A 57,156-nucleotide genomic window follows, 5' to 3' on the forward strand; every position below is an offset into this window, starting at 1 on the left:
GGCCTGGATCGGCTACTGGGTGGAGAAGGAGGTCAACGGCCTCGGTGTCGCGACCGCCGCCGTCGCCCTCGGGCTCGACCACTGCTTCGGCCCGGTCGGGCTGCACCGCGTCGAGGCCACCGTGCGGCCCGAGAACGAGCCCAGTCGCGCGGTGCTGCGCAACGTCGGCTTCCGCGAGGAAGGTCTGTTGAAGCGCTACCTCGACGTCCAGGGCCGATTCCGCGACCATCTGCTGGTCGCGATGACGGTCGAGGAGGTGCCGGGCTCGGTCTCGGACCGTCTCGTCCGTGCCGGTCGCGCGACCTGGACCTGACCACTTCTCGTCTCGAGTCGGGTTCGTCCGTTATGTAACGCAGGTTACTCGCAACTCGAGTAACAATCCCCAGCGCGTGTGGGATCTCTGTGATTAGAGTGAAGAAAGTGTCAGTTGGTTTCGCGTGACTCGAGTGACTTCTGTAGTCGATTGAGTCGGCGTTTCTGTACAGGTAAGCGCAGTGATGCCGTTAGCCTCATGTAGGTCGGTGGCGTCGACGGGCTGGTAGGGCGACGACTGGAGGGAGGACCACCGGATGCCGAACTCGCTTCTGTGGATCGGGCTCGTTGCCGTGTGGTTGTTCGTTCTGGTGCCCATGCTGGTCACGAAGCGTCCTCGAATCCGGCAGACGACCGACGCCGCTCTCGCAACTCGAGTTCTGCACCGCGGAGACGACGAGCCGATCACCCCTCGGGGGCCGGCCGCCGGACACCGCAGCGATCCTCATTGGCGTCCGAGTCGTGACCGCACGCACCGCACCCCCGCGGAGGACCGCATGAACACTGAACTCGACGACAGGCCGGAGATCGATTCCGACGAGGCCGACGTCCACCACGAAGCAGCACCCGACCGTGAGCCCGTGCGCGCACACGCACCGCAGCGCCGAGGTCGCGGCGGATTCGACCCGCACGCCGATGCGGTCGCCAGCGCCGCGCGATACGAATTCCGTCAGCGGGCCGTTCTCGGCCTGCTGATCGCCGCGATCATGACGTCGGCGCTCGCCCTGATCGTCTCGTCGGTCATGTGGTGGCTCGCGGGTCTCGCGGCAGTGGCTCTCGTCGCCTACCTGTTCTATTTGCGGCGCCAGGTGCGTCTCGAGCAGGAGATCCGGCGGCGTCGGCTCGCGCGACTGCAGCGGTCCCGTGCAGGGGCCCGCGGCGGACACGACGACGTTCCGCAGCGCCTGCGTCGCCCGGGGGCCGTGGTCCTCGAGGTCGACGACGAGGATCCGGAGTTCGAGCATCTCGATCGCTACGAGGACGACTACGGCATCGACCACGGATACGACGTCCGAGCGGGCGACGTCGGCGACGAGCCCGGCGACTACGTCGTTCCCCGCGCAGTGGGGGAATGATCGTCCGACGATGCTTCCGGCGGGGCTCGCACCGACTCGGTGCGGGCCCCGGCCCGTCTTCGGGGCAGGTCGCGAAATCGCCCGTCACCTGCGCCGACACTCCGATTTCGTGATGGACGGGGTGGTTTGCTAGAGTTTGCGAGTCGGTTCCCTCGGAACCTACGGGGCTGTGGCGCAGTTGGTAGCGCGCTTCGTTCGCATCGAAGAGGTCAGGGGTTCGATTCCCCTCAGCTCCACCCCCGAAAGCCCCGCCCTCGGCGGGGCTTTCGTCGTACGCGGGGCCATTCGCTGGCGGGTCCACGCCGAACCCGGCAGACTGTGTGGCATGGACCACAGGATGAGTGACGACGAGTTGCGTCGGGCGATCCGGGTACTGCGCGAGCGCGCCGACCTCGCGCGCAGCGAGAATCGCCACGACGATGTCGAGATGATCGAGCGCACGATTCGGCAATACCAGGAGGAGATGGCACAGCGGCTCTGAGTTTCCATCCGCCGGAGCCCAACACTCCGGCTCACAGGTCGCTTCGCTCGGACACACAAGTCGCTTCGCTCCGGCGCATCCGGTTCTTCCGTGGCGCGCCGGAGCGTCGTGTCGTCACGGCGAGGCTAGGGTGTCGCCATGGCGATCACCGACCTGCGCGGAACCAAATTCCTTGTGACCGGCGCGGCCAGCGGAATCGGCCGCGCCCTGGCCCATGCGGCCTCCGATCGCGGGGCCCGGCTGGTGCTCACCGACCTGCAGGAGGAGGCCCTCGACGAGGTCGTCCGCAGCGTTCGTGAACGCGGCGGCACCGTGCTGCACTCGGCCGCCTTCGACATCTCCGACTACGACGTCGTCACCGCTTTCGCCCGCGACGTGCACCAGGCGTGCGGGTCGCTCGACATCGTCGCCAACGTCGCCGGAGTGTCGGTGTGGGGCACGGTCGACCGGCTGAAGCACGAGCATTGGAAGCTCATGGTGGACGTCAACCTCATGGGGCCCATCCACGTCATCGAGAACTTCGTGCCGGCCATGATCGAGGCCGGTCGCGGCGGGCACATCGTCAACGTCTCCTCGGCCGCCGGGCTGCTCGCCCTGCCGTGGCACGCCGCCTACAGTGCAAGCAAATTCGGTCTGCGCGGAGTGTCGGAGGTGCTGCGGTTCGACCTCAGACGCGACGGCATCGGTGTCTCGCTCGTCGTCCCGGGGGCCGTGCGGACACCGCTGGTCGACACCGTGCAGATCGTCGGCGTCGACCGCGACCGCCCCGAGGTCCGCAAGCTCACCCAACGGTTCGTCCGGCACGCCGCGACCCCCGAGAAGGTGGCCGAACGCATCGTCGCCGGCATCCTGAAGAACCGCTTCATGGTCTACACGTCGTTCGACACCCGGTTCGGGTACTGGTGGGCCCGCAAGTTCGCGCCGCCCTACAACCTCGTCATGCAGGCCGCCAACGACTACTTCCGTCGCGTCGTCGGCACCAAGTGACGATTCTTCCGAATCATTCCGACGCGCGGTGCAGTTCGGCGTGCAGGTGATGCGTCAGCGGGGTGTCGGCGTGGGCCATCCAGAAGTCGTAGACCAGCACGTCGCCGTCGACCTCGAACCGCCGCCGGACCTCGCGCACCGGTTTGGCGTCGGGTGAGCGCTCCAGGGTGAGGGTGGTGAAGTCCAGCACGCCGCCCTCCGGCCGGGCCCGCTGGATCTCGACGAACCCGGTGGGCTGCGAGACGAGCAGTTCGACGTCGTCGCCGCTGCGGCGCAGGTAGCCGTTCTCCGTGTGCAGCGGGCGTCCCTCCGTCCGGTGCCGCGTACGGCTGACGTACATCAGGAAGGGCTTGCCGGGAATGGTGGCGAACTCGATCGTCTCGTCGTACGCGAAGTCGTCGATGGTGGGATAGTGGCCGTCACCACCTCCGGTCCAGCGCCCGGCGAACGGTGCCAGGCACCCGAGCGGGTCGTCGGCCATGAAATCTCCCTCGTGTTCTCGGTGTGTTCTTCGCAATCGTTGTCGCCGTACTCGACGCGCCTGACCCGGTTGCCGCCGTCCTGCGCGATACCGTGAGCATATGAGTCATCGCTGGGGTGTCGAGTCCGAAGTCGGTGAACTCCGCGCCGTGATGCTGCACCGGCCCGGCGCCGAACTCGAACGCCTCACGCCCCGCAACAACGACCAGCTGCTCTTCGACGCCCTGCCGTGGGTGGCGCGCGCCCAGGAGGAACACGACGCCTTCGCCGAGTTGCTGCGCAGCCGCGGGGTCGAGGTGTTCCTGCTGGCCGACCTGCTCACCGAGACACTCGAGGCCAGTGGCGCCGCGCGGGTGCAGAGCGTGTCGTCGGCCGTCGACGCGCAGCGTCTCGGTTATGCGCTCGCGGAGGAGCTGACGGGCCATCTGCGTGCCCTGCCCGCTGCCGAGCTCGCCCGGATCCTCATCGCGGGCATGACCTTCGACGAACTGCCCGCGGTGGGCAACGGCGCAGCTCCGTCCCTCGTGCGCCTGATGCACCACGGTTCCGATTTCGCGATCGCACCGCTGCCGAACCTCCTCTTCACGCGCGATTCGTCGTTCTGGCTCGGATCGCGCGTCGCGATCCCCAACCTGGCCCTGCCTGCGCGCCGGCGCGAGACCAGCCTCACCGACCTCATCTACGCCTTCCACCCGCAGTTCCTCCACGTGCGACGCGCGTACGAATCGCACACCGCGCCGGTCGAGGGCGGCGACGTGTTGCTGCTCGCGCCCGGCGTCGTCGCCGTCGGGGTGGGGGAGAGGACGAGTCCGGCCGGTGCGGAAGCGTTGGCGCGCAGCGTCTTCGACGACGGGCTCGCGCACACGGTGCTGGCGGTCCCGATCGAGCAGCGGCGGGCGTCGATGCACCTCGACACCGTGTGCACGATGGTCGACGTCGACGCGGTCGTGATGTATCCGGCGATCCGGGACAGCCTGCAGGCGTTCGCCATCCGCCGCGAGAACGGTGCGGTGCAGATCTCGGGGCCGCGCCCGTTCCTCGAGGCCGCCGCCGACGCGATGGGGATCGAGAAACTGCGCGTCATCGACACCGGTCTGGATTCCGTTGTCGCCGAGCGGGAGCAGTGGGACGACGGGAACAACACGCTCGCCGTCGCGCCCGGCGTCGTCGTCGCCTACGAACGCAATGTCGAGACGAACACCCGTCTCGAGGACTCGGGGGTCGAAGTGCTGCGGATCGCCGGGTCGGAACTCGGTTCCGGCCGCGGCGGTCCGCGATGCATGTCGTGCCCGCTCTCGCGTGCGGCCCTGTAGCTGCCGTCAGAGGATCTCGCGCACCTTGTCGACCGGACGCGCGAGCACGGTGCCCTTGTCGGTGACGACCAGCGGACGTTCGATGAGGATCGGGTTCGCGACCATCGCGTCGAGCAGTTCGTCCTCGGACGCCTCGACGAGGTTCAGCTCCTTGTAGAGCGATTCCTTCTTCCGGATCGCCTGGCTCGGTGTGAGACCTGCCGCATCGAGCAGCGACCGCAGCTCGTCGCGGGAAGGCGGAGTCTCGAGATATTTGATGACCGTGGGTTCGAGTCCGTTCTCCTTCAGCAGCGCCAAAGTGTTGCGTGACGTGCTGCAGCGCGGGTTGTGATAGATCGTCGCCGTGGTTGCCATGGCCCGATTCTGCCCTGACACAGTCCGTATTCAGGTGCCACCCGCGGCCGTGTTGCCCGATTCGTCCCTGTTGAAGCTGCTGGGAAGCGTTATTACGATTTCCGCGCCCTGAAGTTTTTCGAATTCTCTCTCAGAAAAGGCACGGAGCACGATGCTCAAAGGTTTCAAGGATTTCCTGCTGCGCGGAAACGTCGTCGAACTCGCCGTCGCAGTGGTCGTCGGCGCGGCGTTCACGTCCATCGTCACGGCGTTCACCGATCACATCGTGAACCCGCTGGTCGCCGCTGTGGGTGGCGACAACGAGATGGGCTTCGGCTTCCGCCTGCTCTCGTCGAACGACGCGACCTTCGTCAACCTCGGTGCCGTCATCTCCGCGGCGATCAACTTCTTCATCATCGCCGCCGTCGTCTACTTCGTGCTCATCGTGCCGGTCAATGCCGCCAAGGCCCGCTTCGCGCCGGAGAAGGAGCCCGAGGACGAGCCGCTGAGCGAGACCGATCTGCTCATCCAGATCCGCGACCTCCTCGAGACCGGCAGCTACAACACCGCCCCTGCCGACGCGCCCTCCGCCGAAGCGCCGGTCAAGGTCACCGAGCGCTGATAACCTGCGAGAATGCTCGACCTCACCATCGATCCCGACTCGCCCGTCCCGCCGTTCGAGCAACTGCGCCGGCGCATCGTCGAGCTGGTACACGATGGTGAGCTGATCGCAGGTTCCAAGCTGCCCACCGTCCGGGGCCTCGCCGACACCCTCGGCATCGCACCGAACACGGTCGCCAAGACCTATCGGGAACTCGAGAGGCTGGGCGTGCTCGAGGCCCGCGGGCGGGCGGGGACATTCGTCGCCGACACCGGCGATCCCACCCGCACGCGAGCCCAGCGATCCACCAACGAGTACGTCGCCGAGGTGAGGGCACTCGGGATGTCCGACGAGGAGATCCTCGAATTCGTCTCGGCCGCTCTGCGCGCGGGCTGACCTGCCGATCTGCGGGATCGCGCAGAGTATGCATGTCGCGTCCGAAATGTGACGATTTTCTCGGGTTCGGCGATTCCGCTCCGCAGGCGCCCGAAACTTGCAAGGTTTGTTCGCATGAACGTCCCTGGTGATCGGCCCGGGTCCGAGGAGATCGACGAGGTCTCGGGCGCTCCTGCTTCCGAAGTAGCCGCCTCCGCGGCGCATCCGCCGAAGACCGACAAAGTCGTCTTCGGCGTCGCTGCCGCGCTGGTCGCGGCGATCGTGGTGTGGGGCCTGGCCGCCACCGAGAACTTCGGGACCGTCACCGGGAGCATCCTCGACTGGATCGTCGTCGAGTTCGGTTGGTTGTTCGTGCTCACGGCGAGCGGATTCGTGTTCTTCGCGCTCTGGCTGGCGGTGAGCCGCTACGGCCGCATCCCGCTCGGCAAGGACGACGAGAAGCCGGAGTTCCGCACGGTCAGCTGGATCTCGATGATGTTCGCCGCCGGCATGGGCATCGGCCTGATGTTCTTCGGCGTCGCCGAACCGCTCTCGCACTTCGTCGAGCCGCCACCGGGCAGCAACGGCGGCACCGGCGTCGCGATGGCGACCTCGATGTTCCACTGGAGCCTGCATCCCTGGGCGATCTACGCCGTGGTGGGTCTGGCCATCGCGTACGGCACCTTCCGCAAGGGGCGCAAGCAGCTCATCAGCTCGGCGTTCATCCCGCTGCTGGGACGCCGGGCCGAAGGTCCGCTCGGCAAGGTCATCGACATCCTCGCCCTGTTCGCGACCCTCTTCGGCACCGCGGCGTCGCTCGGCCTGGGCGCGCTGCAGATCGGCTCGGGCTTCGAGGTCACCGGCTGGCTCGAGACGGCCGGAGTGATGCTGCTCGTCGCGATCGTCGCACTGCTCACGCTCGCGTTCATCGCGTCCGCGGTCACCGGTGTCGCCAAGGGCATCCAGTACCTGTCGAACATCAACATGGTGCTCGCCGCGATCCTGGCGATCTTCGTGTTCGTGCTCGGCCCCACCGTCTTCATCCTCAACCTCGTGCCCACCACCCTCGGTGCCTACGCCGCGGAGTTCGCCCGCATGTCGGCGCGCACGGCCGCCTCCAACGAGGCCGCAGGTGAGTGGCTGTCGAGCTGGACGATCTTCTACTGGGCGTGGTGGGTCTCGTGGGCACCCTTCGTCGGCATGTTCCTCGCCCGGATCAGCCGCGGCCGCACCATCCGCGAGTTCGTCGTCGGTGTCATCCTCGTCCCGAGCCTCGTCAGCCTCATCTGGTTCTCGGTGTTCGGCGGCGCCGGCATCGGACAGCAACTCGACGGCCTGGACATCGCGGGTGCCGACAGCGTCGAAGGACAGCTGTTCGGGGTGCTCGGCAACCTTCCGCTCACCGGTATCGCCACGGTCGTCGCGATGCTCCTCATCGCCATCTTCTTCATCTCCGGAGCTGATTCCGCGTCGATGGTGATGGGCAGCCTCAGTCAACGCGGCACCCTCGCGCCGAATCGCGGCGTCGTGGTCTTCTGGGGCGGACTCACCGGTGGTGTCGCGGCACTGCTGCTGTGGAGCGGCGGCGAGGAAGCGCTCAACGCCCTGCAGACGATGACGATCATCGCTGCAGCCCCCTTCCTTCTCGTGATGATCGGCCTGTGCGTGTCGCTGTACCGGGATCTGCAGCGCGACCCCCTGATCACGGGCGGGCGCAGGAAACGGACACTGCGCAAGGTCGAATGACCGAGCGGTCCCACATCGAGGGCGTCGAGTTCCTGCTCGACGTCCTCGATGCGCGTCCGGGCACGTCCGTCCTCGCGATCGACACCGGGCCCGCCTCCGCCGTGGTCGCCGAGCACGTCGGTCCCCACGGCCGAATGCGCGTGGCCCCCTCGGCGACCCGCGCATACGAGTTCACCCGCCAGGAGAAGTTCGACCGTATCTACGCACTCGACATCCCCGAATTCCGCGAGGACACCGCCGCCGTGGCCGCCCTCGCCCCATTGCTGGCCGACGACGGGCAATTGTGGGTGATCGACGAGGCAGGGCCGGGAGAGGACACCGGAACCGTCTCGATGACGGTGAGCACCGTTCTCGCACAGGCAGGATTCGCAATCGTCGACATCCTCGAACGCGGGTCGCGGGTCGCGGTGTGGGCAGCAATCGGACGGCGGCATCACGGGTGACACACGACGCCGCGTGCCTGCGGTGAGTTGTCGCCCACTCCGAGTACGGTGTCGCCTGCCCGGCAGTTGCTCTTCGAGAGGAGTGCGCGTGACCGACACCGACCGATTCGACGAGGCCCTCGACCGCGATTGGGCCCGTTACGCCTCGCAGCTGGCCCGGCGCATCTCCGAACTCGCCGGATCCGACACCTTCGAGCTGCACGCCGAGACCGTCTCGGGGCCCGCGGCCTGCGTGCGGGTGCTGGCGACTTCCGGCGGAGGCGCCACGGTCGAGGTCACCGGATCGGAGCCGGTCACCCGGTCCGTGTCCGAGGCCGGCATGCTCGCCAGGCACATCGTGTCGGTGCTGCGCGGTCGTGGGAAGGTGCCGCATCCGGCCTTCCTGCAGGCGCACCCGCCGTCCGCCCTCGGCGACCTACGCGAGCGTGTGAGCGACGCGCTCGCGCACGCCCTCGGACGCCCGGTGCCGGTCGACGCCGACGGCGACTTCGTCGTCGTCCTCGACTCCCAGGTGGTCTTCGTCGTGATCGACGACGACGGCAGCATCCGGCTGTGGGCGCCGCTGCTGCACGCGATCCCCGAGGACGACACCCCGGGAACCGCGCCCGCCGGCGGTCGCACCCACGCCCTGGCCGAGCTCACCGAACTGAACCGGACGTGGCCGCACATCAAGGTGGTGCTCGTCGAGGACCGGCTCGTCGCCACCGTCGACCTGCTCGGCGATCCGTTCGTGCCCCGCCACCTGTCCGAGCTGCTCCAGCGACTCAAGGGCTTCCTCACGGTCGTCGACGAGCGATTCGCGCGTCGCTTCGACGGCGTCCGCTACGGCTCCGACAGGGAACACGACGTCGAGCTGCCCGAGGGCAGCGTGCTCGACGAACCGAATTGAACTCGAACTCTCCTCAGCGCCAGCTGGGGAGCCACAGCTGGTCGTTCCAGTGCTCCGGCGTGATCGGCAGCGCCGTGAGGATCGGCCACAACCACACGAAGTTTGCGACGACGAGCCCGACGTACAGGCACACCACGAGCAACCCGGTCGTCCGCCGTTCCGTCGAGGCGTGCGGCGACCCGAGGATGTCACCGAGCACCAGTGCGACACCCATCACCAGGAAGGGTGCCATCGGCACCGCGTAGAAGTAGTACATCTGCCGGTCGAGGCTCGCGAACCACGGCAGGATCCCCGCGCCGTAACCGGTGAGCACCGCGGCCCACCGCCAGTCGCGGCGGACGAGCAGCTGCCACAGTCCCCACCCGAGCACCGGCAACGACACCCACCACAGCGCCGGCGTTCCGACCAGCATCACGGCCTTGACGCACTGCTCCGCGTCGCACCCGCTGATCCGCTCGCCGTCGGCGAAGTAGTACAGCATCGGTCGCAGCCCCATCGGCCACGTCCACGGCTTCGACTCCCAGGGGTGCTGATTGCCGGCCGAGTTCGTCAGGCCGGAGTGGAACTCGAGGACGCTCGCGCTGTAGTACCAGAGCGATCGCAGCGCGTCGGGAACGAAGGAGAACATTCCGTCGTGACCGATCCGCGAGCCGACCGCGTGACGGTAGACGCCGGTCTCGCTCGCGAACCACGCCCAGTAGGTCGACAGATAAACCCCGAGCGGGACGAGCACGAGGGCGTACAACGCTGGGCCGATATCGCGCAGGGCCGTCCCGACCCACGGTCGCTGCACCCGGTACGCGCGACGCGTCGCGAGGTCGAAGGCCACGGACATCAGCCCGAAGAACGCGATGAAGTACAGGCCCGACCACTTGGTGCCCACCGCCAGACCCAGCAGGATGCCTGCGCCGAAGCGCCACCAGCGCACCCCGAAACGCGGACCCCACACACTGTCGAGGACACGACCCTCGGCGTGCACCTTCGCCATGCGGGCACGCACGTCGTCGCGGTCGACGATCAGGCACCCGAAGGCGGCGACGACGAAGACCGCCTGGAAGATGTCGAGCATGCCGAGGCGGGACGACACGAAGGTCACCCCGTCGACGACGAGCAGCAGACCGGCGACCGCGCCGAGCATCGTCGACCGGGCCAGCCGCCGCACGATCCGCACGACCAGCAGGACGAGCACGACACCGGCCGCCGCGGCCGAGAAACGCCAGCCCCACGCGGTGTATCCGAACAGTGCCTCGCCGATCGCGATCATCTGTTTGCCGACGGGCGGATGCACGACGAGCCCGTAACCGGGGTTGTCCTCGATCCAGCCCCCGGTGAGCACCTGCCAACCCTGCGGGGCATAGTGCTTCTCGTCGAACACCGGCGTCTTCGCGTCGGTGGGGTAGTTGAGCATCGTGAACCGCGTGATCGCGGCGAGCGCCGTGACGAAGGCGGTGACGACCCAGCCGCGCGCCCGATCTCCGGGGAGAGGCTCGGGTCCGGGCACCAACGGGCCGGGACCGAGAAGGCGACGATCCTGCGCTGCCGACGGACCACGGCCGGGGGCCTGTGAAGGGCTGCGGTCCGTCACGGTCACGTTCCGATCGTAGGCTGAGCCGTATGCAGGCAGCCAAACCGGTCCAGGGCGCGAATCCGGGAGAGGGCCGGCTCGTGCTGGCCGCCACCCCGATGGGAGACATCGGTGACGCCTCGGCGCGTCTCCGCGACGCACTCGGCACCGCCGACGTGATCGCCGCCGAGGACACCCGCCGCACCAAGGCACTCGCCGCGGCGCTCGGCGTCACCCTCACCGGGCGGGTCGTGAGCTTCTACGACCAGGTCGAGGTGTCGCGGCTGCCGGGTCTCGTCACCGACATCGAGGAGGGCCGCACCGTCCTGCTCGTCACCGACGCGGGTATGCCGTCCGTGAGCGATCCCGGCTACCGGCTCGTCGCGGCGTGCGTCGAAGCCGGTCTGCCGGTGACCTGCCTGCCCGGTCCGTCGGCCGTGACCACCGCCCTCGCCCTGTCGGGTCTGCCGGTCGAGCGGTTCTGCTTCGACGGGTTCCCGCCCCGCAAGCCGGGTCAGCGACGCGCGTGGCTCGGAACGCTCGTCCAGGAGCCCCGGGCCGTGGTGTTCTTCGAGGCACCGCACCGGCTCGCGGCGTGCCTGGCCGACGCCGTCGACGTACTCGGCGGCGACCGTCGCGCCGCCGTCTGCCGCGAACTCACCAAGACCTACGAGGAAGTGCGCCGCGGCACGCTCGCGGAGCTCGCCGAGTGGGCCGTCGAGGGCGCGCGCGGTGAGATCACCGTGGTGCTCGAAGGGGCGGTCGCGGTGGCCACCGACCCCGTCGACCTCGTCGACGAGGTGGAATGGAAGGTCGAGGACGGGATGCGGCTGAAGGATGCCTGCGCCGTCGTCGCCGAGGCCGCGTCGAAGTCGTCCGGCGCGACGGTCTCGAAGCGCGAACTGTACGACGCGGTGCTGGAAGCGCGTCGCGACTGACGCGGTGCTGGAAGCGCGTCGCGACTGACGCGGTGCCGGAGGCGCGTCGCGACTGACGAGGTCTGCCGCACACCGATCGAGAAAACCGCATATCGGACGCGCTGTGGGGTCCGGAGACACTGCGTGCCACGGAAGCCTAGACTCTGCCGCGTCCCGAATGCAGACGTCACCGGCACCGGCCGGTCGGACGCTGTCGGGGGCTTCGGACGATCAGGAGGACGCGGATGGATTCGGTGAACGATTTCCTCGTCGAGGTGGCAGGGGTGGTGTGGGGGCCGTACCTGCTCATCCCGCTGCTGTTGGGTACGGGCCTCGTGCTCACGATCCGGCTGAGGGGCGTCCAGTTCCGCAAACTGTGGCCCGCACTGCGGCTGGGTCTGATCACCCGCCACGACGAAGGCGCCACCGAAGGCGACATCTCCCAATACCAGGCGCTGACCACCGCGCTCGCCGCGACGGTGGGCGTGGGCAACATCGCCGGTGTCGGCACCGCGATCTACTTCGGTGGGCCCGGCGCGCTGTTCTGGATGTGGGTCACCGGCCTGGTCGGCATGGCGAGCAAGTACTCCGAGGCGTTCCTCGGCGTGAAGTACCGCACGACCGACGCCAAGGGTGAGCAGAGCGGTGGTCCGCAGTACTACCTCGCCCGAGCCATCCCCAACAAGGCCGGTCTCGTCCTGAGCCTGCTGTTCGCGGTGTTCGCCGTGCTCGCCAGCTTCGGTATCGGCAACATGACCCAGGCAAACACCGTCGCCACCCAGCTCGACGACACCTTCGGTGTGCCGACCTGGATCAGCGGTGTGCTCATGACGGTGCTCGCTGCCGCAGTCCTGCTCGGCGGCATCAAGTCCATCGGCAGGGTCACCGCCGCCTTCGTGCCCGCGATGATCCTCCTGTACGTCGGCGCCGGCATCGTCGTCCTCGCGGTCAACTTCACGCAGATCCCCGACGCCTTCGCGCTCATCTTCACCGACGCCTTCACCGGCACCGCGGCCACCGGCGGCTTCATCGGGTCGGTCTTCATGATCGCGCTGCGCTACGGCGTCGCCCGCGGCATCTTCTCGAACGAGTCGGGCATGGGCAGCGCGGCGATCGCCGCCGCGGCCGCCCAGACCACCCACCCGGTCCGTCAGGGCCTGGTGTCGATGACCCAGACGTTCATCGACACGATCATCGTCGTCACCTTCACCGGCCTGGTCATCGTCACCACCGGAGCCTGGGAGTCCGGCGAGCAGGGCGCTGCCATGACGTCGGCCGGCTTCGCCGACGGCCTCGGCGGGGACTGGGGTCACTGGATCGTCGCCGTCTCGGTCGTCTTCTTCGCCTTCTCGACGATCCTCGGCTGGTCGTACTACGGCGAGCGGTGCGTCGAGCGTCTCGTCGGTCGCCGCGGCGTGGTGCCCTACCGTGCGATCTTCGTGATCGTCGTATTCATCGGTGCCACCACCCAGCTCGAGGTGGTGTGGAACTTCTCCGATGTGATGAACGGCCTCATGGCCCTGCCGAACCTGATCGGTCTGCTGGTGCTGTCGGGTCTGATTGCGCGGGAGACGAAGGCCTATCTCGATCGCGACCCGTACCTGTTGGGCAACCCCGTCGCGATGGACGATCCCGACACCGTCAAGTAACCGGAAAAACGGGAAAGGGCCCCGCGATGCGGGGCCCTCAACGTATGTGGAGCATGCCTCCACGCCGACCCGGAACTACCCCTCGTCAGTCCCTATCGGCGTGGAGGCCCCCGCCCCACGCTGCAAGGTCGAACCTTGCGTGGTGACCACTCTTCCGTGTCATTGGCTGGGACTGAAAATGCCGACCGGCGCGGAACCGGTATCATCCCTGCTCAGGCGTGGTGAGGAATTTTTCCGCAGCGGATGTTTACACGCGGGGAACGGGAGTACGAAGGGCGCGGAACGGATGTCAGACACCAGCGGAAAGCCTGGTTCGGCGCAACGTCAGTTCTTCGCCGACCAGCTGCGGATGCTGTTCGCCGCAGCCGGTCGTCCCGCCCTCAAGAAGGTCGTCTCGGAGGCCGCGACCGTCGCCCGGGCGGTGGGCAGCGACCGGACCGTCTCCGTCCAGCGGGTCAGCGACTGGCGCAGCGGCAACCGGATGCCGGCCAACTTCGAGTCGGTGCATCCGGTGCTCGTGGTCCTCATCCGCGCGGCGCGGGAACTCAACGCCGAACCACCGGCTCCCGGTCTGTACTCCCTGAAGCAGTGGGAGAACTGGTGGAAGGCCGCGCGCGGGCAGGCGAACGCTCCGCGCACCAAGGAATCGGCATCGGCATCGGTGCCGCCCGGCGTCCGCCCGTACAAGGGGCTCGCGTCCTACCGACAGAACGATGCCCGGTTGTTCTTCGGGCGCACCCAGAGCGTGCGCACCCTCGCCGACGTGGTGACCGCCTCCCATGGACAGGGCCCGGTTGTGGTGACCGGTGCCTCCGGCGTCGGCAAGTCCTCGCTCGTGCAGGCCGGTCTCATTCCGCAGCTGTGTTCCACTCCCGACTGCCACCCCGTGGTCCTCACCCCCGGCACCGACCCGGTCGCACGCCTGGTCGACGCGCTCCCCGAACTGGCCGACGTCGGCGACCCCGCCGACCACACCGCCGTACACGCGGCCCTGCGTGCCGCGACCTCGCGCACGTCGACGTCGCTGCTGCTGATCGTCGTCGACCAGATCGAGGAACTGTTCACCCAGTGCAGCGACGTCGCTCTGCGCACCGCATTCCTCACCCTGCTCGAGACGGCGTCGACCTGTTCCCACGGCGACGCGCCCGCCCTCGTCGTCGCGACGATGCGGTCGGACTTCTACGACCAGGCAGTGGCCACCCCGGTGCTCGCCCGGGCCCTCGAGCGGCGGACCAAGACCGTCCAGCCCCTCGACCGCGACGATCTCGTCGAGGTCATCACCGCTCCCGCCAAGCTCGTGGGGGTCCGCCTCGAACCCGGCCTCGTCGACCTCATCCTCCACGACCTCACGGGTCTGGCCGACGGTGAGATCAGTGGCACCGAGCTTCCCCTGCTCTCCCACCTGCTCGACTCGCTGTGGGACAAGCGCAGCGGGGGCACGCTCACCGTCGCCGCCTACCGCGCGACCGGCGGGGTCCGCGGATCTGTCGCCGCCGGCGCCGAACGGGCATGGGAGAGGCTTGCCGACGATGCCGACCGGGCCCGTGCCCGCTCGATGCTCGTCCACCTGGTGTACGTCACCACGACCGGCACGGACGTCAAGATCGCCCGGTCGCTGAACGAACTTCTCGCGGTGGGCGGCGAGGATCGCGACGCGTCGAAGCGCGTCCTCGACCATTTCGTGTCGGCACGTGTGCTCGTCGTCGACGCCGACTACGTCGAACTCATCCACGACGCGGTGATCGACGCGTGGCCCCGGCTCAAGTCGTGGATCCAACAGGACCGCGCCGGCGCCGCCCTGCGACAGCAGATCGAGGCCGACGCATCGACCTGGCTCGCCTCCGGACGCAACCGGGAACTGCTCTACCAGCGCGGACGCATGGATGTCGTGACCGAGCAGAATCCACAGCTTGCCACGGCGGGCACCCCCGAGGATCGGCGCGGACCGGTCGCGCTCAGCCCTACCGCCGTGGCCTTCCTCGACGCCTCCCGCCGGCAGATCGCCCGCGAGACACGGACCCGGCGTGTCGGCATCGCCGCGATGGCGCTGTCCACGATCATCGCGTTCGTCATGACCGGTCTGGCCTGGGACGCGAAGGGACGGGCCGAGACGGCACGGAGCACCGCGCAGTTCCAGCAGATCGTCGCGCTGTCCGACTCCCTGCGCGACGAGGACCCCACCACCTCGGCGAATCTGGCGCTCGTCGCGGCCGAACTCCAGCCCGACAACCCGGTCGCGTACTCGAGGCTCATCGCCAGCCAGGCGGTGCCCCTCGCCTACACGCTGAGCGGACACACCGGGCCGGTCTACGGCGTCGTCGTCTCACCCGACGGATCCACCCTCGCGTCGGCGAGCGACGACGGCACCGTCCGCCTGTGGGCGCTCGACGGCGACGAACCGGTCGCGGTGGGCGAGCCGTTGCAGTTGTCGTCGAAGTACATGGCGTCGGTCTCGTTCAGCCCCGACGGCCGTTTCCTCGCGATCGGTGCAGGTGACGGCGGTGTGTGGATCTACGACGCGTCCGATCGTGCCGCGCCGCGCGTGGTGCTCGACCGGCAGGTCTACGCCGGCGGCGCCGTGCACAACGTGCGGTACTCGCCCCACGGCCGGGTGCTCGCCGTGCCCTACGACGACGGGCACGTCGCGCTCATCGACACCTCGGATCCCGGATCGGGCCGGTTCCCCGTCACCTTGATCGACGACCACGACGGTGGTGTGCGGACGGTGGCCTTCCGTCCCGGAGGCCAGGTTCTCGCCACGTCCAGTGACGACCGCACCGTCCGACTGTGGGACGTGAGCACGCCGTCGCGGCCGGTGCCGCTCGGTGAGCCGCTCACCGGTTTCGGCGACGTCGCGCATTCGGTGAGCTTCAACGGCGACGGCACGATCCTCGCGGCGAGCAGCGACGATGGTGTACTGCACCTGTTCGACACCACCGATCCGCGCGCGGCCCGCCCGCTGGGGGTACCCGTGAACGCCCACACCGGCGGCGTCTGGAACATCGCGTTCCTCCCCGACGGACGCACACTGGCGAGCGCGTCCTGGGACGGCACCGCGAAACTGTGGGACCTCGACCCCTCGACACGGACCCTCGACGAGATCGGCCCGCCGCTGACCGGGCACGGGGGTGGCGTGCCCACGCTCGCGGTGAGCCCGACCGGCACCACCGTCGTCACCGGCGGACAGGATTCCAACGTCCGGGTGTGGACGATGCCGCAGACCCGGATGGCGGTCGCCGACGGAGCGCTGACCAGGCCGGCGATCGATGGTGCCGGAGCCCTCGTCGCGACCGGCAGCTACGGACCGGATGTCACGCTCTGGCGCGTCGGTCAGGGCGGCGACTGGAACCGCGCCGGGGGGATCGCGTTGCCGCGCCCGCTCGGCGGTGCGTACGTGTGCGCGCTCTCGCCCTCGGGCACGATCCTGGCCACGGCACCGACCTCCGGGGGCAGCGTGCAACTGTGGGACGTGCGCGATCCGGCGACACCGAAGCCGTTCGGCGAGCCGGTGCCGCTCGACACGAGGTTCACCTCCGCGCTGGCATTCGGACCCGACGGAACGACCCTCGTGACCGGCGCCGACGACTTCTCGGTGCAGTTGTGGGACATCGCGGATCCCGCCGAACCGGTGCCGTGGGGCGAACCGCTGACGGGGCCGAAGAATCTCGTGCGCAGTGCCGCCGTCAGCCCCGACGGCCGAAGCCTCGTGGTCACGAGCGCCGACAGCGAGATCTATGCCTGGAACGTGACCGATCCGCGCTCCCCGACACGGGTGACCGTCTCGGGCGGGCACGCAACCGGGGTGAACACCGTGGCCTTCGGCGGGTCGAGCGACGTGCTGGTGACCGGCGGGGACGACCACGACGTGGTGGTCTGGGACCGCGCCGAGTCCGGTGACTTCGTGGCGCGCGAAACCCGGTTGAGCGGCCACACCGGCACGGTCTACTCCGTCTCGATCACGCCGGACGGCACCCGCGCGGTCAGCGGCAGCGACGACGGCACCGTCCGGTTGTGGGACGTCGCCGACCCGGACGGCATGCACGAGATCGGTGGCCCGGTCACCGACATGGGAACGGGACGATGGCAGGTGACCTTCGCGCCCGACGGCACCATCGTGGCCGGCGGCGGCGACGGTCTGCTCCGCACGTGGGGGCTCGACGCCGACGCCGTCGTGGCCCGCATCTGCCGTTCCACCTCGGTGCGACTCGACGAGGTACTCGACCGCTACGAGTTGCCGGCTCCTCCCGACGAGGTGTGCTGAGCGCCTGCCCGCGCGTCGCCGAGCGCGAGGATGCTGGCGGCCTTGTCGAGGCATTCCTGCCATTCGGCGTCGGGATCGGAGTCGATGGTGATGCCGCCTCCCACACCGAGGGCGCACACGCCGTTGCCGGTGTCGTCGTGGCCGAACTCGACGGTGCGGATCGCGACGTTCAGTTCGGTGCCGGCGATCGGACTCGACATGCCGACGGTGCCGCAGTAGACACCGCGCGCGGAACCCTCCCACCGGGTGAGCAGCGTCCGGGCGCGGAGCTTCGGGCAGCCGGTGACCGATGCGGGCGGGAACGCCGCGTCGAGCACGTCGGTGACCGTCACGCCCGGTCGCCGCTCCGCCGCCACGGTGGACACCAGATGCCACACGCCGGGGGCGGGCCGCACGGTCAGCAGATCCTCGACCCGCACCGAACCGGTTTCGGCGATGCGGCCGAGATCGTTGCGGACGAGATCGACGATCATCACGTTCTCGGCGACATCCTTGACCGACGCCCGTAGCCCGGCGGGGTCGGCGGAGCGGGGGAGGGTGCCCTTGATCGGACTCGACCGCAGCGTGTCGCCGCGGAGGGAGACGAACAGTTCGGGCGAGAGCGACGAGACCGCACCCCACGATCCCTGCAGGTAGGCGGCGCGCGCCGGGGCAGTCCGGGAGATCCCGTCGGTAAAGAACGCCAGCGGGTCGCCGTCCCACCGGCCGGTGAACCGCGTGCACACGCACGCCTGGTACACCTCGCCGGCGCGGATCGCGTCGAGACAGCGTTCTACGCCGCGGCGGTGCTCGTCGCGAGGCGGTGGTGTCCAGTCGATGTGCCAGCCGGCATGTGGGGCAGCGGTCGGAGATGCATCGGTGTTCGACGGTGGGGTGAGGACCGCCGCGGCGAGACCGTCGGGGCAGGGTGCGGTGCCGAGCGTCTCGTACCACCAGCACCCGTCGGGGTCGAGACGCAGGACCGTGTCGGTCCACCCGCTCGCGGCGAGGGGCAGTGCGGGTCGGTCCGGGATGCGATCCGGGTAGGCGAGGTAACCGATGCGCCCGCCCCCGATGAGCGGCCGATCGTCACCCCCGGGTTCGGGAGCGTCCGCCGGAAGGGAGAAGACCTCCGCCGGTGGGACGGATTCGACGGACACGGACGGGACGAGCACGGCCGCCGCCCCGAACCATTCGCCCGACAGTGCCGCCGGGCCGGGAATGGCGAGGATCCTGGCGCGTTCTGCCAGTGCACCGAGAACGCGATCGACGGTGCCGCCGCGGCCGAGTCGTTCCATCCGCATGGCGTCAGCTTGTCATGCCTGGTCGGAGGTGTCGGGACGAGCCCCGAGATGCGCGAGCTTGTCGGGATTGCGGACCACGTAGACGCCGGTGACCAGACCGCCGTCGATCTCGAAATGCAGCACCATGTCGAGAACGCCCGCCGAGTACACGAGGACGCCGGGCATCGAATTCACCACGGCCGGCTCGATGGTCATGTCGGGCAGCGGATGCCGGACCAGTCCGAGGAACAGGCGGGCGACCTTCGCGGATCCGAGGACCGGAACCCGGGCTGCATTGACCTTGCCGCCACCGTCGGCGAGGTACCGCACGTCGGGAGCCAGCAGCGACAGCAGTCCGTCGAGATCGCCGGTGGTGGCCGCGGTGAGGAACGCCGCGACCACTCGGTCGGTCTCGTCGCCTGCAGGAGTGAAGCGTCGCTGCCGGGCATGGACGTGCTCGCGGGCGCGGTGCGCGATCTGCCGGACGGCGCTCTCGGTGCGGTCGACCGCCCCGGCGATGCGCCCATACTCGAAACCGAACACCTCGCGCATCACGAACACTGCGCGTTCGACGGGTGTCAGGGTCTCGAGCACCAACAGCATCGCGGTCGACACCGACTCGGCGAGTTCCACCTCGTCGGCTGCGTCGGGAGCGGTGAGGATCGGCTCGGGCAGCCACGGCCCGACGTAGTCCTCCCGTCGGCGTTGCGCCGACCGCAGCGAGTTCAGTGCCTGGCGTGTCACGATCTGCGCCGCGTAGGCCCGCGGGTTGTCGACGGTGTCGGTGTCGGCGCGGGCCCAGCGGATGTAGCTCTCCTGCAGGACGTCCTCGCTGTCGGCGACGCTGCCGGTGATCTCGTAGGCGATCGAGAACAGCAGTCCCCGATGCTCGGTGAAGACGTCGGCGGTCATACCTGCGCCTTCTCCTGTGCGGTCGTGTGCGGTCCGCGTCGGGTCGGCAGGGCACGTCCGCGCGCCTGGAGTTGCATGGTGTGGATCGTCCCACGAACGACGGCTTCCTTCACCGAGGCTGCGAGCCGTCCGCGCACGGCCCACCTCGACGGAGTGTCGTCGCGTGCCGACAACTGCACGACGCCGCGATCGCGGCCCAGAGAGATGCAGGTCGAGACGAACCCGAGCGAGAGCGGTGCGGGCTCGCGTCCCTGCAGCAGACGCCACACCGTGTCGGCGCCGTGTGTGCCGAGCGGCATGGCGGCCTGGCAGCTCATACGCAGGTGGTCGTTGCCGTCCACCACCACTGCGTCACCCACGCCGACGATCGGCGTGCTGTCGACCACCTGCAGGGTGTCGCGCACCCGGAGACGACCGTCGTCGTCGACCGGTAGGCCGCTGCGTCGGGCCAGGTCGGGCACGGAGAAACCGGCCGTGCGGACCACGAGAGTCGCGGAGATCTCGGAGCCGTCGTCGAGGGCGACCGAGCCGTCGTCGATGCGGGTGACCCGCGTTCCCGACCGGACCTCCACGCCCAGTTCGTCGAGCCGGCGGCGGATGTAGCGCTGCGTGGTCCCCGGAAGGGCCGCGCCCGGATCGCCGACGAGGACGAGGGTGTGCCGTGGATGGGACTGCGCGAGTTCGGTGACGGTCTCGAGGCCGGTGAGCCCACCGCCGATCACGACGACGGAGGCGTGATCGTCCGCCTCGAGGAGAGCATCGTGCAGAGCCGTGGCGGAGTCGAGGTCGGCGACGGAGAACGCCTTCTCCGCACCGGGAATCGCACCGGAGCCCGACGTGCTGCCGACGGCGTAGACCACCGCGTCGCACTGCAGGACCGCTCCGTCGGCGAGGGACACCGCGTGCGGTTCGATCCGAACGGCCGAGCCGACGTGCAGCGTCGCCCGCGGGTGCAGGAGATCGGACAGATCGTGTGTGGCGGTTCCGGATCCGGCCGCCACCTGGTGGAGCCGGACCCGCTCGACGAAGACCGGTCGCGGGTTCACTACGGTGACCGCCACCTCGGGATGTTCGGCGAGCACGCGGTTCGCAGCCATCACCCCGGCGTATCCCGCCCCTACGACCACCACATGGAATTGCGTCGTCATCGCTCTGTTCCCTTCGCTGTCGGAAGTGATGTCACCGATGGGACACCGCTCGCGGCCGGGATGTGACACGGCGACGGTGCGCATTCCTGTGATGTCCGCCTCCTGCCGCCGACCTTGTCGGTGATCGACACGGTCAGCGGCCGACCGGGCGGGATTCCGGTGTCAGTGAGGCGGTCTCGGCCGCATCCCGACCGGCGTGGAAACCGTCGGCGTCGACCCCGCGACTACGCGAGTCGCGGGTGACGGGGAACAGTCGGCGGAACTCGGTGTCGACGGCATCGGATCGCCTGGCGAGGATGGGCGCGAGCGTCGTGATGGGCACCTGCGCGTCGGCGGCGGCGTGGGCGGTGGCCCGGACGTCCGCCTCGCGGAGGCGTTCGCCGATCCGATGCGCGTAGCCGGTGAGGAAGGCGCGGCGGAAGGAGGTCGCGGACGATCCGCGCCGCCCCGCCGTTCCGGCCGCCTGCACGGCCCGTCCGGCCTGCACGAGCAGGGAGGTGTACAGCATCTCGGCCTGCTGCAGGTCGGTGGCGGTACCGATGATCGTCGCGATCTGCACCCGGGTGAACCACACCGTGCGCACGCGGTTCGCGTCGCCGATGGCGGTGAGGAGCAGGACCTTCTCGCGGATGTACGGGCTGTCGAGGTGGATGCGCCGGCCGACGACCGGGTCGGTGCCGGAATCGGGTCCGGCCAGCAGCGCCGCACCCACGGCGTGACGCGAGACGAGTTCCTGTGCCTTCGCGGTGAGCGCCTCGGCCTCGTCGGGGAAGTCGGTGGACTCGGCCTTCGACAACAGTGCCCTGATGCGTTCGAGGATCCGGGTGTCGGGCGGGGTGGGCGCAGACGGGGCGCCGGACCGGACGGACGGCCATCGCGACGGCGGGGGTGTGAGGATCGCGAAGGACGGCAGGTACTTCCAGGTGAACGCGAGCCCTTCGATCTCGAAGCGGGTGACGTCGGGGAACGCCCGGAACAGACCGTCGGCCAGTGTCGGGGCTCCGGCCGCGTCGGCGGGACGCGGGTGCCGGCGGGCGATCTCGTCGAGCTGCCGCACCCACTCGACGGGGGCGCGTTCGGCCGCGCGCCGGATCTGCGCGTCGAACAGCATCGTGGCCGCCGTCAGTGCGACGTCGGAGGCGCCCCCCGAGTGGGCCGTCACGTGGAGCACGTCGGCGGGCTGCCACCCTCGCTCGTAGGCATCGCCCAGCTCGGCGAGCAGGGCGTGCTCGTTCAGGCCACCGTATCGAACATGTGTTCTATCGCTGCGCATGCGCCGCAGTGTGGCGCACGGCACCGACAGGTTTGCGCGGCGACGGAGAACACGCAGGTGAGGGGCTCTCCGCCGCCGGGCCGGAGCTCAGTCCTCGTCGACGTAGCGCGGGAATACCGGCGCCGGGGCGGGCAGTGGGGTGCCCGGAGCCAGGCGGGTCGCGACGGCCTCGAACTGCCGTGTCTCGGGTGCCTGACCGAGGAGGTCGAGGATCTTCGCGGCGGCATCCGGCATCACCGGCTGGACGAGCAGACCCACGATCCGCACGACCTCGAGCGTGACGTACAGGACCGTCGCCATCCGCTCGGGGTCGGTCTTGCGCAGCACCCACGGCTGCTGCGCCGAGAAGTAGCGGTTGGTCTCGCCGAGCACGTGCCAGATCGCTTCGAGACCGAGGTGCAGGGCCTGGGCGTCGAACTCGGCGCGCACCTTCGCGAGCAGCGCGTCGGCCTGGGCGAGCATGGCCTCGTCGTCGGCGGTGAACTCGCCCGGCGTGGGCACGGTGCCCTCGAGATTCTTCGCGACCATCGTCAGCGACCGCTGCGCGAGGTTGCCGAGGTCGTTGGCGAGGTCGGCGTTGATGCGGGTGACGATCGCCTCGTGGCTGTAGCTGCCGTCCTGGCCGTAGGAGATCTCGCGGAGCAGGAAGAAGCGGAGCTGGTCGAGACCGTACCGGTCGACCATCTCGAGCGGGTCGACGACGTTGCCGACCGACTTCGACATCTTCTCGCCCTTGTTGAACAGGAAGCCGTGGACGAAGACCCGCTTCGGCAGTTCGAGACCCGCCGACATGAGGAAGGCCGGCCAGTAGACGGTGTGGAACCGCGTGATGTCCTTGCCGATGATGTGCAGATCGGCGGGCCAGTAGCGGCGGTAGGACTCCGACTCGGTGTCGGGAAAACCGGCGCCGGTGAGGTAGTTGGTCAGCGCGTCGACCCACACGTACATGACGTGATCGGGATGATCGGGGACCGGAACACCCCAGTCGAAGGTGGTGCGGGAGATCGACAGGTCCTTCAGGCCGCCGGAGACGAAGCTGACGATCTCGTTGCGACGGGTGGCCGGGGCGATGAAGTCGGGCTGCTCCTCGTAGAGCTCGAGCAGCTTGTCCTGGTAGGCCGACAACCGGAAGAAGTAGGTGGACTCCTCCGTCCACTCCACGGGAGTGCCGGTGTCGGTGGAGATCCGCGAACCGTCCTCGAGCAGCGTGGTCTCGCCGTCGGTGTAGAACGCCTCGTCGCGGACCGAGTACCACCCCGCGTAGGTGTCGAGGTAGATGTCGCCCGAGTCGACCATGCGCTGCCAGATCGCCTTGCTCGCCTCGAGGTGATCGGCGTCCGTGGTGCGGATGAACCGGTCGTACGAGATGTTCAGCCGCTTGTCCATGGCCTCGAACACGTTCGAGTTGCGGGACGCGAGTTCGGTGACCGAGATCCCTTCCTTCGCGGCGGTCTGCTGCATCTTCAGACCGTGCTCGTCGGTTCCGGTCAGGAAGCGCACGTCGAAGCCGTCGAGACGCTTGAACCGCGCGATCGCGTCGGTCGAGATGTACTCGTAGGCGTGCCCGATGTGCGGGGCGCCGTTCGGGTACGCGATCGCGGTCGTGACGTAGAACGGCGGGCGGGTGGGATCGCCGGCAGCCGGGCGGGAGGAATCAGGCGCAGTCATGGTGGCCAGTAGTTTATAGGGCGTGAGCGCAGCCCGTCCCGCCCCCGAAGCCCCGCAACCGTTGAGCCCTCTCGTCGACGCCCACACGCACCTCGACGCGTGCGGCGCCGAGGACGCCGCGACGACCTCCGCGATCGTCGATCGTGCCGCCGCGGTGGGGGTCGGACGCATCGTCACCGTCGCCGACGATCTCGAGGCGGCGCGTTTCGCCGTGCGGGCCGCGCACTGGGACGACCGCGTCCACGCGGCCGTCGCCATCCATCCCACCCGCGCGAACAGTCTCGACGACGCCACCCGCGCCGAGATCGAGAAGCTCGCCGCCGACCCGCGCTGCGTCGCGGTGGGGGAGACCGGCCTCGACCTCTACTGGCCCGGCAAGCTCGACGGGTGCGCCGAACCGGCCGAGCAGGAGGAGGGCTTCCGCTGGCACATCGACCTCGCGAAGCGACTCGGCAAGCCGCTGATGATCCACAACCGCGAGGCCGACGCCGACCTGCTGCGCGTGCTGCACGACGAGGGCGCACCCGAGCAGGTGATCTTCCACTGCTTCTCGTCGGATGCCGACATGGCCCGCCGCTGCGTCGACGCCGGATACCTGCTGAGCTTCTCGGGCACCGTGAGCTTCAAGAACGCGAAGGCCCTGCGCGAAGCGGCGCCGCTCGTGCCCCGCGAGCTGGTGCTGGTGGAGACCGACGCCCCGTTCCTGACCCCGCACCCCTTCCGGGGCGCGCCGAACGAGTCGTACTGCCTGCCGTACACCGTGCGCGCGCTCGCCGAGGTGCGGGGCGAGGACGCCGAGGAACTGGCCGCGGCCACCACCGCGAACGCCGAGCGGGTGTACGGACTTTCGTAAAGGGCACGCGTGCCCCAACTCCCGTCGTGACAATACGGGCATGCGCTCCTTCGTCTACAACTCTCATCCGGTACGTGTGATCTTCGGCCCCGGTACCGCCTCGCGGGTCGCGGACGAAGTACGTCGACTCGATCGTTCCCGCGTCCTGCTACTCGCCGGCGAGCACGTGCGGCATCAGGCGGAGCTGGTCGAGAAGTATCTCGGCGATCTGCAGGTCGCGCGTTTCGACGGCGCGGTGATGCACACGCCGGTCGAGGTGACCGAACGGGTCCTCGGCGTGGTCATCGAGCACGACGTCGATGCGGTCGTCGCGGTCGGTGGCGGATCGACCACCGGACTGGCCAAGGCGCTGGCCCGCCGTACGGGGATCGATCAGGTGATCCTCCCGACGACCTACGCAGGGTCGGAGGTGACCCCCGTTCTCGGCGAGACCGCCGACGGGGTGAAGACCACGCGTTCGTCGCCCGACATCCTTCCCGAGACCGTGATCTACGACGTCGAGTTCACCACGTCGATGCCGATCCCGCTGGCGGTGACCAGCGCGATCAACGCGATGGCCCACGCGATCGAGGCCCTCTACTCCGAACAGGCCAATCCGATCGTCGACGCCCTCGCGCTCGAGGCCGTTGCCGCGATCGCCCGGGGTATCCCGGCGCTCGGTGCGGACTCGGCCGATCCCGAGGGGCGTTCGGATCTCCTGCTCGCCGCGTGGCTCTCCGGCACCTGCCTCGCCTCGGTGGGAATGGGGCTGCACCACAAGCTCTGTCACGTCCTGGGCGGATCGTTCGACCTGCCGCACGCCGCCACCCACACCGTCGTCCTGCCCCACGCGCTCGCCTACAACGAACCGTCGGTACCGCACGTCATGGCGCGGGTCGCGCAGGCACTCGGCACGGATTCGGCACCCGCGGGCGTCTACGACCTCGTGGCGGCGGCCGGTGGGCCGACGAGTCTCGAGGAACTGGGGATGCGGGAGTCCGACCTGGACGAGGCGGCGCGACTGGCGACGGCGAAGCCGTATCCGAATCCTCGGGAGGTCACGGAGGTGGGTGTGCGGCGGTTGCTGGAAGAGGCGTTCGCCGGTACCCGTCCGGAACCGGCTCGGAAGTCTGGTTGAAGCTACAACCATGACTTGCTATCTTAGTTGTCGCTTCAACTAAGTGGGGCTCTCCGGCCTCCTACCCGAAAGGCTCGACATGAAGACCCCTCTCGTCCGCGACATCGGCATCCTCATCGCCCGACTCGTACTCGGCGTCATCTTCCTCGCGCACGGACTGCAGAAGTTCAACTCGTGGGGATACGAAGGCACCAAGGCCGGCTTCGAAGGAATGGGCGTGCCCGCCCCGGCGATCTCGGCGTTCGTCGCCACCTGGATCGAGATCCTCGGCGGTCTCGCGCTCATCCTCGGTGTGCTCGTTCCCGTCTTCGGCGTCCTGCTGTTCCTGCTCATGCTCGGCGCGTTCTTCATCGTGCACGTGGAGAACGGAATCTACGTCGGCGACGGCGGTTTCGAGCTCGTGGCCGCGCTCGGCGCAGGGGCTCTCCTGCTCGCTGCGGTCGGTGCGGGAGCGTTCAGCGTCGACCGATTCCTCGCGCGGAAGGTTCCGCTCCTGCACACGGCCTGACCTGCGGTTCCGAGGTGCTGTGGACGATTTCTCCCGATTGTCCGCAGCGCCTTTTCCGTCCGATGACGCGCGCTTTTCGCATATGTCTTGTTATTCTCCTGCACGACATATGCGTTCACGGATCTCCGACAGGATCGATATGACCGTGCAGCAAGCTGTTCCGCGTCGCGACACCACGTGGAATGTCAATCGACGGACCTTCCTCGTGGGGGCGGGCGCGCTCCTCGCTGCCGGCCTCGTGGGCGCCGGTACATCTGCGGCACAGTCTCGGACACCGCAGCGCCCCAACATCCTCATCATCATGACCGACCAGGAGCGTCAGCCGATGCACTGGCCGGCCGACTGGGCGCGCAACAATCTGCCCAATCGGCAGCGGCTCGCCGATACGGGGCTGACCTTCACGCGGTCGTTCTGCAATGCCGCGATGTGCTCGCCCAGTCGCAGCACGTTCTTCACCGGGCTCTATCCCGCCCAGCACGGGGTGGTGAGCACCCTCACCGAGGGCGGCACGCTCTCGCCCACCGAGCCCGTGCTGCCGGTGGACGGCCAGAACATGGCGAAGATGCTGCTCTCCGCCGGATACGACGTCCACTACCGCGGCAAATGGCACATGAGCAAGGGCGCCGACGGTGGCGACCCGTCGCCCGAGGACATCGCGCGGTACGGCTTCGCGGGGTGGGAGCCCCCGGAGGCGGGGCAGGACACCGCACCCGAGAACTTCGGGGGTGGCTGCGCCGACCGCGACGGCAAGATCGCCTCCGACGCCGCCGAGTTCCTGCGGTCGCGCAGCGCCTCCGACGACAGGCCGTTCGCGCTCATCGTGTCGTTCGCCAATCCCCACGACATCCTCTCGTACCCGAAGACCTGGGATCAGGTCGACGGCGACTGCACCAACTACGGGGCCTTCGCACCCGAAGCCTTCGACCAGGGAATCGACCTGCCGCCCACCATCGACGAGGACCTGCTCCGCAACTTCAAGCCCACCGCCCAGGCAGAACTGCTCCTGCTGCTCGCCGGTGCGCTCGGTCCGCTCGTCGGTCCCGAAGCGGCCCGGCAGTACGTCAACCTGTACGCCTACATGCACAAGGTCGTCGACCAGCACATCGGGACGGTCCTCGATGCGCTGGAATCGGTTTCGGGCATGCGCGAACGCACCGTCGTCTTCCGGGTGGCCGACCACGGCGAGATGGGCCTGTCGCATGGCGGACTCCGTCAGAAAGCCTTCAACGCCTACGAGGAGACGCTCAATGTTCCTCTCGTGGTGAGCAATCCGGTGATGTTCCCGAGGCCGGTCTCCACCGACGCGCTCGCGTCGCTCATCGACGTCATGCCCACCCTCGCGACGATGGCCGCCGTGCCCGACCGTTCGGCGTGGACGTTCAAGGGCGTCGACCTCACGCCCGTCATCGAGGGCGCGTCGTCCGGTGGCACGCCGCCACAGGTGCAGGACACCGTCCTGTTCACCTTCGACGACGAGAACGCCGCCGCGGCCAACGGGCAGACGACGGTGAAGCAACCCAACCACATTCGCGCCGTCCGGCAGGACAGGTGGAAGTACGCGATGTACTTCGATCCGTCGGGACGCGCGCTGCCGCAGTTCGAACTCTACGACCTGCACGACGATCCGCTCGAGACGCGCAACCGCGCGAACCCTCTCGACCTCGCGAACTTCGACCCGGTGCAGGTCGCGACCATGCACGCCGTCCTGATGGACGTGATGGCCCGCACGGGCACCACCCCGGCCGTGCCGATTCCGCAGTTCCCCGTACCGAGCGGATCCGCAGAGCTCCCGATTCCCAGCGGGTCGGCCGGACGCTGACGAAGCAGATCACCGGCAACCGCGACCATCGGTAGGCGGTCCGGAAACCGCTGCGCCCGCGACGCCGGCCGATCCATCCGAGCCTGTGGGCATCGGCACCTCGAACGCCCCCGCATGGGGCAGAGCACAGATGCGCGGGATCCTCGGTGACCTCACGGAGTTCATGTCCTCGGTGCCCGAATCGAGAGGAATTCCTCTTTCCGAGTATCGATAGAAAATGGTGATTTCGGACAATCGCACATGATCGATGTAATACCGATCCGATATCTGTGATGTGCGTCGTGATCTGACAGAAATCATTATCTGCGCAGCTAGAGACGATGAAGTTGCGATAACAATGCCGTCTCGTTACCGTGCTGTGATCACAGTTGTCGTCCGTCTGGAAATAATCGTGTCACCTTTCACCAAGATCAATCGCGTCAAGTCGCCGGTGTTCTACTCGGTGGTCGCCGCCGTCTTCGTCACCCTCGGTGCCGGTGGTGCCACTGCTGTGGTTCAGCACAAGGACGTCGTCCTCGACGTCGACGGTGAGCAGCGTGCCTTCGGCACGATGAACTCCAACGTCGGCGACATCCTGGCCGCCGCCGGCTACACCGTCGACGAGAACGACGTCGTGGCCCCGGCCGTGGACTCGTCCGTCTCCGACGGCGACACCATCGTCCTGCGACAGGCCCGCGAACTGCACCTCACCGTCGACGGTGAGGAGCGATCGGTGTGGACCACGGCGCTCACCGTCGACGAGGCGCTCGACCAGTTCCGCCTCTCCGACGACGCCTACGTCTCCGCTTCGCGTTCGCACCGCCTTCCGCTCGACGGCGCCGATCTCGAGGTCGTCAACCCCAAGACGGTGCGTTTCGCCGACAACGGGGCGCCCGCCGCCGAGGTGCGCGTCGCAGTGCCGACGGTCGCGGAGTTCCTGGAGTCCCAGGGCACCAAGCTCGAGCAGGCCGACAGCGTCACTCCTGCCCTCGACGCGCAGCTCGAGGAGGGCATGGAGGTCGTGGTCACCCGCGACCGCACGGAGTCGCGGACCGAGAACCTGCCGATCGCGCCGCCGGAGAATCGCGTGGACGATCCGAACATGCTCGAGGGTGAGACCGCCGTGAGCGACCCGGGTGCTCCGGGCGAGCGGTCGGTGACCTTCGACGTTCACACCGTCAACGGTGTCGAGGTCGGACGCACCGAGACCGCTTCGAAGGTCCTCGCCGAGCCGCGACCCGTCGTGGTCCGCGTCGGCACCAAGCCGAAGCCTGCCGTGCCGGCCTCCGGTCGCGCCTCGACCTGGGACGCTCTCGCGCAGTGCGAGGCGACCGGCAACTGGGCGATCAACACCGGCAACGGTTTCTACGGTGGCCTGCAGTTCACGCAGCAGACGTGGGCCGGCTTCGGCGGCACCCAGTACGCGCCGCGTGCCGATCTCGCGACCCGCGAGCAGCAGATCGCCGTCGCGGAGAAGGTCCAGGCGGCCCAGGGCTGGGGTGCGTGGCCGTCCTGCACCAGCAAGCTCGGTCTGCGCTGACCGGCACGGGTGTGCACGGTGTGACCTGCTCCCGAGTGCGCTAGGTTCACCACGTGTCAGCAGACGATCCCGAAACCACTCCGAGGGCCACCCCGGCTTCTCCGCGCGGCCTCGCCGCGCTGCTCGGACCCGCCGAGGTCCGCGCACTCGCGGAGGAGTTCGGGGTGCGCCCGACGAAGCAGCTCGGCCAGAACTTCGTGCACGACGCGAACACGGTGCGCCGCATCGTCAACGTCGCCGGGGTCGGCCCCGAGGACGTCGTGCTCGAGGTCGGGCCCGGCCTGGGCTCGCTCACTCTCGCCCTGCTCGACGTCGTTGATCGTGTGGTCGCCGTCGAGCTAGATCCCGTTCTCGCGCAGCGTATTCCCACGACCGTGCAGGAGCGGGCGCCGCAGCTCGCCGACCGCTTCGACGTCGTGCACATGGACGCGATGAAGGTGCTGCCGAAGGGCCTTCCCGTCACGCCCACCGCGCTCGTCGCGAACCTGCCCTACAACGTCGCGGTACCGGTGCTGCTGCACCTGTTCTCCGAATTCCCCACTCTGCGAACCGCTCTCGTGATGGTGCAGGCCGAGGTCGCCGACCGGCTCGCAGCCGAACCGGGCGGCAAGATCTACGGCGTGCCCAGTGTGAAGGCGCGGTTCTTCGGCGACGTCCGCAGGGCCGGCGCCGTCGGGCGTGCGGTCTTCTGGCCCGTTCCCCAGGTGGAATCGGGCCTCGTGCGCGTCGACCGCTACACCGAGCCGCCGTGGCCCACCGACGCGCAGACGCGGGCCCGGGTCTTCGCCGTCGTCGACGCGGCCTTCGCTCAACGGCGAAAGACGTTGCGCGCAGCGCTGAGTGGATGGGCGGGCTCGCCAACGGAGGCCGAGAGGCGCCTGCTGGCCGCCGGTATCGAGCCGTCGACCCGCGGGGAGAAGCTCGACGCCGCCGCCTTCGTGAGGCTTGCAAGCGTACAGTGATCCCGGTCACTCCTCCTGGCGGCGGGCTGCGATGTGTGGTTAAGTTGTCCTCGGTCGTTAGGTAGTGTGTTCGTGGTTTACCCCTCGCACATTTCTGGTTGCGAGCGGAGGCGATAGCCACGATGGAATCGTTTCAGCCGTGTAGTGACAGACCCGGGAGCCGAAACCGACTCCCGACGAGACAGAACGTCTACATCCGTTCTGCCTGCAAGTGAAGGACAGCAACATGGCTGAAGGTACTGTTAAGTGGTTCAACGGCGAAAAGGGCTTCGGCTTCATCGCTCCCTCGGACGGCTCCGCTGACGTCTTCGTGCACTTCTCCGAGATCCAGGGCCGCGGCTTCCGCACCCTCGAGGAGAACCAGCGCGTGAGCTTCGAGATCGGCCAGGGCCAGAAGGGCCCGCAGGCCACCGGCGTGAACGTCATCGGCTGATACCGATAACTCTCCGAATCCGGGCCGGCACCTCAGGGTGCCGGCCCGGATTCGTTTGTCCGGTCAGCCGATCATCGCCCCGTAACCGGTGATGCCCACGCCGGACGAACCGGTCGACGACCCCGCGGAGTCGGCCGAGCCGGTGGCCACGCCGGCGGAGCCGGTGGGCGGGTTGACGCAGTCCACGAGATTCAGCGAGCGCAGGACCAGGTCGCCGAGCGAGCAGACGCGCGGCGGAGCCGGTTCGGCCGAGGCGACGCCGGCGGTTCCCAGCGTGGCCGCCGCGGCGACGACGCAGACGGCGACCGCATTGCGTACGGATCGAGTCACATTTCCTCCAGTGTGTTCACGAGTCGCCCGATCGTAGAGTGCGGCCGCGGCGGTCGGGAAGCATCCGTATCCCGAGTAAGCTCTGTACTCGTGCTTTCCGTCGTGCCGACCCCCGTGACCGTGCGGGTCCCGTCCAAGGTCAACCTGCATCTCGCGGTCGGCGACCTCCGTCCCGACGGCTACCACGACCTGCACACCGTCTTCCAGGCCCTGTCCCTGTACGACGAGGTGTCGGTGGTCCCCGCCGACACCCTGAGCGTGACGGTGCGCGGTACGGGCGCCGAGGTGGTGCCCACCGATTCGACGAACCTGGCGTGGCGCGCCGCCGAGATGATGGCGGAACGGGCCGCGCGCACCCCCGACGTGGCGATCACGATCGACAAGGGCATCCCCGTCGCCGGCGGAATGGCCGGTGGCAGTGCCGACGCGGCCGCGACGCTGGTCGCGCTCGACGCGCTGTGGGGCATCGGGGCACCCCGGGAGGACCTCGCGGACCTCGCCGCCCGGCTCGGCAGCGACGTGCCGTTCTGCCTCCACGGCGGCACGGCGATCGGAACCGGACGGGGGGAGCGCCTCGTCCCCGTCCTCACCCGCGGCACCTTCCACTGGGTGCTGGCCCTCGCGAAGGGCGGCCTGTCCACACCGGTCGTCTTCCGCGAACTCGACCGGCTGCGCGCCGAGGGAGAACCTCAGCGCGTCGGCAGCGCCGATGCCGTGCTCTCCGCGCTCGGCTCCGGCGACGCCCACCAGCTCGCGCCGCTGCTCGGCAACGACCTGCAGGCCGCGGCCCTGTCGCTCGACCCCATGCTGCGACGCACGCTCCGCGCGGGTGTCGAGGCCGGGGCCCTGGCGGGCATCGTCTCCGGTTCCGGCCCGACGTGCGCGTTCCTCGTCGAGGACCAGCACGCCGCGGTCACCGTGAGTGCCGAACTCGCCGGCGCCGGTGTGTGCCGTACGGTGCGGGTCGCTTCCGGTCCGGTGCCGGGCGCCCGTGTCGTCGGCGACGCCGATCCCGCACACCCCTGATCCTTGTAGTACATCCCCGCAATTCTCGGAAGGCGTTGCTCCACGTGGCGAATCTGATCAACCTCGAACAGGTCTCGAAGTCGTTCGGCATCAAGCCGTTGCTCGACTCGGTGTCCCTCGGCGTGAACGAGGGGGAGCGGATCGGTGTCGTCGGCCTCAACGGCGGCGGCAAGACGACGATGCTCGAGGTGCTCGCCGGCATCGAGGAGCCCGATTCGGGCCGGGTGAGCCGCGTGAACGGTCTGCGCATGGCGGTCGTGACCCAGCGCGGCGGCCTGCCGGAGGGCTCGACCGTCGGTGAGGTGGTCCTCGGGCCGCTCGGGGTGGCCGAGCACGAGTGGGCGGGCGATGCGCGCATCCGCTCGGTGCTCACCGGCATCGGCATCGACAATCTCGGTCTCGACGCGGTCGTCGACGGCCTGTCCGGTGGCGAACGGCGCCGGGTCGCCCTCGCCGCGGCCCTCGTGCAGGATCTCGACCTGCTCGTCCTCGACGAGCCCACCAACCATCTCGACGTCGAGGGCGTGCAGTGGCTCGCCGAGCACCTGCTGTCGCGGCGCAGCGCGCTCGTCGTCGTCACCCACGACCGCTGGTTCCTCGACACCGTCGCGACCCGCACCTGGGAGGTCGTGAACGGTCGGGTCGAGAGCTACGAGGGCGGCTACAACGACTGGATCTTCGCGCGCGCCGAGCGTGCCCGCCAGGCCGACGCGATGGAGGAACGCCGTCGCAATCTCGCGCGCAAGGAACTCGCGTGGCTGCGTCGCGGTGCCCCGGCCCGCACGTCCAAGCCGAAGTATCGCATCGAGGCCGCCGAAGCGCTGATCGCGAACGTGCCGCCGCCGCGCGACTCGGTGGCGCTGGCGTCGTTCGCGAAGCGCCGCCTGGGCCGCGTCGTCATCGAACTCGAGGACGCGACCCTCACCACCCCGGACGGTCGCGAACTGGTCCGCGACCTCACCTGGCGTCTCGGTCCGGGCGAGCGGATCGGTCTCGTAGGCGTCAACGGCTCGGGCAAGACGACCCTGCTGCGCACGCTCGCGGGCGAACTCGAACCGGCGCAGGGACGCCGCGTCCAGGGCCAGACCGTCGAGATCGGCTGGCTGCGGCAGGAACTCGACGACCTGCCCACCGACATGCGGGTGCTCGAGGCCGTCAAGGACGTGGCCGAGCGGATCACGCTGGGCGACAAGGAGATCTCAGCCGGTCAGCTCGCCGAACGCCTGGGCTTCACCCCGGCCCGGCAGCGCACCCCGGTCGGCGACCTGTCCGGTGGTGAGCGTCGCCGCCTGCAGCTCACGCGCGTGCTCATGGCCGAACCGAACGTGCTGCTCCTCGACGAGCCCACCAACGACCTCGACATCGACACCCTCCAGCAGCTCGAGGACCTGCTCGACGGCTGGGCCGGAACCCTCGTGGTCATCAGCCACGACCGGTATCTCGTCGAACGCATCTGTGATTCGACGTGGGCGCTGTTCGGCGACGGCCGGCTCACGAACCTTCCCGGTGGCATCGAGGAGTACCTGCGCCGGCGCGCGGCCATGGGTGACGGCGACGTGCCGTCGGTGGCGTCGACCGTCTCGAAGGCCGGTGACGCCGCGGAGCAGTCGAAGAAGCGCGACGGTGCCGCCGAACGCGCCGCGCGCAAGGAACTGTCGCGCCTCGAGCGTCTCGTCGCGAAGCTGACCGAGAAGGAGGAGAAGCTGCACCACGACCTCGCGGAGGCTGCGACCGATCCCGATCGGCTGCAGAAACTCGACGCGCAGTTGCGTGAGGTGGTCGCGGAGAAGGAAGCGGCCGAGGAGCAGTGGATGGAGCTCGCCGAAGATCTCGACTGAATCCTCTTGACCTCGAGTCGGCTCGAGGTCGCAGGATGGGCGTCGTCAGAAGGAACGCCCATCAGGAGGATTCATGTCCGTCACCGAAACATCCGGCACCTCTACGTATCTCCCGCAGTCCCGGCTCGCGCGTTCCGCGGTCGTGGTTGCCGCGTCCGTCGTGACGGCGCTGGTGGTCAACCTCGTGCTGTGGGCCGTCGGCCTCGTCGCGGGTGGCTCGTTCGAACACACCGACGCCGGTGAGGTGATGAGCGCGGCGCCGGGCGGCGTTGTGCTCATGTCCGTCGTCCCGCTCACCGTCGGTCTCGCCGTCGCGGCCCTGCTCACCCTGTGGTGGAACGGTTTCGCGCGGATCGCGCAGGTCGTCGGGGCGCTGCTGCCGCTGGCGACGATCCAGGGCACGATCTCCGCGGATTTCGACACGCCGAGCACCGTCGCTCTGACGCTGATGCACGTCGTGATCGCCGTGGTGGTCGTCGTCGCGCTGGAGATGCTCCGTGCGCGTGACTGAAGCAAGTTGGGGGAGGAAATGTGCACTTCTGCAAGGAAAGTCGCACATTTCCTCCCCCGAGTTCGGGCGGAGACCTACAGGCCGAGCAGCTTGCTGATGATCTCGTTCATGATCTCGTTGGTGCCGCCGCCGATGCCGAGGACGCGGGCGTCGCGGAAGTGACGCTCGACCTCGCTCTCACGCATCAGGCCGATACCACCGGCGAGCTGAACCGCCTCCATGACGGCGTGGTCGCACACCTTGACGGCGTTGTTCTTCGCCATCGAGGTCTCGAGCAGCATGCCCTCGCCGTTGACCCACCGCTCGGCGACCGAACGGCAGAACGTCTTCGCGGCGGTGATCTCGGTGGCGAGCTCGGCGAGGCGGTGACGCACGACCTGGCGCTTGGACAGCGGACGGCCCATCGTCTCGCGGGATTTCACCCACTCGACGGTCAGGTCGAAGCACCGCTGCGCGGTGGCGACGGCCTGGAAGGCCAGCGACAGGCGCTCACCCTGGAACTGCTGCGCGATCTGACCGAACGCCGAGTTCTCGGCACCGATGAGGTTCGAGACCGGCACGCGCACGTCGTCGTAGAACAGCTCGGCGGTGTCCGAGCACAGCCAGCCCATCTTGTCGAGCTTGCGGGAGACCGTGAAACCCGGTGTTTCCGTAGGGACGACGACGAGGGAGATGCCACCGGCGCCGGCATCGCCCGTGCGCACCGCGGTGGTGACGAAGTCGGCGCGCGTACCCGAGGTGATGTAGAGCTTCGCGCCGTTGATGACGTACTCGTCGCCCTCACGACGCGCGGTCGTGCGGATGTTCGCGACATCGGAGCCGCCGCTGGGCTCGGAGATCGCGAGCGAACCGATCGCGCGACCCTCGAGCGCGGGACGTGCGAACCGCTCGATCAGGTCGGTGTTGCCCGACGAGACGATGTGCGGGGTGGCGATGCCGTGGCTGAACAGCGCCGAGATCAGGCCCGACGAACCGCCGGCGAGGATGATCTCCTCGAGGATCGCGAGCATGTCGAGGGCGGTGCCGCCCGACCCGCCGTGCTCCTCGGCGACCGAGGCGCCGAGCAGGCCCGCGTCGGCGGCCTTGCGGTGCAGTTCGCGCGGGATCTCGCCGGCACGTTCCCACTCGTCGAGGTGGGGGACGATCTCCTTGCGGGTGAAGTCGGCGGCAAGCTGACGAAGTGCCTTCTGCTCGTCGGTGTCCCAGCGGATCACTTCGGTGGTGGTCATGCCTATTCGCCCTTCCAGACGGGTTCGCGCTTCTGCATGAAGGCCATGACGCCTTCGAGGGTGTCGGCGCTGGTGGTGAGACGTGCGAGGGCCCTGTCGGTGAGTTCCCAGGGCAGGTCCTCGGCGGGGACGTTGCCGTCGATGATGCCGCGGGCGACGGTCTTGCTGGCCTGCACCGCGAGCGGGGCGCCCTTCGCGACGTCGGCGGCGAGAGCGAGCGCGGTGTCGAGGACGTCGGCCTGCGGGACGACCCGGTTGACGAGGCCCCAGCGCAGGGCGTCGGCAGAGGACATCGGCTTGCCCGTCAGGACGAGTTCCATCGCGACGGCGCGGGGGACGGCCTGGCCGATGCGGAAGACACCGCCGGCGCCGGCGATCAGGCCGCGGTGCACCTCGGGCAGACCGAATTCGGCGGTCTCGGAGGCGACGACGAGATCGCTGGCGAGGGCGAGCTCGGTGCCACCACCGAGCGCGGTGCCGTTGACCGCGGCGATGACGGGCTTGGAGATGTGATGCTTGACGACACCGGCGAAGCCCCAGTGGGCGGTTTCGGGAGGGGTGACCCCGTCCGGTCCCTTGGTGCCGAGGGCCTTGAGGTCGGCGCCGCCGCAGAAGACGGCGTCGCCGGCGCCGGTGAGCACCACGACACGCACGTCGCGGTCCTCTTCGGCACGGTCCCAGGCCTCACCGAGTGCCTGGTGCACATCGGCATCGATGCTGTTGGCCGCCTTGGGGCGGTTGATGGTGACGAGCAGGACGTGCTCGCGCTTCTCGACGAGAACGACGGGTTCGCTCACGACCGGTACTCCTCGGGGGACAGGTGCTCGATGCGGGTGACGGTGAGAGTGCCGCCGTTGTCGGTGACGTGGACGGTCTCGCCGACGATGTCTGCGCCGGCGGCGAGGACCGCGGCGCCGGTGGCGTCGGTCTGACCGGAGACGCGCCGGCCGTCGGGGGTGAGGCCGACGAGGAAGCCGATCGACGGGTTGCCGTCGCGACCGAATTCGGCCGTGGCGGTGACGATCTGGACCTTGCCGCTGTAATCGGTGGCGGCCTCGGGCGCCGACGGCTCGAGCAGCACGTGCTCCGGGTCGCCGACGTAGCCGTCGGTGTGCGGCGCGCAGCCGAGGACCACGACGTGCTGGTAGGTCAGGTAGCCTCCGTTGCCGTGCACGAGGGCGAGCTCGCCGTCCTGACGCAGTCGCTTGGCGACCGACACCACCGAGTGCAAGGTGTAGCTGTTGAGCGGGCCACCGAAGAAGGAGTGGCCACCGGTCACCGACGGGACGGTGTCGCGGGGGAGACCGAGCTGCTCGATGAGCAGCTTCGGCACCACCGGGAAGCAGCTGTAGGCGTCGATGATGTCGAAGTCGCCGGGACGCAGATCGGTCGCCGACAGCGTGCGGCGCAGCGCGTCGTCGAGTGCGGCCGAGCGCCCGAAGTCGCCGCGGGCGAGCACATCCGAGGGCTCGGTCGCGCCGGCGCCGCCCCACACGTAGAGCAGCTGGTCGTCGTGGACACCGAGTTCGCGGGCCACGGCGAGCGAGGTGACCACCACGGCCGCGGCCTGGTCGACGAACGGCATCGCGTTGACCAGCAGCGGGTACGGATCGGTGACGAGACGGTTCTTACCGGCGACGGTGCGAATGTCCTCGGCGGTGCGGCGCTCGGGGTTCCAGGACGCCGGGTTCTCGGCGGCGAACTCGGAGAAGGCGGCGTACAACGTCGCCGACCAGTCGAGCGACTTCTCGCGCGAGTGCCCGAGATCGTGGCTGAGCCGGTTCTCGAACAGCGGGTAGACCCGCGTGGGGACGATCATGCCGGCGCGCTGCATGGCGGGGCTGCCGAGATCCTCGTTGCTGATCGGCGCGGGGCCGCCCGGGGCGGTGGTCCATCCGAGCATGGCCGGATCCGTTCCGGCCTTGTACGAGTTGGTCGCCGAGGCCTGCGCCTCGCCGCCGACGAGCAGCGCGACGGTGCTGGTGCCCGCGGCGATGTCGTGGCCGATGCGGTCGAGCAGGGCCGCCGGCCAGTGGCCGCCGATCGGCGTGGTCGACGTGTGTTCGGGCGCCGCGCCGAGACGTTCGGCGAGCAGGCCCGGCAGGTCGTCGTAGTTCCAGCTCGCGGTCTTGATCGCGTGGATGGTGTCGATCCGCGTGGCGAGATCGGCGCCGGAGTCGGCGATCGCAGCGAGGGTGGCCTCATGGATGAGGTCGAGCGGTTCACGCGGGTCGGCGGGCGCACCGGCACGGCCGGAGCGCAGGTCGCCGACGCCGATCACGACGGGCACCCGAGTGGGGTCGGTCATGGCGTTCCTTCGGTCTGCTCGGGGAGGAGGACGCCGCCAGCTTAATACGGACTATTTCAGTCTGTAAATCGAGGAGTGGTCTGGCACACTTGCCCGATGTGACCGAAGTACCCGCACCCCGCCGCCGCGGCCGCCCCCGCGACGCCGACCTCGAGGACCGCGTGTTCGACGCCGTGCTCGAGGTGTATTCCGAGACGAGCTGGCGTGGCTTCACGCTCGACGCGGTCGGGCGACGCGCGCGGGTGGGCCGCGCCGCCCTCTACCGCCGGTGGTCGAGCAAGGACGACCTGCTGGTCCAGGCCCTCGAAGCGCGCAGCCCGCTGCCCGTGCCGATCGACACCGGCGCGCTCCGATCAGATCTCGTCGAACTCGCCCGGCAACTGTTGCGCGGTTACCGGACCACCCCCGGTCTGGTGAGCCTGCGCGTTGCGCTCGACGCCCGCGCCAATCCCGAACTGCTCGCCCGGCTGATCCACACCCTCAACCGCAGCCGCGTGCTCGCGGCGCGCACGATCGTGCACCGCGCCGTCGAGCGCGGCGAACTCCCCGCCGACACCTCGGCGACGCTGCTGCTCGAGATGGTCACCGGCACCGTGCTCAGTCACGTCCTGTTCGCGTTGACGACGCCGGACCAGAGCATCGACGACGACTACGCCGAACTCGTCGTCGACGCGACGATCGGCGCGTTGCGCCGTCCCGGGTCGTGACCGGTACGGTCTCCCGTGACCGAATCGCGATCGAATGCCGCCTGGTAACAGTGTGATTCCGGCCGCTTGCGCCGGTCGTCCGGGCTAGCCTGGAATGCGAATACTCGCAGGGGGGCGCCAATGGGAGGCCGACGATGGATGTGCAGGCGGTAGCGGAGGTCACGCGGCTCAAATACCGTTATGCGCGAGCGCTCGACACGAAGGACTGGGACGAACTGGCGAAGACCCTCACCCCCGACGCGCACGCCGTCTACGGGGAGCATCTCGTTTTCGACTCGCGCGACGCCTTCATAGGTTTCCTCGAGAACACGCTGGGAACGCGCTTGATCACGGAGCACACGTGTTCCCATCCCGAGATCGACATCGCCGACGACGGCCGCACCGCCACCGGGGTGTGGTTGCTGTCCGACACCGTGATCATCCCCGAGGACGGGATGTTGTTGCGCGGATCGGCCTATTACCACGATCGATACAGTCTCGACGACGACGGATGCTGGCGTATCAGCCGCACCGGTTACCAGCGGAACTGGGAGACGGTCACATGCATGGGCGACGCGGCCTCGGTACGGTTGACGACCAATCGATGGGCGCTGCTGCAGCAACCGAAAGCGTCCTGAGCGGAAACGACACGATGGTCCCGGAAGGCTCCGCCGATTCCCCCCGTTCGGGAGGCTCCGCCGATTTTCCCCGTTCGGGGGCGCTGCCCTACCTGACGGTGCCGCGGGCCCACGAGGCGATCGAGTGGTACACCCGGGTCTTCGGAGCCTCGCTGACCGCCGATCCGGTCGTCATGGACGACGGTCGCGTCGGGCACGCCGAACTGCGGTTCCCCAGCGGAATGGTCTATCTCGCAGACGAATTCCCCGAACTCGGACTCACCGCGCCGCAGGAGGGGGCGGTCTCGGTGAGCCTGATGCTCGAGGTGGCCGACACCGACACGGTGCTCACCCGCGCCCGTCTGGCCGGCGGTTCGGTCGAGAGGTGGATCAACGAGGCCCACGGCCATCGCAACGCCACCCTCCTCGATCCCTTCGGGCATCGCTGGATGCTCGTCGGACCGTTGACCGGCAAGCTGCCGCCCCTCGGGAGTGAACTCCGGCTCGGTACAATGCGGCGATGAGCGAGATCGCGCGTCGCAGTGAGTTTCCCGATGTCCGTGGCTGGATCCGGGCCCTGCCCACCCTCACGGCGTCCGCGCCGCCGTTCGAACCGGCCGCGACGCCGCAGGAGACCTTCCTCCGGTGGCTCACCGAGGCGGCCGAGGCCGGCGTCGCCGAGCCGCACGCCGCGACCCTGTCGACCGTCGACCCATCCGGGACGCCCGACGCGCGCATGCTGCTGATCAAGGACGTCACCGACGACGGCTGGTGGTTCTCCGGTGACGACCGTTCCCCGAAGGGCCGCCAGCTCGATACGACACCGGCCGCCGCGCTCACCGTGTACTGGCGCGAACTCGGCCGGCAGATCCGCGTGCGCGGGCCCGTCCTGGTCGGCCCACCCGAGGTGTGTGCCCGCGACTTCCGGGAACGGTCGATCTTCGCCCGCGCGGTCGCGTCCACGGGACACCAGAGCGAGGTCCTCACCGATCCCGCCGAGTACGACGACCTCGTGCGGGAACGCCTGACCGCGCTCGAACACGATCCGGACCTCGTCTCGCCGCACTGGACGGCGTGGTACGTCGCCGCCGAGGCCGTGGAGTTCTGGCAGGCGGACCCGGGCCGGCGACACCTGCGGTATCGCTACCGGCGGGTGGGGGATCGGTGGGTCACCGAGGAACTTCATCCGTGACGTGTCGCGTGAGAAGGATCCGTCCCTTGCGACCGGTAGGCTCCCGCCCGTGAACGAGTCCTTCATCCGCACACGCGTCGCCAACGGAGTCGGCGAAGTGCAACTCGACCGTCCCGGTGCGCTCAACGCGCTCGACCGGTCGATGATCCGCGACGTCCGTTCGTCGCTTCTCGCCTGGCGCGACGACCCGGCTGTGACGGCCGTGCTCGTCACCAGCACGTCCGACCGCGCGTTCTGCGCCGGTGGCGACGTCAAGCCGGTGCGCGAGGTGGCCCTCGAGGGACGCTTCGACACCGTCCGGGAGTACTTCGCGGACGAGTACCGCCTCGACGAACTGGTCGCCACCTACCCGAAGCCCTACCTTGCGCTTCTCGACGGCGTCACGATGGGCGGTGGCCTCGGTATCTCGGTGCACGGCGCGGTGCGCGTCACCACCGAGAAGACCACGATGGCCATGCCCGAGACCGCCATCGGGTTCGTCCCCGACATCGGGTCGAGCCACTTCCTCCCGCGCCTGCGCGGCACCACCGCACGGTGCGACGCGGTGGGGATGTATCTCGCACTCACCGGTGCCCGCATCGACGCCGGCGACGCGCTGGCCGTCGGCCTGGCCACGCACTACGTGCCCAGCTCCCGCATCGACGACTTCGCCGACCGCATCCGCGCCGGCCGGTGGCGCGACGCTCTCGACGAGTTCGTCGAACCGGCCCCCGAATCCTCCCTGGCGCACCGTTTCCCCGATATCGAGACGGTGTTCGGCGACGGCACGGTGCTCGACATGGTGACCCGCCTCGACGGCCTCACCGACATCGACGCCGAGTGGGCCGAGCAGACCCGCACCGCTCTGCGGTCGTTGTCGCCGACGAGCGTGTGGGTCACGGCCGAACTCATGCGGCGCGGTGCCGAGAGCACCCTCGAGGAATGCTTCGCCCGCGAACTCGACGTCGCCGTGCGCGTCGCCGCGACGCCGGACTTCATAGAAGGTGTGCGCGCCGTGCTCGTCGACAAGACCCGCGACCCGCAGTGGTCGCCCGCGACGCTCGAGGACGTCGATCCGGCGGCGATCGCCGCACTGTTCGGCGACGGATAGCCCCGCGACCTGCTCGTCTACCGGGCGTGACGCTGCGGTACCTGCAGGTCGACGACGATGGGCTGCCCACCGAGGGTCGCGTGGATCTCGGGCTTCTCGAGCCCGCCGGCCAGCAGGTACTCGCCGAGCAGCGTGAGCAGTTCGTCGTTGTCCGCTATCGGGTCGCCGTGCGATCCGGTGCTGCGGGAGTTGCGGGAGGTCAGTTCGTTCTGTGCGAGTCGCGCGGCGATACGCACCGACGCGACGCCCATCGAATTGCGCCGCGACGGGACCGGACCCGGTGCGGTGATCGTGCCCAGGCCCTCGGTGGCCGTCGGGGTCGTCGTGGTGGTGGCGGGCCCGCTCGCGGAGCCGTTCGTGCCGGTGCTGCTCACCAGGGTCGTTCCTTCCTCGGAATTGCCGGCGCCCACCCCGCCGGCCGGGTCACCTTCGAGCGACGATGCGTCCCCCACGCTCGTGCGGTGTGTTCCGGGATCCGGCGTGCTCGTCAGCGGGGTACTGCTCGGAAGAGGAGTGCTCGGCAGCGGGTAGACGAAGGTGCCCGAGCGCTTCGCGCGTCCGGATCGCCTGCTCGTATCCGCCGTCCCACCGGACGACAGGTCCTCACCGGCTGCGGCCGGTACGTCGTCGTTCATCGACACAACTCCTGATTCCACCCGAATACGTCGGATCGACGAAAGGGAAAGTATCAGTAAAATCCGCTGGACGCACTACCCGTCCGGCGTCGCCGGGACGCTCAGTCGGTCGCTGCGACCAACGGTTCGAGAGTCAGCTCCGGCAGCTCCTTGAGGATGTACTGCAGCCGCCACTTGTCGCTGACGAGAGCGAGAAGCACGCCGTCCGACCGGGTGAACACCTCGACGCCGCGCTGGCGGTTCAGTTCGTCGGCCGAAGCCGCATCGGTGCGACGCGCGAGCGAGTAGCCGAGATGCTCGATCTTCGGGTCGACGTTGTACTCGGCCTTCATCCGCGCCGCGACCACCTCGAACTGCATCGGACCCACGGCTGCCATCACCGGCGACGCGTCGCCGCGGACGTCGTTGCGGAGGATCTGCACGACGCCCTCGGAGTCGAGCTGGTCCACGGCCTTGCGGAACTGCTTGTACTTCGAGGCACTCTCGGCCCGCAGGATCGCGAAGTGCTCGGGCGCGAACGACGGGATGGGCGGGAACTCCACCTTCTTGTCGACGTAGAGGGTGTGGCCCGGCGCCAGTGCGGTCGCGTTGACCAGGCCGACGACGTCGCCGGGATAGGCGTTCTCCACCGTGGAGCGTTCGCGGCCGAAGACCGTCAGCGCGTACTTGGTGGCGAAGGGCTTACCGGTCTGCGCGTGCGTGACGACCATGCCGCGCTCGAACACACCCGAGACGACACGCATGAACGCGAGCCGGTCGCGGTGGGCGGTGTCCATGCCGGCCTGCACCTTGAACACGACGGCGCTGAACGGATCGTCGACCTCGCGAGCGGTCTCGTCGATCGCGAGACGGGCCCGCGGCGGCGGTGCGAGCGTGACCAGGGTGTCGAGGATCTGCCGCACACCGAAGTTGAGCATTGCCGACGCGAAGATCACCGGCGAGGTCTGCCCGGCGAGGAACAATTCCTGATCGTGGTCCTGGCCGTTGGCCGACAGCAGTTCGGACTCCTCGGCGGCCTCGACCCAGGTGTCGCCCTCGAGGGCGAGCGCCTCGTCGGGGGACAGATGCTCCTCGGGGGCGATCTTGGCGCCGCCGGCCGTGCGGGTGAACTTGATGTACTCGGCCGCGTCTCCGTCCTCGCCGCGACGCAGCAGACCGCGGAAATCGCCGGCGATGCCCACGGGCCAGAACAGGGGAGTCGGCATCAGGCCGATGCGCTCGTCGATCTCGTCGAGCAGTTCCAGCGGCGTCCGGCCCGGTCGGTCCCACTTGTTGATGACGGTGACCACGGGGATGCCCCGGTGGCGGCACACCTGGAACAGCTTCAGGGTCTGCGGCTCGAGACCCTTCGCCGCGTCGATGAGCATGACGGCGGCGTCGACGGCGGTGAGGACGCGGTAGGTGTCCTCCGAGAAGTCGGAGTGACCGGGGGTGTCGACGAGATTGACGACGTTGACGACCTCGTCGTCGGTGCCCGCGACGTCCGAGCGGGTGTAGTTGAACTGCAGGGCCGTGGAGCTGACGGAGATGCCGCGGGCCTTCTCCATCTCCATCCAGTCGGAGACCGTCGACTTGCGGCCCGCCTTGCCGTGGACCGCGCCGGCCTCCGAGATGACCTTCGCGTGCAGGGCGAGCGCCTCGGTGAGCGTCGACTTACCGGCGTCGGGGTGGGAGATGACGGCGAAGGTGCGTCTGCGCTCGGCTTCGGCTCTGACCTCCTTCGCGGACCCGGGCTTCGCGGTGCCGGAGGACTGCGCAGGCTCCGTCGTGCCGGTGGATTGACTGTCGGCCGAAGCGTGCGGGGTGCTCAACGGGAAAAACCTCTCGAAGGGGGCAGGGAGTAGGGGCGCTATCGCCGCCAACTCGTCCATGTTACTCGGCGATTCGGTGTCGATTTCCGCCAGATTCGATCACGTTTCCCCGAGGCCGCCCCATACCGACCGCTCGACGGCGCACGCTGATGTGCAACTACCGGATCTTGATCGAGGTCGTGCACCACCGGATGAGGAGCGGGTCGTGAGCAGGTTCACCGAGGAGATGTACGCGACGGCGGAGTCGGACACCGGAGCTCTGGTCACCGGCGAACCGGATACGCCGCTGCGGCAGAACTGGGGAGAGATCCACCGGCAGGCCCGCCGCATGGCCGGCGCACTGGCTGCGGCGGGAATCGGGCCCGGTGACGCGGTGGGTGTCCTCGCGGGACAACCGGTGGACATCGCACCGGTCTGCCAGGCCGTGTGGATGCGCGGCGGGAGCGTGACGATGCTGCACCAGCCCACTCCGCGCACCGACCTGCAGATGTGGTCGCGCGACACCGAGGTGGTCCTGCGGATGATCGACGCCCGCGCCGTCGTCCTCGGCGCACCCTTCGAGATCGCGGAGCCGCTGCTGCGCGAACGGGGCATCTCCGTCGTCACCGTGGAGCGGATGCGGGAGGGGAAACCCGTCGATCCCGTCGACACGGCGGAGTCCGACATCGTGCTGCAGCAGCTGACGTCCGGGTCCACCGGCTCGCCGAAGGCGGTGCGGATCACGCACGGCAACTTCTACGCCAACGCCTCGGCGATGATGGACCGCGTCAAGTTCTCGCTCGACGACGACGTCATGATCAGCTGGCTGCCGCTGTTCCACGACATGGGCATGGTGGCTTTCCTCAGCGTCCCCATGCAGGTGGGCGCCGAGGTCGTGTCGGTCACGCCGCTGGACTTCCTCCGCTCGCCGATCCTGTGGGCGGAGCTGATCAGCAAGTATCGCGGAACCCTGACCGCAGCACCGAATTTCGCGTACTCGTTGCTGGCCCGGAAGTTGTCGCAGGCGCAGGCCGGCTCGCTCGACCTGTCGTCGATGCGCTGGATGTGGAACGGCGCCGAGCCGGTCGATCCCGACACGATGGAGGCGCTCGCGGAGGCCGGCGAGCGCTTCGGTCTCGACCCGTCCGCCCTCGCGCCCTCCTACGGGATGGCCGAGACCACGCTCGCGGTGTCGGTCCCCGATCCGGGGCGCGGGATGGTGCTCGACGTGGTGGACCCGGACCTGCTCGAAGCCGGTGGGATGGCCGTGCCGACCAGCCGCACCCACGCGCGTCGCATGCCCACCCTCGGCCGTCTCGTGGCCGGCCTCGAGGGTCGGGTCGTCGGCCACGACGGACAGGTGCTGCCGCCCCGCGGCGTGGGCATCATCCAGTTGCGCGGCGAGGCCGTCACGCACGGCTATCTCACCGTGGACGGACCCGTGCCCGCGCAGGACGCCGACGGCTGGCTCGACACCGGCGACGTGGGCTACTTCACCGAGGAAGGGCTCGTCGTGGTGTGCGGCCGGGTGAAGGACGTCATCATCATGGGCGGCCGCAACATCTATCCCACCGACATCGAGCGAGCAGCGGGGACCGTCGACGGGGTGCGTCCCGGCAACGCCGTCGCCATCCGGCTCGACGCGGGGGACAAGCGCGAATCGTTCGCGGTGGCCGTGGAGACCAAACTCTTCGACCACCCCGACGAGGTGCGCCGCATCGAACACGACGTCGTGCACGCGGTGGTCGCCGAGGTGGGTGTGCGGCCCCGCACGGTCGCGGTACTCGGTCCCGGCAGCATCCCGAAGACCTCCTCGGGCAAGCTGCGTCGCGGCACCTCGCTGGCGTTGCTGACGCGGGCCTGACCGTCCCGCATCGATCGATGCGGGGTCAGTGGATGCGGTTCTGGGCGCCCTCGAGGCCGAGCCTCAACAGCAGTTCGACGGCGTCGGCGCCTTCCTCGCACCACACGTCGAGTTCCTTGCGTTCGGTGGCCGAGAACGGCTTGAGCACGAAGTCGGCGGGATCCTGGCGGCCGGGAGGGCGGCCGATGCCCATCCGGACCCGCAGGTAGTCCTTGGTGCCGAGCGCCGACGAGGTCGACCGCAGGCCGTTGTGCCCGTTCTCGCCACCGCCGAGCTTGAGCCGGATCGTGCCGAAGTCCAGGTCGAGCTCGTCGTGCACGACGATCACGTTCGCGGGATCGACCGAGAAGAACTTGGCCAGGGAGGCGACCGGACCGCCGGACAGGTTCATGTAGGTGCGCGGCTTCGCGATGATCACCTGCCGCCCGTCGAGCCGGGCCTGCACGATGTCGGCGTTGCTGCGCTTGTGCGCGGAGAACTTGCCGCCGACGCGTCCGGCCAGCACGTCGGCCACCATGAATCCGATGTTGTGCCGGGTGTTCTCGTACTTCGGGCCGGGGTTGCCGAGACCGACCACGAGCGCGGCGTCGTCGCCCACGAGCTGATCCTTCCGTGCATTCGAACGACGTGCGGCGCGCCACCCCGAAGGGATGACGCGCCGCACGAGTGACTTCACAGGGAGCCGGTGAAGGCTCAGGCCTCCTCGGAGGCCTCTTCGGCGGTCTCTTCGCCCTCGGTGCCCTCCAGGGCATCGGCGGAGGGAGCCTCGACGATGTTCACGAGCAGCAGCTCGGGATCGTCCTGCAGGGTCGAGCCGGCGGGCAGCTCGACGCCACCGGCCAGGATCTGGGTGCCGGCCTCGGCGCCCTCGATCGAGACGGTGATCTCCTCGGGGATGTTCAGGGCGTCGGCCTCGAGCTTGATGGTGTTGACCTCGTTGACCACCAGCGTGCCGGAGCCGGCCTCACCGGACAGGACGACGGGCACCTCGACGGTGACCTTCTCGCCCTTCTTCACGACGAGCAGGTCGGCGTGCTCGATGTAGCGGCGGATGGGGTGGACGACGACCGACTTGGTCAGCGCGAGCTGATCCTCGCCGTCGATGTCGAGGGTGAGGATGGCATTGGTGCCGTGGTTACGCAGCACGGCTGCGAACTCGAGGTCGGGGAGGGCGAGGTGCCGGGGCTCGGTGCCGTGGCCGTAGAGGACGGCAGGGACCTGGCCGGCGCGACGGGCGCGGCGTGCGGCGCCCTTGCCGAACTCGGTGCGGACGCTGGCTACGAGACGATTCTCGTCGGACATGATGTGACGGCTCCTACGCTGGTGGCACTTCGTGGTCGGGTGTTCTCGAACGAACGGATCCGACACGTGCGACCGGGGAGCACATTGCTTCCGTCGCAGCCGCGTCGATCACGGTGATCCAGCGATATTGCGGTTCACCCTCGCCGAGACAACTCGAACCACTTTACCGGACGACGTCGATCAGGGACAAACAGCCCTGTCGCCGACTCGTATGAGCTTCACGACCGGGCGATGTCGTGCACCGAGGCGAGGAACCTGTCGACGTCGGCGGGGGAGACGAAGTAGTGCGGCGACGCCCGCACCACCGACTGCAGGTCGCGCGAGGTCATGTCCAACAGCGTCGAACTGCGGCTGCTGACCGTGACCGTCACCGACCGCTCGGCCAGGGCGTCGCGGACCTCCCGCGGGTCGCGGCCGTCCAGGGTGAACGAGACGATGCCGCTGCGCTGCTCACCGAGGTCGGTGACGGTGACGCCGTCGATGCCCGCGAGCCCCTCGCGCACGTGCCCGGCCCGGTAGGCCACCGCCTCGGCCACGGCGTCGATACCCAGATCGAGGAGATAGTCCACGGCCGCGCCGAGCCCGAGCCGGGCCGCCACTCCGGCCTCCCACATCTCGAAGCGGGTGGCGTCCGGAGCGAGTGCGTAGCTGTCGGCCGAGGTCCACGAGGCGCTGTGCAGGTCGAGAACGGCCGGTTCGAGTTCGGTCACCAGGCGCGGCCGCACGTAGAGAAAACCGGTGCCGCGCGGACCTCGGAGCCACTTGCGCCCGGTGCCCGACAGCGCGTCGACGTCGAGTTCGGGCACGCTCACCGGCAGTTGCCCCACCGACTGGCACGCGTCGAGCAGCACGAGCGCCCCGACCGCGTGCGCGGCGTCGGCGACCTCCCGGACAGGGTTGACCAGCCCCCCGTTGGTGGGGGCGTGCACGACGGACACGAGCCGCACCCGTTCGTCGAGCATCCCCTCGAGTGCCTCGACGTCGATGCGGCCGGACGGATCGGACGGAACGACCTCGACGGTGGCGCCGGTCGCCCGCGCGCGCTGCAGCGCGGCGATCGCGTTCGCGGCGTATTCGGCCTGCGAGATCAGGATGCGGTCGCCGGGTCGCAGCGGCACCGCGTAGAAGAAGGACGTCCACGCCCGCGAGGCGCCGTCGGACAGCGCGAGGGAGGTCTCCGGCACGTCGAACAGGCGGCCGAGCGAGGTCTTCACGGCCGTCAGGTCGTCGAGCCGTTCGTCGGCCGCCACGTACCCGCCGACCTCGGCCTCGCGCCGCAGGTGCGCGAGCATCGTCTCGAGCACCGGTGTCGGGGGCAGCGACGAGCCGGCGCTGTCGAGAAAGACCCGGTCGAAGCATCCCGGTGTGTCGCGTCGGGCCGCCTGGAGGTCCAGCACGGGCCGCTCACCTCCTCCGTCGTCCGTATCGTCGGGGTCGAGCCTGCCCGGTGGAGTGCGTTCGCGCACGCACCGGTGCGTTATCCGCGCGTCGTGTCCCCGGGCGGGTTAGTCTCGACCGCAGACCTGGCGCACCGGCCGAGGGGGTGGACGAATGGCAATGGCAGTCGATGCCGCAGCCTCCCGTGCCCGTAAGGAACTCGGCTCCCGAGCAGCAGCGGAGGACCACGTCCGCAGCAGGGCGTTCCGGCTGGGAATCCCCAGGCTGATCGGGGTCGAGCTCGAATGGCTCACCGCGCGGGCCGACGGCACCGAATCGCGTCCCGAACTCACGAGGCTCGTCGAGGCCCTCGGGCCTCACGCGCCGCGCACGGTGGCGCCGTCGTCGTCGGCCCGTCCCCTGCCGTCGGGCAGCGCGGTCAGCGTGGAGCCGGGTGGTCAGATCGAGCTGTCGAGCGTGCCGTGCACCTCGGCGCGGCAGGTGTGCGATCGGCTCACGGCCGACCTCCGCATGCTCCGGGCGTTGCTGGCCCGCCGGTCGGTGATCATGCTCGACCGTGCCGCCGACGAGGTGCGGCCTCCCCACCGTCTGCTGCGCACCCCCCGTTACGGGGCGATGGAGCTCCGCTACGACCGCATCGGCCCGATGGGCCGGCTGATGATGAACAGCACTGCGTCGGTGCAGGTTTCCGTCGACGCGGGACGCGACGAGGCGGAGATCGTGCAACGCTGGGAGCTGCTCCACGCCATCGGCCCGGCGATGATCGCGGCCTTCGCGTGCTCACCCCGGTTGCGGGGCGCTCCGGAGGGCGACTGGGTGTCGCAGCGGATGCGCACGTGGCTCGAACTCGATCCCGACCTCGGCCACGTCCACCATCCCGCCGACTACCCGGCGTGGGTTCTCGATGCACCGCTGACCTGCGTGCGTTCGGAGCTGCCGGAGTGGTACGCACCGCCCGGCGCGACCTTCGCGGCGTGGCTCGCGGGTGAGCTCGATGCCGACATCCGCCGTCGGCCCACCGTCGACGATCTCGACTATCACATGACGACGCTGTTCCCGCCGGTCCGACCGTGCGGGCATCTCGAGGTGCGTTATCTCGATGCCCAGCCGGCCGAGTCGTGGCAGGTGCCCGTCGCGGCCTTCGAAGCCCTGCTCTCCGCTCCGGAGGTCTCCGCGGAGGCGTGCGCGATCGCCGCGCCGGTGCGCGACCAGTGGTCCGAGGCGGCCCGCATCGGTCTTGCCTCGCTCGAATTGCGTGCTGCCGCAGCGGGTCTGCTCTCGCTCGCAGCGGAGTCCTCCCGCGACATGCGGTTCACCGCGGCGCTCGACGCGGCCGCGGCACGGTGCCTGCGCGGTCTGGCGCCGGGTGAGGAGGTGCGGTGACACCTGCTCGTGTTGCGCTCAGGCGTCACCTCGAGCGGGCGCGTGCCCGCACCGAGGTACTCACCTCCGTGCCGGAACAGGATCTCACCGCACAACATTCGCCGTTGATGAGCCCGCTGGTGTGGGATCTCGCGCACATCGCCAACCAGGAGGAACGCTGGCTCGTGCGGGTCGCGGGCAGGCGCCCTGCGGTCCGCGGCGACATCGACGATCTCTACGACGCGTTCCGGCATCCCCGCGCGACCCGCACGGGGCTGCTGCTGCTCGATCCCGACGCCGCTCGCGGTTACGCGCGTGCGGTCCGCGATCTCACCTGGGATGTGCTCGAAGACAGGGCATTCGACGACGAGCTGACCCGCGAGGGTTTCGTCTTCGCGATGGTCGCGCAGCACGAACAGCAGCACGACGAGACGATGCTCGCGACACACCAGCTGCGGCAGGGCCCACCTTTGCTCGATGCGCCGGAAGCGCCGCGCACCGGAACCGTCCGCGACACCGAACGCGTCCGGATCCCCGCCGGCACATTCGAGATGGGCACGTCCACCGATCCGTGGGCTCTCGACAACGAGCGCCCGGCGCACGTCGTCGAGGTGCCGGAGTTCGAACTCGACGCGGTGCCCGTCACCAACCGTCGTTACCTCGGGTTCGTCGAGGACGGCGGGTACGAGCGGCCCGAACTGTGGAGCGAGGCAGGCTGGCAGCACCGCCTCGACGCCGGTCTCGAGGCCCCGCAGTTCTGGAGTTGCGACGACGAAACAGGGTGGAGCCGAACGGCCTTCGGTCGCACGATGCCGCTGCATCCGGACGAACCGGTCGTGCACGTGTGCTTCCACGAAGCCGAGGCGTTCGCCCGCTGGGCCGGGGGACGTCTTCCGGCCGAGGCCGAATGGGAGAAGGCGGCGCGCTGGGATCCGGCCACCGGTCGCAGCCGCCGATTCCCGTGGGGCGACGAGGATCCCGGTCCCGGCCACGCCAATCTCGGTCAGCGCCATCTCGGTCCCGCCGTGGTCGGCGCGTATCCGCAGGGAGCGTCACCGCTCGGAGTGCACCAGTTGATCGGCGACGTGTGGGAGTGGACGTCCACACCGTTCACCGGTTATCCGGGCTTCCGCGCGTTCCCGTACCGCGAGTACTCCGAGGTCTTCTTCGGCGACGGCCACCGGGTTCTGCGTGGAGGATCGTTCGGGACCGACGAGGTCGCGTGCCGCGGGACCTTCCGCAACTGGGATCTGCCCATCCGCCGCCAGATCTTCGCCGGGCTCCGCGTCGCGTACGGGACGGGCGATGTGTAGACATCTGGCGTACATCGGACCGGAGACGAACGTCGCCGCACTGCTGTCCACCGGAACCAATTCGCTGCTCCGCCAGTCGTGGGCGCCCACCGACATGCGTGGAGGAGGGACGATCAACGCCGACGGCTTCGGCGTCGGATGGTGGAGTGCCGAAGGCACTTTCGGACGCTACCGATCGGCGTTGCCGATCTGGTCCGATTCCTTCGTCGGTGAAGGCCTGACGTCGATACGGTCGCGCACCGTCGTCGCCGCGACCCGCTCGGCCACCGAGGGGATGCCCGTCGAACGATCGGCGGCCGCACCCTTCTCCGACGACCGGTGGGCGTTCAGCCTCAACGGAGTCGTCCGGGGCTGGCCGGGATCGCTCGTCACCCTCGCCGGTGCGCTGCCCGTCGCCGAACTGCTGCGACTCGAATCTCCGACCGACGCCGCCACGTTGTGGCTCCTGCTGCAGTCGCGGCTGCGCTCGGCCGATCCCGAACCGGCGCTGCTCTCGCTCGTCCACGACGTGCTGGAACTCGCACCGGACTCTCGTCTGAACATGTTGCTGTGCAACGAATCCGGGATTTGGGCCACCGCCTGGTACCACTCGTTGTGGACGTTCGTCGACGAACAGGTCGCGATCGTGGCGTCCGAACCGTTCGACGACGACAGCCGCTGGACACCCGTACCCGACCGGCATCTCGTCGCCGCGATGCCGGGCAAACTCATCGTCTCACCACTGGAGGTCGGCTCACCGTGATCGTCGACGTGCACCTGCGCCCTGAGGACCTCGACGCCAAACTGCGCGAGGACGCACGGCGCGGACTCACGTCCGATCCCAAGTACCTGTCGCCCACCTGGCTGTACGACGCGCGCGGCAGCGAACTGTTCGACGAGATCACGCGGCTGCCCGAGTACTACCCGACGCGCACCGAGTTCAGCCTGCTGCGCCGGCACGCCGCCGACTTCGCCGACGCCGCCCGCCCCGAGATGCTCGTCGAACTCGGCTCCGGGTCGTCGGAGAAGACGCACGTGCTGCTCGACGCCCTCGAACCGTATCTCCACACCTACGTGCCGCAGGACGTCTCCGAACCGGCACTGCGGTCGGCCGTCACCAGACTGGCGGCGGAGTATCCGAACCTGACGGTGCACGGGGTGGTCGGCGACTTCACCGATTCGCTCGCGCATCTCCCTGCCGACGGGAAACGCGCGATCGCGTTCCTCGGTGGCACCATCGGCAACCTCGTCCCGAGCGAACGCGCACAGTTCCTCTCCGGGACGGCCGCGATCCTCCATCCCGGTGAGTGGCTGCTCCTCGGGGCCGGGCTCGTCATCGACCGCGACACCCTGATCGCCGCCTACGACGACGCGGCCGGAGTGACGGCGGAGTTCGACCGGAACGTCCTGCGCGTGCTCAACGACCGGCTCGGCGCCGACTTCGATCCCGGCCGGTTCGTGCACCGTGCCGTCTGGGACGCGGAGAACGAATGGATCGAGATGCGACTCGAGGCGACCGAGGCGATGGACGTGACGATCCCGGGCCTCGACCTGCAGATCTCTTTCGCCGAGGGCGAGCAGATCCGAACCGAGATCTCCGCGAAGTTCCGCCTCGTCGGTATCTCGCAGGAACTCGCCGACGCGGGATTCGTGGTCCGGCACGAATGGGTGGATCCGGACGGACGGTTCGTCCTGCTCGCCGCCTCCCGGGAGTAGTCCTCGAAAGGACGCCGACGAACCGATTCGACTTCCGCCGCGCCGACACGGGACGCTGGAGGACATGACGTCCTCCCGTCCCGTCCTGACGACCCCGGTGCTGTTGCTCATGGCCGTGGCGACGGGTCTGTGCGTGGGAGGCAACTACTTCAACCAGCCGCTGCTCGACTCGATCGCCGAAGCACTGGACACCTCCCGATCTGCCGCCGCCTCCACCGTGACGGTCGCGCAGGTCGCCTACGCGCTCGGGCTGCTGTTCCTCGTGCCGCTCGGCGACATGTTCCCGCAGCGGCGGCTGGCGGTGATGCTCATGCTGGCCGCGGCGGCGGGGCAGGGGCTGAGCGGATTCGCGCCGAACATCGGGGTGCTCGTGGTGGGCACCGCGATCGCCGGTCTGTTCTCGGTGGCCGCGCAGGTGCTGGTGCCGTTCGCGGCGACCCTCGCGACGCCGGAATCGCGGGGTCGCGCGGTCGGCACGGTGATGAGCGGGTTGCTCGTCGGGATCCTCGTGGCGCGGAGTGTCGCGGGCATCCTCGCCGAACTCGGCGACAGCTGGACGACGGTCTACCGGGTGAGCACGGTCGCCATGGTGATCGTGGCCCTCGCGTTGTGGCGGGTGCTGCCGGCGACCCCACCGGTGGTCCGCCAGGGTTACGGCAGCACGCTGCGATCCCTCGGGACGTTGATCGTCACGCATCCCCGACTGCGGACCCGGACGCTGCTCGGCGGACTGGGTTTCGCGTCGGTGGGCGCGTTGTTCTCGACGATGGCGTTCCTGCTGTCCGACCCGCCGTTCGGCCTCGACGACCTGCAGATCGGGCTCGTCGGGCTGGCCGGGGTGGCCGGTGCGTTCGCCGCGACCGCGGCGGGCCGGCTCGTCGACCGCGGTTACGGACCACCGACGACGGCGGTGGGTGTGGTCACGCTGGTCGCGTCGTGGGCGGCGCTCGCGGCGGGCGGGAGTTCACTGGTGTGGTTCGTCGTCGGGATGCTCGTCGTCGACCTCGCGCTCAATCTCGTGCACATCACCAACCAGAACATCGTGTACGCCCTCGACCCCGACGCCCGCTCGCGCGTCAATTCCGTCTACATGACGGGCTACTTCGTCGGAGCGGCGTCCGGTTCGGCGCTCGGCACGATGGCGTGGAGCGTCGGTGGGTGGACCGCGGTGTGCGTGCTCGGTGTCGGGCTGGCGGCCCTCGCGGGCGTCGTGTGGGCGCTCGATCTGCGGCTCGCCGCCCGGATGCGTGCGCGTTCGGCTACAGCGACCGGCGGACCGGCAACAACCTGAGATCGCGCGCCCGGCCGATCGCCTCCACCCGCGTGTGCACTCCGAGCTTGCGGTAGATGCTGCGCAACTGGGTCTTGATCGTGTTGTGCGAGACGAACAACTTCTTCGCGATGTCGGCGTGCGTCGATCCCAGCGCGAGCAACTCCAGCACGTCCGTCTCACGCCGGGACAGTTCGACGTGGGTGACGGGTTCGGTGAAGACGGACCCGATCGCCTCGTCCGGGCCGATGGGACCGCCGAGTTCCGCGAGACGCCCGGCGACACCCTCGGCGAGAGTCGTGAAGGCGCGGCGGTTGCCGAGGGCCTCGGCGAGGGTGCGGGCCCGCTGCCAGCTGCGTACCGCGGCGTCCTTCTCGTCGAGATCGAGGTGGGCGCTCGCCTCCATGAGCAACGCCTCGAGATGTGCGCGCGGGAAACCGCACTCCGTCCACGGAACGCGCTTGAGTTTCTTGAGCGCGACGTCGGGATGGCCGGTGAACAGTTCGACGCGCGCGTTCGTCACCACGAGCATCGGATGGTTCTGCGGCGACTCCTCGGCGAGGGCGCGCGCGAGGTTGCCGTTGCCGAGCGCCAGCTGCAGGTCGATCTCGGCGGCGCCGAGCAGGATGCGCGAGAACGCGCCGCGGTCGAACAGATCGTGGTGCGAGGCGATGAGCCGGTGGAGTTCGGTGAGTCCGTCGTAGGCGTTGCCCGTCGCCAGGTTGTAGTAGGCCCGGCCGTAGGCGACGAATCCCCAGAGTTCCTCCGAGACCCGCGGGACGCCGAGCTCGTCGAGATATTCGACGGCACGGTCGAGCTCGAGCGAGTCGAGGTGGACGAGCGTGGACGCAACCCGACCACCCACCTTGACCATCTCTCCCCAGCGGCCCTCCGTGGGCTCGGCGTTGCTCTCGGTGCGCAGCCATTCGCGGGCGCGTGGATTGTCGCCGGTCACCGCCCAGTTCAGCGCCGAGCTTCCCGCGGCGTTCTGGATGACGAAGGCGATGTTCGCGGCGTAGGCACCGCGGTAGGCGCGGCGGAAGACGGTGGTGGACTCGGTCAGATATCCGGCGAGCTGGAGCGTGATCGCCCACTGCACTCGCAGCAGCGGGAGCTGCGGGCCGAGATCGTCGGGCCGGTGTTCGAGGATCGAATGGACGAGTGGACGCAACAGGAGCGTCAACCGCGCGGCCTCACCGAATTCGCCCGAGACCCGCAGGGTCAGGGTCTGCACCGTCGCGACGTACACGGCCTGGGCGGCCCCGGGTGTCTTCCCGAGCTCGGCGAGTTCGTCGGGATCCGTGGGCAGGGAGGCGTGCAGGATCGAATGTTCGTCGAGCATCTGCGTGAACAGCGCGCGACCGGCCTGGACCGACGGGTGGTCGCCGAGCTCCTGGTCGGGGATCTGCCGGAGCACCTTGACGAGAACGTCGAAGGAACTGTCGACCATGCGCGCCCAGGATTCCTCGACGATCGCCACGGCGGTCTCCCAGTCGCCGGCCTCGACCGCGTAGATCGACGCCTCGGCGGGCTTGCCGGCGTCGCGGTGCGCCCGGGCGAGTTCGACGAGCAGGGCGTCGACACGTCCGGGTTGCTCCCGGCGGGAGATGTCGAGCACGCACGAACGGACGGCGTCGGGCCACCGCCATGTCCGGGGATCGTCGAAGGGCGAATCCATCACGAGGCCTGCCGCTGCGAGCATGGCCAGTGATGCTTCGGCATCCGCCGTGCCCGTCAGTTCGGCTGCCCGGTGGGCGGTGACACTGTGGGCAGCGGCGACCGAGAACGCGAACTCGCGGTGCGCGTCGTCGAGTTCGTCGAGCCGGTTCTCGACGTACGTCCGCACGAGGCGGGCCAAGGCAGGGGTCGGCAGTCCCCGGGAGTCGATCAGGCGCTGGGGCCGGCTCCGGGCGACGACCGCGGCCGCCGAGACCAGGGTGGGCACACCACCGAGCACGCGACACACGACCTCGCACTCGCTGTCGGTGCGCTCCGGTCCGGCATCGCGCAACAGCGTCGTCGTCTCCTCGACGGTGAAGGCGAGATCAGCCGCCGGGACGTACGTTGAGTCGATCCCGCGGAGGACGACCTCGGTCATGTCGGTGCTGTTGCCCGGCAGGCAGACGATCGCGTCGAGCCGTGGGCAGTGGTCGAGCAGCCGGAGGGTTCCGTCGAGCACCTCGGCCGAGTTCTGCGGCGACACGCAGGCGAGCACGAGCAGGCAGGCCGACTTCAGATCGCGGAAGGTACGGACCACACGCTCGGTCGGGGAATCGTCGGGACCGCCGGTGGAGACCTCGACGGCCGGGTGGTCGGCGAGAACCTCGAGCACACGCTCGGACAGGTCGCCCTCGCCGTCGCCGGACGCGGCGAGTTCGGGGACCCAGACGATCGTGTGGTCGGGTGCGCCGCCCCGATGGAGCCATCCTGCAACGAGGGTCCGTTTGCCGAAGCCCGGGGGAGCGTCGATCACCGTCAGCGTGGAGCACCGGTCGAGACACGCGAACAGTCGGGGCCGCGCCAGAGCCGAGGACAACGAACGCCACGCGGGTGCACCGACGCGAGGGGAGCCGGAAACACTCACGCGCACTCCTTCGGAAGGCTACGGTCCCATCTGCGCAGGCGTCGACGCCCGAGCAGCGTCCCCCGACAGGCTCTTGGTCGATCACAGACTACCTGGTCCGTTGTCGTGAGGTGCGGTAACGACAACCGTCGTGACGTGCGGTAACGACGGCAGCCCCGCACCCGGACCGTCGAGCGGACTCGACGGAGCGGGGCGGGGCTGCGGCGGTGCGGTCC

The 57,156-nt window shown here is 69.1% G+C and carries 52 protein-coding genes and 1 tRNA gene (1 of these 53 only partly in view); 35 read left to right on the forward strand and 18 right to left on the reverse strand.

Going from position 1 to position 57,156, the window contains the following annotated elements; translation table 11 throughout:
* The 5 genes from ACWPOC_RS06340 to ACWPOC_RS06360 all read left to right on the forward strand — a co-directional run.
* Positions 1-313, forward strand: the final stretch of a protein-coding gene (locus ACWPOC_RS06340; RefSeq protein WP_120281670.1) for a GNAT family N-acetyltransferase. It extends 323 nt beyond the left edge of the window; 313 of the gene's 636 nt are visible here — the last part of the coding sequence; its start codon lies beyond the left edge, outside the window; the stop codon is at positions 311-313.
* A 256-nt stretch (positions 314-569) separates the two neighbouring features.
* Entirely contained in the window at positions 570-1,388 is an 819-nt protein-coding gene (gene sepX / locus ACWPOC_RS06345) for a divisome protein SepX/GlpR (RefSeq protein ID WP_120281671.1), read from the forward strand.
* 163 nt (positions 1,389-1,551) lie between these two features.
* Positions 1,552-1,624: transfer RNA gene (locus tag ACWPOC_RS06350), tRNA-Ala, on the forward strand.
* Positions 1,625-1,725: 101 nt separating this feature from the next.
* Entirely contained in the window at positions 1,726-1,869 is a 144-nt protein-coding gene (locus ACWPOC_RS06355; protein ID WP_153811617.1) for a hypothetical protein, read from the forward strand.
* 138 nt (positions 1,870-2,007) lie between these two features.
* Positions 2,008-2,856 (forward strand): SDR family oxidoreductase, encoded by an 849-nt coding sequence (locus ACWPOC_RS06360; protein WP_455408212.1) that lies wholly within the window; start codon positions 2,008-2,010, stop codon positions 2,854-2,856.
* Positions 2,857-2,869: 13 nt separating this feature from the next.
* Here ACWPOC_RS06360 and ACWPOC_RS06365 read toward each other — a convergent pair whose 3' ends face one another.
* Entirely contained in the window at positions 2,870-3,337 is a 468-nt protein-coding gene (locus ACWPOC_RS06365; protein ID WP_230791921.1) for an FABP family protein, read from the reverse strand.
* 100 nt (positions 3,338-3,437) lie between these two features.
* On the opposite strand from ACWPOC_RS06365, the gene arcA reads away from it, so the two are divergent.
* Positions 3,438-4,649: an arginine deiminase gene (gene arcA, locus ACWPOC_RS06370; RefSeq protein WP_120281674.1), complete on the forward strand. Its 1,212-nt coding sequence runs from the start codon at positions 3,438-3,440 to the stop codon at positions 4,647-4,649.
* Between the two features lie 6 nt (positions 4,650-4,655).
* On the opposite strand, the gene arsC is transcribed toward arcA, so the two are convergent.
* On the reverse strand, positions 4,656-5,003 hold the full coding sequence (gene arsC, locus ACWPOC_RS06375; protein ID WP_120281675.1) for an arsenate reductase (glutaredoxin): 348 nt from the start codon (positions 5,001-5,003) through the stop codon (positions 4,656-4,658).
* Positions 5,004-5,154: 151 nt separating this feature from the next.
* Here arsC and mscL point away from each other — a divergent pair, with 151 nt between their 5' ends.
* From mscL to ACWPOC_RS06400, 5 genes are all read left to right on the forward strand, one after another.
* A complete protein-coding gene (mscL, locus tag ACWPOC_RS06380; protein ID WP_016692908.1) occupies positions 5,155-5,604 on the forward strand; it encodes a large conductance mechanosensitive channel protein MscL in 450 nt (149 codons plus the stop codon).
* A gap of 12 nt (positions 5,605-5,616) precedes the next feature.
* Complete coding sequence (locus ACWPOC_RS06385; protein WP_120281676.1) at positions 5,617-5,979, forward strand: GntR family transcriptional regulator; 363 nt, start codon at positions 5,617-5,619, stop codon at positions 5,977-5,979.
* Between the two features lie 114 nt (positions 5,980-6,093).
* The gene (locus ACWPOC_RS06390) at positions 6,094-7,704 is read left to right on the forward strand and encodes a BCCT family transporter (protein ID WP_120281677.1); all 1,611 of its coding nucleotides are present in this window, start codon (positions 6,094-6,096) and stop codon (positions 7,702-7,704) included.
* A complete protein-coding gene (locus ACWPOC_RS06395) occupies positions 7,701-8,147 on the forward strand; it encodes a hypothetical protein (RefSeq protein ID WP_120281678.1) in 447 nt (148 codons plus the stop codon). Before ACWPOC_RS06390 ends, ACWPOC_RS06395 begins: the two co-directional genes overlap by 4 nt.
* 88 nt (positions 8,148-8,235) lie before the next feature.
* Positions 8,236-9,036 (forward strand): T3SS (YopN, CesT) and YbjN peptide-binding chaperone 1, encoded by an 801-nt coding sequence (locus ACWPOC_RS06400; RefSeq protein ID WP_268655264.1) that lies wholly within the window; start codon positions 8,236-8,238, stop codon positions 9,034-9,036.
* A 13-nt stretch (positions 9,037-9,049) separates the two neighbouring features.
* Here ACWPOC_RS06400 and ACWPOC_RS06405 read toward each other — a convergent pair whose 3' ends face one another.
* Complete coding sequence (locus tag ACWPOC_RS06405; RefSeq protein WP_455408213.1) at positions 9,050-10,627, reverse strand: dolichyl-phosphate-mannose--protein mannosyltransferase; 1,578 nt, start codon at positions 10,625-10,627, stop codon at positions 9,050-9,052.
* A 23-nt stretch (positions 10,628-10,650) separates the two neighbouring features.
* Between ACWPOC_RS06405 and rsmI the strand changes: the two genes are divergently transcribed.
* The 3 genes from rsmI (at position 10,651) to ACWPOC_RS06420 (ending at position 17,427) form a co-directional block, all read left to right on the forward strand.
* Positions 10,651-11,538, forward strand: a complete 888-nt coding sequence (rsmI, locus tag ACWPOC_RS06410) for a 16S rRNA (cytidine(1402)-2'-O)-methyltransferase (RefSeq protein ID WP_455408214.1) — start codon at positions 10,651-10,653, stop codon at positions 11,536-11,538.
* Between the two features lie 224 nt (positions 11,539-11,762).
* Positions 11,763-13,166, forward strand: coding sequence for an alanine/glycine:cation symporter family protein (locus ACWPOC_RS06415; protein ID WP_120281682.1), 1,404 nt, complete (start codon positions 11,763-11,765; stop codon positions 13,164-13,166).
* A gap of 286 nt (positions 13,167-13,452) precedes the next feature.
* The gene (locus ACWPOC_RS06420) at positions 13,453-17,427 is read left to right on the forward strand and encodes an nSTAND1 domain-containing NTPase (RefSeq protein WP_455408215.1); all 3,975 of its coding nucleotides are present in this window, start codon (positions 13,453-13,455) and stop codon (positions 17,425-17,427) included.
* Here ACWPOC_RS06420 and ACWPOC_RS06425 read toward each other — a convergent pair.
* The 5 genes from ACWPOC_RS06425 to metG all read right to left on the reverse strand — a co-directional run bounded on the left by ACWPOC_RS06425 (position 17,391) and on the right by metG (position 23,690).
* Positions 17,391-18,710, reverse strand: coding sequence for an aminodeoxychorismate synthase component I (locus ACWPOC_RS06425; RefSeq protein WP_120281684.1), 1,320 nt, complete (start codon positions 18,708-18,710; stop codon positions 17,391-17,393). The two genes, ACWPOC_RS06420 and ACWPOC_RS06425, sit on opposite strands and share 37 nt — an antisense overlap.
* Positions 18,711-18,722: 12 nt before the next feature.
* Positions 18,723-19,601, reverse strand: a complete 879-nt coding sequence (locus ACWPOC_RS06430; RefSeq protein ID WP_230791915.1) for an RNA polymerase sigma-70 factor — start codon at positions 19,599-19,601, stop codon at positions 18,723-18,725.
* Complete coding sequence (locus tag ACWPOC_RS06435; protein ID WP_120284003.1) at positions 19,598-20,749, reverse strand: FAD-dependent oxidoreductase; 1,152 nt, start codon at positions 20,747-20,749, stop codon at positions 19,598-19,600. The genes ACWPOC_RS06430 and ACWPOC_RS06435 overlap by 4 nt, the downstream gene beginning before the upstream one ends.
* 133 nt (positions 20,750-20,882) lie before the next feature.
* Complete coding sequence (locus ACWPOC_RS06440; protein WP_120281686.1) at positions 20,883-22,022, reverse strand: DUF2786 domain-containing protein; 1,140 nt, start codon at positions 22,020-22,022, stop codon at positions 20,883-20,885.
* A gap of 87 nt (positions 22,023-22,109) precedes the next feature.
* Positions 22,110-23,690, reverse strand: coding sequence for a methionine--tRNA ligase (metG, locus tag ACWPOC_RS06445; protein WP_455408216.1), 1,581 nt, complete (start codon positions 23,688-23,690; stop codon positions 22,110-22,112).
* Between the two features lie 22 nt (positions 23,691-23,712).
* Here metG and ACWPOC_RS06450 point away from each other — a divergent pair, with 22 nt between their 5' ends.
* From ACWPOC_RS06450 to ACWPOC_RS06480, 7 genes are all read left to right on the forward strand, one after another.
* On the forward strand, positions 23,713-24,543 hold the full coding sequence (locus tag ACWPOC_RS06450; RefSeq protein WP_120281688.1) for a TatD family hydrolase: 831 nt from the start codon (positions 23,713-23,715) through the stop codon (positions 24,541-24,543).
* Positions 24,544-24,583: 40 nt separating this feature from the next.
* The gene (locus ACWPOC_RS06455; RefSeq protein WP_455408217.1) at positions 24,584-25,660 is read left to right on the forward strand and encodes a maleylacetate reductase; all 1,077 of its coding nucleotides are present in this window, start codon (positions 24,584-24,586) and stop codon (positions 25,658-25,660) included.
* A gap of 79 nt (positions 25,661-25,739) precedes the next feature.
* The gene (locus ACWPOC_RS06460) at positions 25,740-26,168 is read left to right on the forward strand and encodes a DoxX family protein (RefSeq protein ID WP_455408218.1); all 429 of its coding nucleotides are present in this window, start codon (positions 25,740-25,742) and stop codon (positions 26,166-26,168) included.
* A 139-nt stretch (positions 26,169-26,307) separates the two neighbouring features.
* On the forward strand, positions 26,308-27,987 hold the full coding sequence (locus ACWPOC_RS06465) for a sulfatase-like hydrolase/transferase (RefSeq protein WP_455408219.1): 1,680 nt from the start codon (positions 26,308-26,310) through the stop codon (positions 27,985-27,987).
* Between the two features lie 391 nt (positions 27,988-28,378).
* A complete protein-coding gene (locus ACWPOC_RS06470) occupies positions 28,379-29,506 on the forward strand; it encodes a resuscitation-promoting factor (RefSeq protein WP_120281690.1) in 1,128 nt (375 codons plus the stop codon).
* Positions 29,507-29,559: 53 nt separating this feature from the next.
* Complete coding sequence (rsmA, locus tag ACWPOC_RS06475; protein WP_455408220.1) at positions 29,560-30,468, forward strand: 16S rRNA (adenine(1518)-N(6)/adenine(1519)-N(6))-dimethyltransferase RsmA; 909 nt, start codon at positions 29,560-29,562, stop codon at positions 30,466-30,468.
* Positions 30,469-30,694: 226 nt separating this feature from the next.
* Entirely contained in the window at positions 30,695-30,901 is a 207-nt protein-coding gene (locus ACWPOC_RS06480; RefSeq protein WP_006553820.1) for a cold-shock protein, read from the forward strand.
* A gap of 63 nt (positions 30,902-30,964) precedes the next feature.
* On the opposite strand, the gene ACWPOC_RS06485 is transcribed toward ACWPOC_RS06480, so the two are convergent.
* The gene (locus ACWPOC_RS06485; protein WP_120281692.1) at positions 30,965-31,231 is read right to left on the reverse strand and encodes a hypothetical protein; all 267 of its coding nucleotides are present in this window, start codon (positions 31,229-31,231) and stop codon (positions 30,965-30,967) included.
* A gap of 90 nt (positions 31,232-31,321) precedes the next feature.
* On the opposite strand from ACWPOC_RS06485, the gene ACWPOC_RS06490 reads away from it, so the two are divergent.
* From ACWPOC_RS06490 to ACWPOC_RS06500, 3 genes are all read left to right on the forward strand, one after another.
* Positions 31,322-32,257 carry a 4-(cytidine 5'-diphospho)-2-C-methyl-D-erythritol kinase gene (locus ACWPOC_RS06490; RefSeq protein ID WP_026061828.1) on the forward strand — a complete coding sequence of 312 codons (936 nt, stop codon included), beginning with the start codon at positions 31,322-31,324 and terminating at the stop codon, positions 32,255-32,257.
* Positions 32,258-32,301: 44 nt separating this feature from the next.
* Positions 32,302-34,095 (forward strand): ABC-F family ATP-binding cassette domain-containing protein, encoded by a 1,794-nt coding sequence (locus ACWPOC_RS06495; protein ID WP_120281693.1) that lies wholly within the window; start codon positions 32,302-32,304, stop codon positions 34,093-34,095.
* Positions 34,096-34,168: 73 nt separating this feature from the next.
* Complete coding sequence (locus ACWPOC_RS06500) at positions 34,169-34,606, forward strand: DUF6069 family protein (protein WP_120281694.1); 438 nt, start codon at positions 34,169-34,171, stop codon at positions 34,604-34,606.
* A gap of 74 nt (positions 34,607-34,680) precedes the next feature.
* Here the strand turns inward: ACWPOC_RS06500 and ACWPOC_RS06505 are convergent, their stop codons facing one another.
* The 3 genes from ACWPOC_RS06505 to ACWPOC_RS06515 are packed head-to-tail and all read right to left on the reverse strand — an operon-like array spanning position 34,681 to position 38,143.
* Entirely contained in the window at positions 34,681-35,835 is a 1,155-nt protein-coding gene (locus ACWPOC_RS06505) for an acyl-CoA dehydrogenase family protein (protein WP_120281695.1), read from the reverse strand.
* Positions 35,836-35,837: 2 nt separating this feature from the next.
* Positions 35,838-36,632, reverse strand: a complete 795-nt coding sequence (locus ACWPOC_RS06510; protein ID WP_455408221.1) for an enoyl-CoA hydratase/isomerase family protein — start codon at positions 36,630-36,632, stop codon at positions 35,838-35,840.
* Positions 36,629-38,143 carry an acetyl-CoA acetyltransferase gene (locus ACWPOC_RS06515; RefSeq protein ID WP_120281697.1) on the reverse strand — a complete coding sequence of 505 codons (1,515 nt, stop codon included), beginning with the start codon at positions 38,141-38,143 and terminating at the stop codon, positions 36,629-36,631. The genes ACWPOC_RS06510 and ACWPOC_RS06515 overlap by 4 nt, the downstream gene beginning before the upstream one ends.
* Positions 38,144-38,241: 98 nt before the next feature.
* On the opposite strand from ACWPOC_RS06515, the gene ACWPOC_RS06520 reads away from it, so the two are divergent.
* The 5 genes from ACWPOC_RS06520 (at position 38,242) to ACWPOC_RS06540 (ending at position 41,728) form a co-directional block, all read left to right on the forward strand.
* Positions 38,242-38,850, forward strand: coding sequence for a TetR/AcrR family transcriptional regulator (locus tag ACWPOC_RS06520; RefSeq protein ID WP_120281698.1), 609 nt, complete (start codon positions 38,242-38,244; stop codon positions 38,848-38,850).
* Between the two features lie 134 nt (positions 38,851-38,984).
* Positions 38,985-39,467 carry a nuclear transport factor 2 family protein gene (locus tag ACWPOC_RS06525; protein WP_120281699.1) on the forward strand — a complete coding sequence of 161 codons (483 nt, stop codon included), beginning with the start codon at positions 38,985-38,987 and terminating at the stop codon, positions 39,465-39,467.
* Positions 39,468-39,481: 14 nt separating this feature from the next.
* Entirely contained in the window at positions 39,482-39,970 is a 489-nt protein-coding gene (locus tag ACWPOC_RS06530) for a VOC family protein (RefSeq protein WP_455408247.1), read from the forward strand.
* On the forward strand, positions 39,967-40,638 hold the full coding sequence (locus ACWPOC_RS06535; protein WP_120281700.1) for a pyridoxal 5'-phosphate synthase: 672 nt from the start codon (positions 39,967-39,969) through the stop codon (positions 40,636-40,638). Before ACWPOC_RS06530 ends, ACWPOC_RS06535 begins: the two co-directional genes overlap by 4 nt.
* A gap of 49 nt (positions 40,639-40,687) precedes the next feature.
* Positions 40,688-41,728: an enoyl-CoA hydratase/isomerase family protein gene (locus tag ACWPOC_RS06540; protein WP_120281701.1), complete on the forward strand. Its 1,041-nt coding sequence runs from the start codon at positions 40,688-40,690 to the stop codon at positions 41,726-41,728.
* A 17-nt stretch (positions 41,729-41,745) separates the two neighbouring features.
* Here the strand turns inward: ACWPOC_RS06540 and ACWPOC_RS06545 are convergent, their stop codons facing one another.
* Both ACWPOC_RS06545 and ACWPOC_RS06550 read right to left on the reverse strand, forming a co-directional pair.
* Positions 41,746-42,363, reverse strand: a complete 618-nt coding sequence (locus ACWPOC_RS06545) for a hypothetical protein (protein ID WP_455408222.1) — start codon at positions 42,361-42,363, stop codon at positions 41,746-41,748.
* A 101-nt stretch (positions 42,364-42,464) separates the two neighbouring features.
* On the reverse strand, positions 42,465-44,174 hold the full coding sequence (locus ACWPOC_RS06550) for a peptide chain release factor 3 (protein ID WP_120281703.1): 1,710 nt from the start codon (positions 44,172-44,174) through the stop codon (positions 42,465-42,467).
* A gap of 205 nt (positions 44,175-44,379) precedes the next feature.
* Between ACWPOC_RS06550 and ACWPOC_RS06555 the strand changes: the two genes are divergently transcribed.
* Positions 44,380-46,017: a fatty acyl-AMP ligase gene (locus tag ACWPOC_RS06555; RefSeq protein WP_455408223.1), complete on the forward strand. Its 1,638-nt coding sequence runs from the start codon at positions 44,380-44,382 to the stop codon at positions 46,015-46,017.
* A gap of 25 nt (positions 46,018-46,042) precedes the next feature.
* On the opposite strand, the gene pth is transcribed toward ACWPOC_RS06555, so the two are convergent.
* From pth to ACWPOC_RS06570, 3 genes are all read right to left on the reverse strand, one after another.
* Positions 46,043-46,615, reverse strand: a complete 573-nt coding sequence (gene pth, locus ACWPOC_RS06560) for an aminoacyl-tRNA hydrolase (RefSeq protein WP_060652160.1) — start codon at positions 46,613-46,615, stop codon at positions 46,043-46,045.
* A gap of 95 nt (positions 46,616-46,710) precedes the next feature.
* A complete protein-coding gene (locus tag ACWPOC_RS06565; RefSeq protein WP_120281705.1) occupies positions 46,711-47,319 on the reverse strand; it encodes a 50S ribosomal protein L25/general stress protein Ctc in 609 nt (202 codons plus the stop codon).
* Positions 47,320-47,537: 218 nt separating this feature from the next.
* Entirely contained in the window at positions 47,538-48,716 is a 1,179-nt protein-coding gene (locus tag ACWPOC_RS06570; RefSeq protein ID WP_455408224.1) for an aminotransferase class V-fold PLP-dependent enzyme, read from the reverse strand.
* Positions 48,717-48,870: 154 nt separating this feature from the next.
* On the opposite strand from ACWPOC_RS06570, the gene egtA reads away from it, so the two are divergent.
* The 5 genes from egtA (at position 48,871) to ACWPOC_RS06595 (ending at position 54,378) form a co-directional block, all read left to right on the forward strand.
* Positions 48,871-50,100, forward strand: coding sequence for an ergothioneine biosynthesis glutamate--cysteine ligase EgtA (egtA, locus tag ACWPOC_RS06575; RefSeq protein WP_183070653.1), 1,230 nt, complete (start codon positions 48,871-48,873; stop codon positions 50,098-50,100).
* Complete coding sequence (gene egtB / locus ACWPOC_RS06580) at positions 50,097-51,392, forward strand: ergothioneine biosynthesis protein EgtB (RefSeq protein WP_455408225.1); 1,296 nt, start codon at positions 50,097-50,099, stop codon at positions 51,390-51,392. Before egtA ends, egtB begins: the two co-directional genes overlap by 4 nt.
* A complete protein-coding gene (gene egtC, locus ACWPOC_RS06585; RefSeq protein ID WP_120281708.1) occupies positions 51,385-52,134 on the forward strand; it encodes an ergothioneine biosynthesis protein EgtC in 750 nt (249 codons plus the stop codon). The genes egtB and egtC overlap by 8 nt, the downstream gene beginning before the upstream one ends.
* Positions 52,131-53,087, forward strand: a complete 957-nt coding sequence (gene egtD / locus ACWPOC_RS06590) for an L-histidine N(alpha)-methyltransferase (protein ID WP_455408226.1) — start codon at positions 52,131-52,133, stop codon at positions 53,085-53,087. Before egtC ends, egtD begins: the two co-directional genes overlap by 4 nt.
* Positions 53,088-53,151: 64 nt before the next feature.
* Positions 53,152-54,378, forward strand: coding sequence for an MFS transporter (locus tag ACWPOC_RS06595; protein ID WP_120281710.1), 1,227 nt, complete (start codon positions 53,152-53,154; stop codon positions 54,376-54,378).
* On the opposite strand, the gene ACWPOC_RS06600 is transcribed toward ACWPOC_RS06595, so the two are convergent.
* Entirely contained in the window at positions 54,347-56,941 is a 2,595-nt protein-coding gene (locus ACWPOC_RS06600; protein ID WP_183070654.1) for a LuxR C-terminal-related transcriptional regulator, read from the reverse strand. The two genes, ACWPOC_RS06595 and ACWPOC_RS06600, sit on opposite strands and share 32 nt — an antisense overlap.
* Between the last annotated feature and the right edge of the window lie 215 nt (positions 56,942-57,156).

Source organism: Rhodococcus sp. 5G237, from assembly GCF_053764735.1.

Excerpts from the sequence above, each read along its gene's own strand:
- sepX (WP_120281671.1), top strand. The coding sequence starts at position 570 with ATGCCGAACTCGCTTCTGTGGATCGGGCTCGTTGCCGTGTGGTTGTTC.
- ACWPOC_RS06355 (WP_153811617.1), top strand. The coding sequence starts at position 1,726 with ATGAGTGACGACGAGTTGCGTCGGGCGATCCGGGTACTGCGCGAGCGC.
- ACWPOC_RS06360 (WP_455408212.1), top strand. The coding sequence starts at position 2,008 with ATGGCGATCACCGACCTGCGCGGAACCAAATTCCTTGTGACCGGCGCG.
- ACWPOC_RS06365 (WP_230791921.1), bottom strand. The coding sequence starts at position 3,337 with ATGGCCGACGACCCGCTCGGGTGCCTGGCACCGTTCGCCGGGCGCTGG.
- arcA (WP_120281674.1), top strand. The coding sequence starts at position 3,438 with ATGAGTCATCGCTGGGGTGTCGAGTCCGAAGTCGGTGAACTCCGCGCC.
- arsC (WP_120281675.1), bottom strand. The coding sequence starts at position 5,003 with ATGGCAACCACGGCGACGATCTATCACAACCCGCGCTGCAGCACGTCA.
- mscL (WP_016692908.1), top strand. The coding sequence starts at position 5,155 with ATGCTCAAAGGTTTCAAGGATTTCCTGCTGCGCGGAAACGTCGTCGAA.
- ACWPOC_RS06385 (WP_120281676.1), top strand. The coding sequence starts at position 5,617 with ATGCTCGACCTCACCATCGATCCCGACTCGCCCGTCCCGCCGTTCGAG.
- ACWPOC_RS06390 (WP_120281677.1), top strand. The coding sequence starts at position 6,094 with ATGAACGTCCCTGGTGATCGGCCCGGGTCCGAGGAGATCGACGAGGTC.
- ACWPOC_RS06395 (WP_120281678.1), top strand. The coding sequence starts at position 7,701 with ATGACCGAGCGGTCCCACATCGAGGGCGTCGAGTTCCTGCTCGACGTC.
- rsmI (WP_455408214.1), top strand. The coding sequence starts at position 10,651 with ATGCAGGCAGCCAAACCGGTCCAGGGCGCGAATCCGGGAGAGGGCCGG.
- ACWPOC_RS06415 (WP_120281682.1), top strand. The coding sequence starts at position 11,763 with ATGGATTCGGTGAACGATTTCCTCGTCGAGGTGGCAGGGGTGGTGTGG.
- ACWPOC_RS06420 (WP_455408215.1), top strand. The coding sequence starts at position 13,453 with ATGTCAGACACCAGCGGAAAGCCTGGTTCGGCGCAACGTCAGTTCTTC.
- ACWPOC_RS06425 (WP_120281684.1), bottom strand. The coding sequence starts at position 18,710 with ATGCGGATGGAACGACTCGGCCGCGGCGGCACCGTCGATCGCGTTCTC.
- ACWPOC_RS06430 (WP_230791915.1), bottom strand. The coding sequence starts at position 19,601 with ATGACCGCCGACGTCTTCACCGAGCATCGGGGACTGCTGTTCTCGATC.
- ACWPOC_RS06435 (WP_120284003.1), bottom strand. The coding sequence starts at position 20,749 with ATGACGACGCAATTCCATGTGGTGGTCGTAGGGGCGGGATACGCCGGG.
- ACWPOC_RS06440 (WP_120281686.1), bottom strand. The coding sequence starts at position 22,022 with ATGCGCAGCGATAGAACACATGTTCGATACGGTGGCCTGAACGAGCAC.
- metG (WP_455408216.1), bottom strand. The coding sequence starts at position 23,690 with ATGACTGCGCCTGATTCCTCCCGCCCGGCTGCCGGCGATCCCACCCGC.
- ACWPOC_RS06455 (WP_455408217.1), top strand. The coding sequence starts at position 24,584 with ATGCGCTCCTTCGTCTACAACTCTCATCCGGTACGTGTGATCTTCGGC.
- ACWPOC_RS06460 (WP_455408218.1), top strand. The coding sequence starts at position 25,740 with ATGAAGACCCCTCTCGTCCGCGACATCGGCATCCTCATCGCCCGACTC.
- ACWPOC_RS06465 (WP_455408219.1), top strand. The coding sequence starts at position 26,308 with ATGACCGTGCAGCAAGCTGTTCCGCGTCGCGACACCACGTGGAATGTC.
- ACWPOC_RS06480 (WP_006553820.1), top strand. The coding sequence starts at position 30,695 with ATGGCTGAAGGTACTGTTAAGTGGTTCAACGGCGAAAAGGGCTTCGGC.
- ACWPOC_RS06500 (WP_120281694.1), top strand. The coding sequence starts at position 34,169 with ATGTCCGTCACCGAAACATCCGGCACCTCTACGTATCTCCCGCAGTCC.
- ACWPOC_RS06505 (WP_120281695.1), bottom strand. The coding sequence starts at position 35,835 with ATGACCACCACCGAAGTGATCCGCTGGGACACCGACGAGCAGAAGGCA.
- ACWPOC_RS06515 (WP_120281697.1), bottom strand. The coding sequence starts at position 38,143 with ATGACCGACCCCACTCGGGTGCCCGTCGTGATCGGCGTCGGCGACCTG.
- ACWPOC_RS06525 (WP_120281699.1), top strand. The coding sequence starts at position 38,985 with ATGGATGTGCAGGCGGTAGCGGAGGTCACGCGGCTCAAATACCGTTAT.
- ACWPOC_RS06530 (WP_455408247.1), top strand. The coding sequence starts at position 39,482 with ATGGTCCCGGAAGGCTCCGCCGATTCCCCCCGTTCGGGAGGCTCCGCC.
- ACWPOC_RS06535 (WP_120281700.1), top strand. The coding sequence starts at position 39,967 with ATGAGCGAGATCGCGCGTCGCAGTGAGTTTCCCGATGTCCGTGGCTGG.
- ACWPOC_RS06545 (WP_455408222.1), bottom strand. The coding sequence starts at position 42,363 with ATGAACGACGACGTACCGGCCGCAGCCGGTGAGGACCTGTCGTCCGGT.
- ACWPOC_RS06565 (WP_120281705.1), bottom strand. The coding sequence starts at position 47,319 with ATGTCCGACGAGAATCGTCTCGTAGCCAGCGTCCGCACCGAGTTCGGC.
- egtA (WP_183070653.1), top strand. The coding sequence starts at position 48,871 with ATGGCAATGGCAGTCGATGCCGCAGCCTCCCGTGCCCGTAAGGAACTC.
- egtC (WP_120281708.1), top strand. The coding sequence starts at position 51,385 with ATGTGTAGACATCTGGCGTACATCGGACCGGAGACGAACGTCGCCGCA.
- ACWPOC_RS06595 (WP_120281710.1), top strand. The coding sequence starts at position 53,152 with ATGACGTCCTCCCGTCCCGTCCTGACGACCCCGGTGCTGTTGCTCATG.